Raw genomic sequence first — 55,839 nt, forward strand, 5'->3', positions numbered from 1 at the left:
CACTTCGTAGGGCAGGAAGAATATTCCGGCGCGATCGAGGCCGTCGCCGATCCACTTGCCAGGATTTTGCAGCAGATTGTTGGCCTTCTCATAATCATTTCGCTCGATCATCTTCAGGTATCCGACCATCATCCCGACCATCGTCCCGAAGAGCATTCCCTCCAACAGGCGCCGCGGACGTTCTTGCAAGCCGGCGATCAACACGCGTTGATGCGAGGCAAGGCCGAAGCTCTTGAACTGCGTCAGAATCCTGCCTGTATTGCTTTTCATCCATAGGGGAATGTCGCCCATCCCGGGCTTAACAATCGTTCGATCCGTATCCTTGTTAAGTGCCGCTCCGAATGTCCGCCGTGCAAGCTCGTCGTCCCATTCGCTGACATTGCCGCCACGAATGTCTTGCTCCGTCATGCCATGCTGCTTGAACTGGTCGGCGATGCGCTGTGCCATCTCTTCATCAATGCCGAGATAGGCCATGGATGCCTTCTCGCGAGTGCCGAGGCTTCCCCAATCCTGCACATTTCTCAGGATGCGGTTTTCCGTCATTACCGCGGCGATAGTGTTCATCATGTCGGTCCAATGACCGATGAACGTTGCCCGAGTGAAGGTGTTCGCGGCGTTGTCCAGGAACCGTTCGAACCGGTTTCCGAACCGATAGGGATCGTTCAGATCAGCCATCGAAGCAAGGCGATGTTGCATCACGGTTTCGGCGACCGCGCCAAGGTCTTTTGCATCCTGCTTGGCAATCTTGATCGCACGGACATTCGACACCAGGATCGGCAACGCCTCTTTCATCGTTGCTGTGAGCCCATGAACCATGGGGATTCGTGTCGCGTCTGTCRGACTGGAGAGCGTCACGCCCATCAGATGATTTCCTTTTCCAGTGGTAACCCCATGCCGGCGAATGGTGCGAGCAGAAGCAATGCTTGCGCGTCCGCAAGTCCGCACTCGCCATGCACATCAAGCTTGAACATTTGTGCTATGGCGCTCTCAGGGATCGGAACGAGCGTGGGCGGGTTTAGCTGCCCGAACAGACAGACCCGCTCGCCGTTGGCCTCGTATATCCCGAGGAATATCTTCACGAGACCGGCATAGCCTTCCATCGACAAGGCGTTGACGAACCTTGCCCACGGACCATCGAAACCATTCAACAGCACGGAAACGACGTCGAGCGGCCGGACAGGCTCGCCCGGCTCCATGATCAGCAACGCGCCGGATTCGATCRGGCCGCCCATGCACTCGCCGTTGTATTCCACGGCAAGGGCTGCGGGCGTGTCGTATTGCGCGGCGGCGAGTGTCATGGTGGTTCCTTAGAATTGCTGAAGCAGCGTGACTTTGAAGAAGCTCTGCGCGCGCTGTACGTCCACATTGCCGCCGCTCTTCTGCAAAGCCATAACGGTGACATTGTCGCCGGCAGAAAGGTGCATGACAGTGCTGACATTGAGCACCGTGTCATCGCCGCCGGTCACAGCGTTTGCACTCGTCCGCGCCCCTCTGATATCGCTGCCGTTGCGGCGCAAGCGGATTTCACGCTCGCCCGTCGCATTGGCATTGAAGTTGATGCTGGCGTCGATCCGGTAAAGTCCATCAACCTTGATATTGATCTGGTTGATGTTAACCGAGGCGCTGTGCATCACTGCGGTATCGTATTCTTCGCTATCCCAATCAATCGACGTCAGGGTTCCCGTCGTAAGCGTCTGGCTGGTCGAACCATAGAGCGAGCAATTCCAGGAAGCGAAGCCGCTGGACATCGCGACCGTGTGTCCGATCGATCGGCCATTGATAAGCTCGTTCAGCTTTTTCGAGGTGCCATCGTTGGCCGCATAATCAATCTCGGAGTGGAAACCGAATTGCATGTTGCCATCGGTGCTGATGGCATCGCAGTCCACGAACCTGATCCCCTTGGGAAAATCAATGTTGTGGGAATTGTTCATGATCCGGAAGCCGGCCGTGGTGCCGGAAACACCTGCATAAGGCGTGCCTGCATTGATCGTGGTGCAGCCCGAAATCAGGCAGTCCATGGTCTGATAGGTGTAAGCGTTATCGGGACCAGCAACGACCACGCCGCAGATGCCCGGGTTTTCCGTCGTGAAACCGATGACCTTGCAACGCACCTGCGTGTTGGCGAGCTTCACGCCCCAATAGGAAACGTTCTTGGCCGTGCCGCCGAGGATCTGGCAATCAATGTTGCCATCCGAGCCGCTGATATCAATGCCCTGGTCGGCACCGTCGRTATGGGGTGCGACAAGCGTGCATTTGACGTTGCCGCCCATGGCGATACCGCGGGTGAAGCGCAGCGGTGTCTGACCTGTGGGATTGCCGGACAGGTTCTTCGCCATCGGCGAATTGAAGATGCAATTCGTATTCAGGTAGAGCCAGACGCCTTGCACGCGGTCGTCAGTAGCGCCGGGCTCGTCATAGGCAATATCACGGCCATAGAGGCAGTCATAAACGCTGTCAGACGTAAGCTGGATGACAACGCCGTTACCCTTGCCGCTCCCGAAGCCTTCCAGGTTATAACAGCGATGGCCGGAGCCGCCGCGAATCCAGATCCCGGCCGCGGAGTTCAAGCCGCCCTGAGTACCAAGGCCGTTGCGGTCGACCGTGATATTGCGCAGGCGCATTGCCGGGCAATTGGTGAAATACAGAGTTTTGCGGTTTACGTCGTTCGGGGTCAGCTGCTTCAGCTTTAGACCGTCAATGTTGATGTTGGAAATGGTGTCAAAGACCACGTCGCCGGAGACGGCGTAGGTGGCATTGGCGCCGCGCAGTTGATAACTGTTGGCCGCTGCATAATTGACCGCCGCGATGACTGCTGCGGTGTCGTCAGCAATGCCGTTGCCGACCGCGCTGAAGTCCAAGGGCGAAATACTGGCGGGAATTGGGAAATAGGGGTCGATTTTGAACATTAGCGCGCCAGGTGCTCCAGGATTGACCGCGCCTCTCGGTCGTTAAGGGAATTGAACCATTCGAAGCCTGCGGACAGGTCGCCGCAGACGAGCTTCAGGAAGTCAATGCGGCTCCAGATCCGGCCTATCTTCTCCGGTGCGGCACTGCCCCATTCCTTCACCAAGGCAGCGCCGACGCTGTCCTTGCTGAAATGCTCCACGCCCTGCTTGTCGGCGGGCCGAACGAAGCCTAGCCCGCCGGACGCGATGACCTGGTAGATTCCGTAGCGAAGGTTCTCCGGCAATTGCCGGTCAAATTTCTCGATGAAGGCCCGCTGCTCGCGTTCGCCACCGAGGCCGCGGACGAGCTTGCCCGCCTGGTCCTGGACCGCCCTCAACTGGCTACTGAAATTGCCCCATCGCGACCATTCCTGAACCAGCTTGCGGCCGGCCTCGCTCTGAATTAGCTCGCGCCGGCTCTGATCAGGAGCCATGACATCGGTCGGTGACCTCTCGCCGAAATCATCCTTGAGGAATTCGAGCAATTCCCGGTCCATGCCGTCGCGGTAATATCGCTCGATATCCGTGGAGCGCACGCGCTCGATTTCCGCCCTACGATCCACTGCCGCAGGAACGGAAGCGGCCGGCGCGTCGTCGCTCGAGACAGGCAGGTTAGTGGTTTCGACCAGATCATTTGCCATGGGCATTCCTCAAAAAGGGTCCGGCTCCCGCCCGAGGCAATAGGCGGGAGCCGTCGCGGCTAGGCGCGCTTGGGGTACATTTGCGCCAGCGCTCTCTCTGCGAGGACCGCGTTTGCGAACGGGCCATCAACTTTGAAATTGTCCCGGATGCGGATGACGACATAACCGGCGCCATTCCAGGAAATCCGGTAAGTGCCGTCGTTCAGCAGCTTCTCGCCACGTTCGGGAAGCGCTGAGATCCGCGGCTTGGAAAGTGTGACACTTTGCCCGTTCGCCTGTGCAACGAAGCATTCGGCAGTCCATGTTTCGTCGTAACTGATGATAAATAGCCGATCGAACTTCACGAGCGCGTGGTTGGACTTCTGAACTTTCCGCCACATGTCGCGGTTGCTGTTCAGATCGTCGGCAACTGCATCGATCGGCAGGCGAACAAGGTATTCATTGAACGCGAACCCGGCATAATTCTGCACCACCACCGAAGGATCAATCACCACTGGCGGCTTGATGATTGGGCCGTCATCGTCCACGGCCGAAACTGCGGCTAATTCCTTCGTCATCTCAGATTTCCTTCAGGGTTGCCTTGAAATTGCATTGCCGTGCGTCCGCCTCGCGCCAGGTCTCAGACAGCCGCGAGCCGTCTGGCAGCAGATTGCCAACGCTCTTCATGGTGATGGCGCTGAACCTCTGACCGGTGATGGGAACCAGTGCGGCGCAGAGACGGAATGACGCCGACATGCGCGCCTGAGACCCCTGGATCCACAATGGCTGTTTCACCCCCACACGGGCGAGCGCGGCGCAGATCCTTGCATTGGTGGCAAACAGCGTCTTCAGGGCCTCTGCCAGCGTCTTGGCGGCGGCTTCGGCTGCGTCGATGGCCTCGGCACGCTCCGCGATCAGCGCCTTAACCTCATCCTTGAGGGCAGCCCTGCGGGACGCGATGAGCCTTGCTTCCTCTTCGAAATGACGGCGGCGATCCTCGCCCTCGGCCACCCGGAGCAATTCCAATTCGGCTTCGGCCGAAATCAACTCGTCAAGGTCAAAATCCCTGCCGGCGATGACGTTCGCGGCCTCGCGAGCCTTGATGGCTGCAAGCTTGTCGTGCAAGGCGTGCTGCCGATCCGGCCATGAAACATCAGTCATAGGAGGAACTCCTTGTGGGAATGCGTGACGTCTTCCGGGACGGGTGCATCTGCGCCGTGCGGCCTAGATTGACGACGGGCTGGGAAATCGGCCCCCGGGCGTCCTTCGAAGCGGAAGGCAGGCAGACCAGCGCGCCGAGGGCCGCGTTGGCGACGTCGTCCGATGCGCCGCGCATATGGTCGATGCTGTCCCGGCCCATGCGGGACGTGCGCCGCTCAAGCTGCGAAATCTGCCCGACAAGCCGGGTATGATCGAGCAGAACCGCCGTTTTCGCCATCAAGAGCGGCAGCGCGTCCAGATAGAGTTCCGAACGATTGCGCTCGCTTGCGACATAGCGAATGCCGTTGACCTTGAAGGCGTCCTCCACCCATGCACCGGCATATCGGTCACCGGTCACGGTCGTGATGCGATAGAGCTTCAGGAGCCGCGCAAACTCGTTGACAACATCGGCAGGAGCAAAGGGCGGCTTCACCTCTCGCATCGCATCGAGCAAAGCCATGTCGCCCTCACGGTGCGCAATCCCGAGCGTCATCGAGTCATGAACGCCGCCGCTCGGGTCGCAGAAGGCCGTGTATCGGAACTTCTGAACCGGCGGACGTTCCATCACACCGACTTCGACGCAGCTTTCAACGACCTGCCGTTCGATGAAGGTGCTGAGGTCTGCACGAAACTGCGCTTCCCATTCCGCCGCAGCCGCTTCCGGGTCGTCCTGGTGCGCCTGCTCGATAACCGACTTATCGATCGTCGGGTTGAACATCGCAGTCGGGGCCTGCACCACAAGCACGTTGGCGCCCCCGACGCCGAAGGCCTGATGATACTTCGTGAAGAGAAGACCTCTTTGAGCATATGGACTCGATATCGACACCAGCATGCCGCCAGTCGTCGCCAGTGCCGGCAACACCGCACGATAGACTTCGGTATCGGGGTTCGATGATGCCTCGTCGCGCCAAAAGCCAATTTCGTCAAAGATGGCTGCAATCAGGGTGCGGCCCCGGACTGTGCGGAAGCTGTTCGTATGCACCGAAATGGCGATGTTGCCCTTGAGCTTCAGTTCGTCGCTGGAGACGTTGTCGACAAGCTGCCGAAGGATGGGCGAAGACTCGAAGAAGCCGCGGATGTAGCCAAAGACCGCGTTGGCCTGAATACGGCTCGCAGCAAGCACCAGGATCGTGCCTGTCTCACCAGGGGCAAGATTGTCATGCTGCCCGAAGGCCGCGATGTACGTTGCCAGAGCCGCAGCAATGCGTGATTTGCCAGAACGGCGGCCGATGATGCACCAGAGTTCACGGACACGATTGACAGGCGGCTCGCGACCGCCGGCAACCTGCTTGAAGATAGCGTCCTGATCTGCATCGAGAGACAGTGCAAAGGCTGCACGCAGCACAGCAAGCCACGTCGTCCAACTGTCAGGATTGCCCATAGCGCCACCCAGGAGCTTCTTGTCCTTGAGAGCCTGATCAATGGTGACGTTGGAGAGCTGCTTCATGCGGCTGCTCCGCTGTAAGTGTCTGCAAGGTACTTATCGAGCGAGGGCGTGATGTCCCGCGCCTTGCGTTCGAGGCCGATATCAGTCAACAGGCGGCGAAGAGCGTTGCAGGCGGTGGTGAACTCGCCAATGTCCATATCCTCGCCCCGAGCCATCGCTGCCTCTGCTTCCTCGCACCAGCAGGCGAGAGTGCTGGCACGGCGGGCAATGATGAGTTTGGCTTCGGAAGGATCGCCGCCCATATCGTTCTTGAGGGCGAGCAGGATTTCCTTGTAGCGCCGCATGGTCACAGAGCGGCCGTCAACACCCGGCAACAGGTCTCTACCATTGCCGACGCGCGACTTACCTTGCGGCTTTGTGCCAGTTACCTTTTTGCTTGTCTCTGACAAGGCGAAACTCTCCGATACACGGACCTAATGCGGACACGATATCGGTGAAATATGGAATATCAAGCAAAATCAAATAATTGTCGTAACTTGTCGTCTGATAACGTATCAGTGTCTAAATGTGTCGTGTCGGCTTGTGGAAAACCAAAAGAGGCAAATTTGCCTGTTTGTTGCTTCGCCTCGGAAATGTCGGCGCGAGAAAAAATTCGAGGAATGCTGCGTATTTTGAGTGGATGCTCGGAGACATTCCCGCAAATGAGGGAAGGTGCTTGTTCTGCTCCGGGTCATGCTGCGAGTGAGACGCCAGTTGGTTTGCTCCAGCGTCTCCGCTTGTTCCCTCTCCAGAGCCAGCACCGGTTCGTCACATGCCGATGCTGATTGTCGAAATGACGCTGTGCTTTTCTTTTTTCCTTTTTTTCTTTTTTTGAGTTTCAGTGTCGTTGTCTGTCTGTGTCTGCTTATCTGTATCTTTCTCTTTGCTTCAAAGGGGCTCGGAAGGGGGTTCGAAGCCCCTGTCATCTCGGTGACAGATATGGGGCTTGTCTCTCGTAACTGCGTGCCGGGGGTTCTTGGGGGACAGGCTCACGCGTCATGGCGCTGGTGAGATCGGCCGACAGCTTTTCAGCCAGGCGCAGGCTGTCGACCGCTTCAATGTACCGCTCCATGTTGACGACGTTGTTTCCAGATCCAGGCGGGTTTTTCTCAATCCATCGCTCGATCATGATTTCGAAGGTACTCGGATCAAAATCAACCATGCCGGCGGAGATCAGCCCATCCCGGGCGCTGGTATAATCCGCAAGCGTCCAGTTCTCCCGCGACCTGTTCAAGTCGGCGAGCGCGTACTGATCGGGGAGATGGAAACATCCGATATGGGTCTGATGCTGGCATGTCATGAGGAACAGGAGAAGGTGCTGTTCCCGTAGCGTGAGCGAGCAAAACCCCGTCGATCGCCAGATTGACCGACTTATCATCGAGAAGTAGTCCTTGGGTCCTTTCTTCTTCGTCATGGCCGCGTCCTCCGCAGTTCGGCGGCAAGGCGGCAAGCCCGACAGGCCTCCAGCATCGAAAGCCCGAACCGGTCACGGATTGCCGGAACCGCCAGAGGCGGCGGTTCCTTATGTGCTGCAAGCCACAAAGCGGCGGCCTGGATGGCGTCAGTGGGGAGTGTCGTCATCGCGCGCCTCCCTTCAAACGCTTGTGCTCGGCCTTGTGACACCGCCGGCAAAGCCATACCACGCGCAAAGGGTCGCGATGGTCAGGATGATGGGCCTCGGCTTTTTCCGCCGCGCATTCCTCGCAGGGCTGAACCTGGATTAAGCCGCGGCGTATAGCGCCCCGAGTTGCCGAGTGAGCCCAGGTGGCGAGGGGATTGCGATCACGCCAACGCTGTTGCGGCGTGGTGCTCTTTTCAGCTTCCCTCATACCAGACCTCCGAAATGGAGGCCCGCGATCAACCGAGCACGATCCCACGAAATAGGATAGCGCTGGCGCAGCCAAGTGGCTTGCAGTTCGATCAGGTTTTGATTATCGTTCTCGGCATTGGGAGAGAAACCAATGCTTTCGAGAACCCGGGCGCCTGCAAGCGTGACCGGGTTTTCACTTTTATGGATCATTACGCAGCCCTCCGAACATTCGGATGACGCTCACGCGCTTCGATCCATTTCCGCACGCTATCAATTTTGTAATAGATCGAGCCGCCAAGCTCGATGTAGGGCAGGCCGTCCGGCTGGTTGCGATAACGGGCGAGGGTGCGCGTCGAAATCTTCTTCCCCTTGTTCCAGCTTTTTGCGAGGTCACGTTCCTCGATCAGGCCTTCAAACACGTCAATCATAGAGGCGTCCTTTCGGTTTGGTTGACGCCTACGACTGTAACGAAGACAAGAACCGCCATTTAGGAAGTAAAAGACACCAAATTACGCGCTTATTCGCTTCCCCCTTTTCTTGCCTCGCGGATTGCTTGGCCGAGGGCCGGCATCGGGCTGTTGTAACTGTGCCGCCATTCGTCTGGCAGGGAGTTCATTATGACGTCGATGAACCTGACGTAGGGCGGCACGTTATCGTAACCACCGGCACCATCGTTGGCCCACTTTCGGTGGACCTCAGCAGTATCGGCCCACGCATCCAGTTCAGACACGAAGTGCCGCCATGCATTTTGATAACTGCCAAATCCTTGCGAGCGCTCCGAAAGTGATGACTCGGCTTTGAGGCAGGCGGCCGCCATGGTCCCGAGGTAAGCCGGCAAATTGTCGAGTTCGAACAACCCTTCCGGCGCCCGCGGATGCTGTAAACCCGGCAAGAATTTTTGGATTTCCTGCACGGCGCCAAATTCCGCGTCCGTCGCGCCCCCGAGGGTATAGAGTAGCCTGACAGACAGGCTTCGGATTTCCGCAACAACACCTTTGATGTCACCAAGCGGCACTGCAGCCTTCTCGGCAGCTCTTCGAATGAGATATTCGCGGACCACACTATCGAGCCCGTCGCGCTCGTCTTTCGAAAATGACCTACCGACGGTCGCCTCGATTGAATCCCAATCCAGTGTGAAAGCAGGCACGCCGCCAAAAGCGGTGACAATTTTCCGATCCGCTCCTCGCTGACCGGTTCTAGGCTTTGGAGTTCTTGCCAATCCTCGCCGACTGGTCCTAGCCATTGTTCTTACCGATCGAAATGATTTCCGCCGTCTTCTGTGGCATGACAACAGCGCCGACGCGTTCGGTCGCCTGCCGAAGCGGATCATCCATCAAATGGCTATAGCGCGCTGTCGTGGCCGGCTGCGAGTGCCCGAGCAGGGCGCCAATGATCGGCAGGCTCAAACCGGAGGAAGCGAGCACCGATGCATAGGTGTGCCGCAGGTCATGAATACGGGCATCGGCCAGCTTTGCCGCTTTGCAGATTGCAGCCCAATCGTACTTTATCTCCACCCGGTGACCGGCTTTGGAGACGGCAGGGAAAACATATTCACTCTTCTTGTCGTCGCTCTCGTCCGCGGCCTTGTGCAGGTCGGAAAGCAGTTGTCGGACAGGGGCATTGAGCGGGATGCGGTGCAGCTTCTTTTGCTTGGTCGTGGATGCAGGCTTAACCCATACACCCTCGGTCAGATCGAACTGTTCCCACTTTGCTGCCAGGACTTCCCCGCGGCGCGCGCCGGTCAGGACAAGCAGGCGGATGATGTTCGCGGCCTGCTGATCGTCGTGCTTTGCCAGCGCATCCGTGAGCGCCGCAATCTCAGTTGGCGCGAGATACCGGTGGCGCTTTTCCTCCTGGTTACGCTCAATGCCTTTGCAGGGGTTGTCAGTGCGCCACTTCCATTTGATCGCCTCGGAAAACATCTTCGATAAAAGCGAATGAACCCGGTTGGCGGCATAGGGAGCGCCGGCCTTGGTTATCTTCCGGTGCAAGGCGTCGATGTCGGAATAGGTAACGTCGGCGACCTTTGTGTTTTTCAGGGCAGGAAGGATGTGGTTCTTGATCTGCGACCGGTAATCTATCGCCGTGCTGTCGCGTTTCTTGCTGATGTGATCCTCATCGAACCGCTTGCACATATCGGCGACGGTCTTTGCCGCGCGCGCTTCTTCAATTTTGGCAAGCGGGTCGTTGCCCTGGTCAATCTGGCGCTTGAGGGCCTTCGCTTCCTCCCGTGCGGCCTTCGTCTTCCAGTCGGTGCAGTCGCCAATCGTGATGCGGCGCTCACGGCCGGACTGGTTTCTATAGTTCAGGATGAAGGACCGGGCGCCGGCTGCAGTGATGCGGCACCCGAAGCCTTTCACCTCGGTATCGTAATGGATCTTGTTGCCGGTAGAGGGGAGGGGAAGCGCCTTGATGGTCGCATCATCGAGCTTGATGGTCATTTCGTGTCCGCCCTGTGTCCGTCGTTTCGTCAGTAACCAATGTACAACGATTGTCGCATACTGTCCTGATTTGTCAACGTCATGACATTGAAATACCACGGTAATTTATACGGACACCGGGAATTCTGATTCAAAACAATGGCTTGGCTGGAGGTGAAAAATCTGATTTGTAATCAGAGGGTCGGGAGTTCGAGTCTCTCTGGGGGCACCATTATTTCACCGAGATTTCCACCGGTTTGAGGCTCGTTTAGCCGCTCTTAGGCGCCCTTGCATGTTGAATCGGCGTTGCGACGAACTTCCCGAGATTTCCAGCCATTTCAAACTGCGCGCGGCGAATCCGTGCAACATGGAATGCAACATGGAAAGGTCCATTGGGTAGCGGCCGAAGGCCCTATTCGCCAGCATATGCGCCTTGCTTGATGTAGGCATCGGACACACAGCGTCGGATGCCAGCCAAGATGCTCGTCGCCTCGCCCTTTGTCGCATAGGCGCCTAACACAAAGCTGATGAAACCCGGCTGAAAGCCAAACTTGACGCTGAAGTCATTGAAAGTTTTGAAGCCGTGACCATACCTTGACTTCACCCGTAAGGTGCAATTCATTGCGGATATCGACCCACCCCGATCACAGAGTTCCTATGAAGCCGCCACCGCTTGTCGATCCCGATCAGACCCTTTCAGACGGCTATCGGATTACACTCCCCTTTCCGATGGCACGTCGCGTCGAGGACGATTCGATTGTATTCTGGCATACGCCCATGGGGCTCACTTACTGGATTAGATCGCTTGAGCGCGGCAATCAGGATGATCCTGTCGAACGCTGGCAGGACATCAGGCCGGTAGATGGCTGTGACGAGATCGTCGAGCGCGATGACAACGTCACGCGGTACGGGTTTCGGCTCGAAGAGAAGAGCGATGACAACCGGCAGGCGGCTTTTTATGGCTTTGTCGCCGGCCCTGCGAGAGAAGTCTGGATTTCAGCCTACTTCGATGAAGAAGAAGCGTTTCCTGCCGTTCTTGAAACATGGCGGAGCATTCGCCCCGGCCCACCCCGGCTGAACTGATCACACCTCGCAAGCCTTCGTGATCTTGCCGGATTCTCGCTCATGGGGCGCGGCGCTCGCCTTCATGCGGACGGCCTCGACAGTCTCGCTCTGGCTTTGGCGGCGGCTTTGTCGAGCTTGATCCGGTCTTTGCCCTGCCCGATTTGACGCCGATACTGCTCGAAAGAATCGGTTTCCACGCTTTCGGGTAGGATCGTTCCGAGTTTACGGTCAACCTCAAATTTCACGACTATGCGGTCGTCGACGAGGATGGTGTAGAAATCCTCGTACTGATCAGGGATCCACCGCAAAGAGTGAAAGACAGCCCCATCTTGGCCAATTTTTCCGAGCGCCGTGATAAGATCATTGTCACGATCAATCTCCGGGACTTCGTCTCGGTCTGTGAGGCGTTGCGGCATGGTAGCGTCTCCGGTTTCTCGGCTCAACCTAACCCTCATTGAGTTACTATGCCAGCGTCTGCCAAGTGGGAGAGTCAGACATGCAATGGCGAAGAGATGAGCCGCCAGTCGGCATCGAGATCGAATATGAGCGTGATGACGGCGTGATCGCGAAAGGTAAGCTCCGACCGGCCGGCGAATTTGGGATCGGCGACATCGCGAGGCCCGGTGTGCGCACGAAGCGCCAGTTTGTGGATGAGGCCGAGGCGAAAATATTCGAAGTCTTGCGTTGGCGCCCGTGCATACCCGGCGGACTCGAGAACGTCGGCGGCTGAAGTTCGCTAAGGTAGCTGCATCACCCAGGCTTGCGAGGCGTGGTTCCGATAGCCGTCCCTGGTTTCGACCGCGTTGTGCAATTCCCTGGGCAGGGCGCCCCGATTCCCGCGCTACAAGAGCGGGCCACGACGATGAGAGGAAGACCATATTGAAAAGTTCGCAGTCCATGTCGCCGGCATGTCTACCGGCAATTGGGATCAGCTGCATCAGATCGCTTAGGTGACCGTATTCGCCTCGGCGGACAGAAAAAAACAGCTTTTCACGACAGACGGAGATGAACGCAATCCATCCGGGAGAATGTATTTTCCGAATATCACTCAGCCCACGGTGGCTGAGTGCACTACCGTGGCCGCCATTCAACGATGAAGTACAGCACCACCCCGACGCAGCAAACGACGATTGTAAGTCCGGCGACCATCTTCTACCCTCACAACGCATGGGATAGCACCGAACTCGTTGAAAATTTCATAATCCGAATATGGATTTACCAAATTGAAGCGAGAACCGGCCTTGCGATATTCGATTCGTCGCCAAACCTCTGGCTGGCGGCCCTAACGCGCGATTTGGCGCCAAGGCTCGCTGAGAGATGTCCGCAATGCGAGCACATGTTTCCCGAAAGTGGTCATTGGTTTCGAGAGACATGCGCGGAAACAAAGAGCCGAAGCGCCGCGAGCAGATCCCGGAGATCGCGATGCGCTTTAATGAACGATATCCTCTCCGGTGTCGACGTCCATGCGCCGTTCTCCTGGAGTCCATTCGCCGGGGTAGAGGCTGAATCTGTGGCCCTCTTCGCCGTCGGCTATCTGGACACGTTGTCCGGCCGACATCTTGCCGAGGATCAGACTGTCGCCCATGACGTGGCCGTGGCCGCTGATCTGGCCGTTGCCGTTCTTGTAGACGTTGATTTCGAATGCGCAATGGCCGATCGAATTGTCGTCGACATAGACCGGGCCTGTCCCGCTGACCGTACGAATTCTATTCATGACGGATCCTCCGTTGTTGAAGGCCGCTCGCATTCCCCCACGTCGGCTCGCAGCCCGAGGCACAGAAGTTTCAAGACCGGCGAAAGCGAATTTCGCAGCCACTAGGGAAAACGCATTGATGCCGCAAATGGATCCATCTGCGATCGAAAGAATCTGCGGGCTTTCGGAGGCAGGCTGTCGTTACAATCTGTGGCCGAATGTGATCGGTAGTTTTTGATATTCCTCAAATCGCAATCGGCACGAATCATCTACACCGAAATTCAAGTTGACCGGGCCAATGTTCTGGCTTCCTCAGCGGCGGGGACGGAAGCCATACTCCTCCCAAGCAGCGGTTTGGTCGACGTGTTGCGTGCGGTGTCAGGCGGGACAACTGCGCGTGAGAATACGGGGCGCGACGGCCGGATGCAGAGTTGCATCCGGCCGCTTTGCGTTTTGGCTTGTGGGAATCGAATTGCTGAGTCGATTCTCAGAGAACCGATTGGATAAAATCGTTGRCGTTGCTGGTATAGCTGCTCGACACGCCGAGTTGGCTGTTGATGGCTCTCGGCGACAGCCCCTGCGTCGACACGGTCACCTTGACGCCGAGATTATTGGCCGCCTGGGAAAAGGCATTGGCCTTGGCGCAGGTGTCCTGCCTGCTCTCCGACGAGCAGACCACCAGCATCGGCAAGCCGGATTGGTCGAGCAGATTGGTGGGCGAAGCGTCTTCCCAGAAATCGGAATTGGTGCCGAAGGCGGTGTCATAGACTGTATCATGACTGCTGGACATGATCGCCGGGATGTTAAGCGCCGGCGTTTCGAGAATGACCGCGCCGGACCAGATCGAGGCGCCCTGGTCGGAGGCGAGCGACGGATTGGACGACAGCAATGCCGCCAGATGGCCGCCGGCGCCGCTGCCCATCAGGATCAGCTTGTTCTTGTCCGCGCCCCAATTGGTCGCATTCTTCTGGATATTGGCGATCGCCAGCGCCACATCGGCAGCCTGGATCAGCGGATCCTTCTTCGGCAGCAGGCGGTAATTGATCGAGACGAAGACATAGCCCTTGGCAACCCAGTAGCCGGCTTTGTCCACGGCGACGCCCGCATCCTCCTTGTCGCCGCCCGACCAGGCACCGCCGTGGATCATGGCGATGATCGGTGCATTGCTCGGCGAATCCGGCAGGTAGACGTCATATTTTTGTGCATCATCCAGGCCATAAGGGACATCGACATTCACCGTGGCGTCGCCGACACCCGAATAATCCTGGCGGAAACTGTCTGTCAGAGGCGCCGACTGGAAGTCGAACAGAGGGTCGACGGACGTCGCCTGACCGGCAGGCGCGCAGGCAAAAAGTGCGAGCAATGCCGCGGCCGGCAGGCTTGCGGCGGATCTCAGACTCGGCAGCGGGAAACCCATGTTCAACCCTTCCGGTTTCAGATATGGCTTTGGAAACTTGATTAGAATTCTCGATCGGCGCCCTTCGCAACCGCTTCCTGCGGGCATGGTTGCAGCCACGTTTCAGGGAGGAAATGGCATGGTCTCGATGTTCCGGATTGGCACAGAAATAAAACGCATGGCGGTGTTGAGCGGCTTTGCAACCGCTCTGTGGCTTGGCGTCTCAGCAGCACCGGCCCTGGCGCAGGACGACGAGCAGGGGACCGACGAAGACCAGGTGATGCAGCTTGCCTGCGATGATGGCAGCCAGCTCAGCGCCGCATTCGGCGATTCGAGCGTTACCGTCACACTTGCCGACGGCTCGACGGTGACGCTCAAGCAGAAGGATGACGACAAGGGCTTTCTTTACACGAACGGTAAGTTCACGCTGACCGGCGACGATACGAGCGCCAACTGGACCGTGGGCAAGAAGACGCCGGTGCCCTGTCACTTCAACGAACAGGGCCAGCATCAGCCGCAGCATTTCGACGAGCCGCTCACCGTCGACAACAAGCCGCTGCCGAAGGACAAGGACAATCCAGACGCCAATCCGGTGGTCAATTGCTATCGCTTCGTCGGCTTCATGATCAAGGAGGTCGATCTCGGCGAGGTCGGCGCGGAATCGCTGGCCGTGACACAGCCGGATGCGGCTTGCGAACGTGCCGCCGGTAAGGATGAAAAGCCGATCAAGGATGACCTTGCCGGCTATTTCTTCGGGGTCAAAGGCAATCTTGCCTTCTTCCAGGCCTCGGATGGCTTCAACGGCGGCGAACCTTTCGTCGTCTTCGACACCAGGACGATGAAGAAGCTCTTCGACGACAGCTACCAGGGCAACGATTTCGAATCGCTCGACGTCAACGGCACGAACGTGAAGATCAGCTATCGCCGCGTCTTTTCGGCCGATTGCTCGCTTTATCTGGACGGCGGCGCCTGCGCCGAAAAAGTCAAGAAGGAAACCGGCTTGGGCACAGCCGACGCCAAGCTGCCGGATTGTGGTGCGGCTTACGACGCGGAGAAGAAGCGGACGCCGAAATTCGCCAAGGACATCGAGAAGCTGCCGAGCGTGATCGCCTACGAGGCGGAACTCGATTTCGACGGCACGACCAAGACGGTGAAGGCGCTGAAGGGCCAGACGGAGTGCCACGTGCCGGATTGATCGGCGCATTGTCGATGTAGTGAGGGCAGGGCGGCCATTAGGTCGCCCTTTATCTCTTTATTTTCCGAGATGGCTCCGCGCCGCATAGAGCGCAATTGCTGCGGCGTTGGAGACGTTAAGCGATTTGATCGCGCCGGGCATATCGAGGCGGGCGAGTGCCGTGCTGGTGGCGCGGGTCTTCTGCCGCAGTCCCTTGCCTTCAGCACCCAACACCAGCGCGATCTTGTCGCCGGCAAATGTCTCTTCCAGAGGCGCCGGCCCTTCCGAATCGAGGCCGATCGTCTGGAAACCCAGCCGATGCAATTCTTCCAGCGCCTCGGCGAGATTGGTGATCTGGATATAGGGAATCATTTCCAGCGCCCCGGAAGCCGACTTGGCAAGTACGCCCGATTCGGTCGGCGAATGCCGCTCGGTCGTGATCACCGCGCCGGCGTCGAAGGCCACCGCGGAGCGCAGGATGGCGCCGACATTGTGCGGATCGGTAACCTGGTCGAGCACGAGCAGCAGCGGCCGATCTTTCAGCGAATCGAGCTTGCGCACCGGCAGCGGCCGCGCTTCGAGCATGACGCCTTGGTGGATCGCATCCGGTCCCAGAATTGCGTCGATATCGGAAGGTGCGACGATCTCGACCGGGCAGCCGATCGCGTCGGGCGCATCGAGTTCGAGCCGCGCGAGCGCGTTCTTGCTGACCTTAAGGCCGAGTAGCCTCCGTTCCGGATTGGCGAGCGCCGCCTTGACCGTGTGCAGGCCGTAAAGCAGCACTGTGTCCGGCGCCAGCGTCGGCGCCTTCCAGTCGGCTGCAGGCTTGCGCCCGCGCGCCGGCGGCTGCAGTTCGCCGCGTTCGCGCTTCTGGTCGCGATGGGCGCGCCGGAGGTTGGCGTAATGAGTGTCTTTGGCGGAGTGTGTTTCTTTGGAATCTTTGGCCATGCTGTCGCTATAGCCCGATCGCTGCCTGCCGTCACGCCTCGGGACGAATATGACGGAAATTTTTATGCAAGCTTGTTGACAGGAGAGAGGGGGCCAGAATATACGGCCAGACATGTCGAGCGGCTTTGGCCCCGCGACATTGCAGAGGGCGCCTCACGGTTCCTTCGTGCCGGCTGGAAGGGTGCCCGAGTGGTTAAAGGGGACGGACTGTAAATCCGTTGGCTCAGCCTACGTTGGTTCAAATCCAACCCCTTCCACCAACTTGCCCGCACGTTTCCTCTGATGTCGGCGAGACTACCGCGGGTATAGCTCAATGGTAGAGCAGTAGCCTTCCAAGCTAAATACACGGGTTCGATTCCCGTTACCCGCTCCAGTCCTCCGCTTGTCACTTCCTGGACAATGTTTCCGATTATGGTCCGCGCTCCCTTCGGAGGGTTGCAATGAGCTACACATTTGCGGTTGGCGATATCCACGGCTGTGCCGTTCAGATGAACGAGCTGATCGAGGCGATCGAGTTTGCGCAGCCTGAAGGAACGATCGTTTTCGTCGGCGACTATATCGATCGCGGCCCTGATAGCCGGGGTGTCATCGAGCGGCTGATGGCGGGGCCAAGGCGGCCGGGCTGGCGCTGGATCATGCTCAAGGGAAACCATGAGGAGATGATGGTGTCCGCCTGCCGGGTGGTCGGCAATCCCACCATGTGGCTCGTCAATGGCGGCGAGGAGACGCTTCTCTCCTTTGGCGACCGCGTTCCGGACGACGTGCTGGATTGGGCAAATGCGCTGCCGCTTTATCATCAGGACGAGCACCGCATCTATGTCCACGCGGGCGTCGACGACACCCTGCCGCTCGCCCAGCACTCGGAACAGATACTGCTCTGGCGCCGTCCGGCGCCAGGCGAGACCGGCCGCTACTGGGGCAAGCACCTCGTCCACGGCCATACGCCGTCGGACGAAAACCCGCACACCGATGGCAACCGCACCAATATCGACAGCGCTTGCGTCTTTGGCGGGACACTGACCGCCGCCGTTTTCGATGACGCGATTGCCGGCCCGCCGCTGTCTTTCATCCGGGTCGCCAACCGGACGCTTTGAAACGCGGCGCCGGATTTACCACCTTTCGCGCCAGCACCGGGAACCCCCGGCACTTTCAACAATTTCGCTTGCGCATTCCAAGCGAAGTCTTTAAACGGCTGCGCAATCCGGCCCCCGAAGGCGCCGGCGGCCGTCTTTCGATGATAGGGAAGCAACCAAATGGCAAAAGGAAAATTCGAGCGGAACAAGCCGCACGTGAACATTGGCACGATTGGTCACGTTGACCATGGCAAGACGTCGCTGACCGCYGCGATCACCAAGTATTTCGGCGAATACAAGGCGTATGACCAGATCGACGCTGCGCCGGAAGAGAAGGCCCGTGGCATCACGATCTCGACCGCTCACGTCGAATACGAGACGGCTGCCCGTCACTATGCCCACGTCGACTGCCCCGGCCACGCCGACTATGTGAAGAACATGATCACCGGTGCTGCGCAGATGGACGGCGCGATCCTGGTTTGCTCGGCTGCCGACGGCCCGATGCCGCAGACCCGCGAGCACATCCTGCTCGCCCGTCAGGTYGGCGTTCCGGCGATCGTSGTGTTCCTCAACAAGGTCGACCAGGTCGATGACGCCGAGCTTCTCGAACTCGTCGAGCTCGAAGTGCGCGAACTGCTGTCGTCCTACGAATTCCCSGGCGACGAAATTCCGATCGTCAAGGGTTCGGCTCTGGCYGCTCTYGAAGAYAGCGACAAGAAGATCGGCGAAGACGCGATYCGCGAACTGATGGCTGCYGTCGACGCCTATATCCCGACGCCTGAGCGTCCGATCAACATGCCGTTCCTGCTGCCGATCGAAGACGTGTTCTCGATCTCSGGYCGTGGTACGGTCGTGACCGGYCGTGTCGAGCGCGGCATCGTCAAGGTTGGCGAAGAAGTCGAGATCGTCGGCATTCGTCCGACCACCAAGACGACCGTGACCGGCGTTGAAATGTTCCGCAAGCTGCTCGACCAGGGCCAGGCTGGCGACAACATCGGCGCGCTGCTGCGTGGCGTGACCCGTGACGGCGTCGAGCGTGGCCAGATCCTGTGCAAGCCGGGTTCGGTCAAGCCGCACAAGAAGTTCAAGGCGGAAGCCTACATCCTGACGAAGGAAGAGGGTGGCCGTCATACGCCGTTCTTCACCAACTATCGTCCGCAGTTCTATTTCCGCACGACGGACGTGACGGGCATCGTCACGCTTCCGGAAGGCACGGAAATGGTCATGCCGGGCGACAACGTGGCCGTTGACGTCGAGCTGATCGTTCCGATCGCGATGGAAGAGAAGCTGCGCTTCGCTATCCGCGAAGGCGGCCGTACCGTCGGCGCCGGCATCGTCGCCTCCATCGTCGAGTAATCGACGAACAATATCGAATTGAAGAAAGGCCCTGCGGGAAACTGCGGGGCCTTTCGTTTTGGGCATATCGGTTTCGCTCCCCTGATCAGGGGATAGGTAAGTTTCCATATTCTGCTAATTTTTCGCTGGCCGCGGCGTCGAGCAGAGTATGGGGGAAAATATGCCGGCTACGGATAGCGACGACACCATCTACGGGTCCTCATCGGACGATAGCCTGAAAGGCCAGGGCGGCAACGACCTGCTTTATGGGCGGGACCAGACCCAGAATGCCTCCGACGCCGACGGCTCCGACCTGCTGGATGGCGGCGACGGCAACGATACCCTGATCGCCGGCACTGGAAACGACGTGCTGCTGGGCGGCGACGGTGATGATGTCCTGCATGCCGGGCCGAACCTCATCTATCAGGGCGACTATACCTATGGCGACGGACCGGGAAAATATGCGGATGGGATGACCGACACGCCGTCGGATATCCTGTTCGGCGGCGCTGGCAATGACTGGGCTTTCGTCACCTATGCCGGCGTCGTCAATCTCGAAACCAATGAGCAGATCTCCATCCATCTCGACATGTCGAACGCCACGGCCATGGTTAAGATCGATGGCATCTATAACGGCGAATATCTCGAAAGCATCGAGAAGCTGACCWTCACCAGCGGCGATAAGGCGGACTACCTGATTTCCACCGACGGCGACGATGACATCGACACCCATGATGGCGACGACCATATCGAGGCGCGGGGCGGCAACGATGTGGTGCGCAAGGGATTGGGTGAGCTCGATATCGATGGCGGCAACGGCAGCGATACCCTTTGCCTGGACCGCAACGGTGACATAGGTGATATCAGCTTCGACATGGCGACGGGCAAATTCAAGCTTGCCGGCGAGGATGACGGTGAAGCCACCCATTTCGAAAATCTGGTCTATATCGGCGCCAATCACGCCAGCGACATAGACGGCGCCCTTGATGGCACCAACGAACTCTATGGCGGCAACGATATCGACACGCTGACAGGCGGCAACATGGCCGATACGCTTGTCGGAGCGATGGGTAGCGATCTCCTGTCTGGCCTCGACGGTGCGGATACGATCAATGGCGGTGAGGGCAAGGATCAGATCCTCGCCGGGAGGGGCGACGACATCGTCTCGATCATCATGGATGGCGAATTCGAGAAGGGCGAGACCTATGACGGCGGCGCCGACACCGACGAATTGCACATCGACTTCTTCGGCAAGACCAAGTGGGACCTGAGCACCGCGACAATTACGGGCTTCGAAAGGCTCATCGTCGACAACTATCCCTATCCGCAGTCCTATGTGGTCAAGATTGGCACTGCACAATTGCTCGGCTTCAAGGAGATCGACCTGTCGTTCGATCCCAGTGACCGGCTGATCTTTCAAATGGCCGACAAGGCAAAGCTCGATTTCAGCGGCGAAGTGCTAGCCTTCCGTACGTTGCAACTCGCCAACGGCGGTCAGATCGCCGATTTTCGCCACGCGACCGGCGCCATCGGCCACAATGTCAATATCTTCCCCGAAGTTCTGGGCGGCACCGGCAATGACACGATCTTCGGCCGTAACCAGAAGGGACTGGATTTCTATGCCGATGGCGGCGCGGGCAATGACACGATTACGGCGGGTGCCTCGAATTCACATCTGGACGGCGGCCTCGGCAAGGACGTTCTTATAGGCGGCAATGGCGCAGACGATTTCAAGTTTGACACCGCGCTCAACGCCAAGACCAATCTCGACATTATCAAGGGCTTCAAACAAGGCGTCGACGATATCGACCTGTCGCCGGATTTATTTGCCGCCATCGGCGACAGCCTCGATGGCACGGAACTGCGCATTGGTGCCAAAGCCTTGGATAAGAACGATTTTCTGATCTACAACGCCAAGACCGGGGAACTGTTCTACGACGCGGATGGTTCGGGCAAGAAGTACGCGGCGATCGAATTCGCCGATCTCGACAACAAGACCAAGCTCGAGATGGACGATTTCGTCCTGTTCTGAAGACTGCGACGCGAGATCGCATTCAAGTGATTGGCTACGGCTGGCATTCCTCATACAAATTGATTACACCTTCGCCATCAAAGCGGAGGCCAATCATGAAAAAGCGGATTTTCTTCACCGGCGGTTCGGGCAAGGCGGGGCGGCATGCGGTGCCGTGGCTGGTGAATGCCGGCTACGACGTGCACAATGTCGATCTCGTGCCGCTCGATAGTCCCGGCGTCACCAACCTGATCGCCGACATCACCGATTCCGGCCAGATGTTCGATGCGATGAGCATGCACCGGGATTTTCCCGATCTCGATCATGGCAGGGGCGTGCAGCCTTTCGATGCCGTGGTGCATTTCGCCGCCATTCCGCGCGTCCTGATCAAGACCGACAACGAGACCTTCCGCATTAACACGATGGGCACCTACAATGTCATCGAAGCGGCGGTGAAACTCGGCGTCCGCAAGATCATCGTCGCCTCCAGCGAGACGACCTATGGGGTCTGCTTCGCCGAAGGCCATCGCGACTTCCATCAGTTCCCGCTCGAAGAGGACTACGACGTCAATCCGATGGATTCCTACGGGCTGTCGAAGGTGGTCAATGAAAAGACGGCGCGTGCGTTCGCTGAGCGCTCCGGCGCCGACATCTATGCGCTGCGCATCGGCAATGTCATCGAGCCGCATGAATACGAAAGGTTTCCGGAATTCTTCGCCCATCCGGAAATGCGCAAGCGCATTGCATGGTCCTATATCGACGCCCGTGATCTTGGCCAGATCGTGCATCGCTGCATCGAGAAGGATGGCATGGGGTATCAGGTGTTCAATGCCGCCAACGACACGGTCTCGGCCAACACGCCGAGCCGGGAACTGGCGGCGCGCTTCTTCCCGAGCGTGAAATTCACGCGGGAGATCGGCGAATACGAAGGGCTGCTGTCGAACCGCAAGATCCGCGAGGTGCTCGGCTTCGAGGAGGAACATGATTGGCGGAAATATGTGAAGGTGTGAGCATTGGGCGTTGAGGTTAGGGCCACCCCCCTCTRCCCTGCCGGGCATCTCCCCCTCAAGGGGGGAGATTGGCAAGGGCACCCCCACCGCCCATCGGCAACGTTGAGATGGGCGCGAGTGGCTGCCGCGAGTCAATCTCCCCCTTGAGGGGGAGATGCCCGGCAGGGCAGAGGGGGGTATGCCGCTCGAAAGACGTATGAAAATATCGCCCCCTACGGTGCCTCAAACCCCGCTGCCTTGTGCGACCCGTCGCAATAGGGCTTGTTCTTCGACTGCCCGCAGCGACAGAGCCAGGTTTTTTCCACCCGCGCGACATTGTGGCCGGTGCCGGAATCGATTTCCAGCCGGCCTGTCACCATCAGGGGACCATTGGGCTGCGGCGACACCGTCACCGTTCCGGTCAGGTCGGTGATCGCCAGCTTCGATTCTTTTGCCACCGGCTCGCCGGTGGCCGAAAATCCGCCCTCGATGTGGGAATTGTCGCAGAACGGCTTGTTCTTCGACAGGCCGCAGCGGCAGAGCGTGGCGCGGAACATCTCGCCATGGCCGTCGACTACGAGTTCGGCATTGACGGCAAGCGGCCCGTTTTCGCGCACAATGATGATGTTGGCGCGCGGCGCCTTCTCGTCGGCGCCGCCATCCTTGCGGCGCACGGTGATGGCGCCGGAGGGACAGTTGAGCGCTACATGCAGGATTTCCTCGGCGCTGGCGCCATCCGCATCGATCCATTCGCCCTCGACATTGGCGCGGAACACGCCCGGTTGACCCATGACGCAGCGGCGGGCGTGGATGCATCTATTGCCGTCGAAACTGACGGTGGCGTGATTTCCTTCGACGGTTTCCATAGTTCCACTCCCTGGCTATCTGCATGGACTGCATTGGCTGGGTGCATGAAAACACAGCACAAACCGATCGACAAGGCACAGCTTCGTTATCGGTCGATCGACGTCGCCTACAGCCACAAAGTCAATTTACTTAGCCGGCAAAATGTTTTCGAATATTTAGCCGGCAAACAAGCGCGTTCAAGCCGCCTCGACAGCCGCCTGGTCGAATTGGGCACGGGATTGGCGGATACGCTCATGGTTCTCCTCGGCCCAATCCACCAGTGTCTCGATCGGTCTCATGAAGGATTCCCCGAGTTCGGTCAGCCGGTATTCTACGCTCGGCGGCTGGGTCGGATAGACCGTGCGCATCACATAGCCGTCGCGCTGCAGGTCGCGCAGCGTCTGTGTCAACATGCGCTGCGAAATGTCCGGCACCTTGCGGCGCAATTCGCCGAAGCGTTTTGGCCCTGCGGTCAGCTCCAGCATCATCAGCAAGCTCCATTTGCCGCTGATATTGTCCATGACGTCGCGTATCGGGCAATTTGCTGGGTCGAAGCCGAGCCTCTCAGCCAAGCGCGAGCGCATCATTTCCGGATTCAGCTTTTCCGTGTCCAAGGCGGTTCCCTTATGGTAACTAGGTGGAAAATTTCTGCCTTCTTTACAAGATCTTCGAAAGCCATAAATAGAAGCCAGTCTCAAAAAGAGACCATATACCGAAACGAATTTAGCGGCAAGGCAGTGCCTTCCGCGGGGAAAGGGTAGATCATGGCAGACAAACTTCTCGTGACCGGCGCCTCCGGTCATCTCGGCCGCCTGGTGCTCGACAAGCTTCTTGAGCGCGGCGTCGAGGCCAGCAGCATCATCGCCACGACGCGCGATCCGGCCAAGCTCGCCGACTATGCCGCCAAGGGCATCGAGATCCGCAAGGCCGATTTCGACGACACGGCTGCTTTGGCCGGGGCTTTCAAGGGTGCTGCGCGCCTGGCGCTGATCTCCACCGACGCGCTCGACGACAAGGGTACCCGCCGCCGCCAGCACGCCAATGCCGTCGAGGCCGCCAAGGCCGCCGGCGTCAAGCACATTGTCTACACGTCGATGCCGAACCCGATGCCGGATGCCAAGGTCATCTTCGCCCCGGATCATCGCCTGACGGAAGAGGCAATCAAGGCCTCCGGCCTCACCTACACCATCCTGCGCAACACCTGGTACCAGGAAAACCAGTTCATGAGCCTGCCCTCGGTGCTGAAGTCGGGCGGCCAGTGGTACACCTCGACGGGCGAGGGCAAAGTCTCCTTCATCGCGCGTGTCGACTGCGCCGACGCCATTGCCGCTGTGCTCGCTTCGGGCACGACGGAAAGCGCCACCTACACACTCACCGGCGCTGAAAGCTTCACCTCGGCCCAGGTCGCTGTTCTCGCCAGCGAAGTCCTCGGCACGCCTGTCACCGTGATCCAACTGACCGACGAACAGCTCGCCGCCGGCATGAAGCAGCATGGCGTACCGGATTTCCTCATCCCGATGCTGATCAGCTTCGAAGCCGGAATCCGGCTTGGCCAGCTTAGCGACCAGAGCGGCGATCTCGAAAAGCTGACCGGCAAGAAGCCGACCCCGTTCCGCTCGTTCTTCGAAAACAACAAGGCAGCGCTGCTCGCCTAAAGCGGGTTGCGATCTTTCAGATCGCTCCGGCGCTTTAGACCGTTTGCTTTTGCGCATGTCTCCCGAAACCGGTGACCACTTTCGGAAGACATGCGCTAATCCTCTCGGCGGAACAGCGGAACCACCGCGAAAATAGCCAGGAAGGCGGCGATCGACGTCAGGCCATAGAGCCAGATCACCGCCGGCACACCGCCTTCGATACCACCAGGCGCGACGAGGCCGGCGCTGTTGGCGATAACGCCGGCCAGCGCGGCGCCAAAGGATGCGGCCAAAGACTGGATGAGATTGATCGCTGGCCCGGCTTTGTCTGTCTCGTCCTCGCCCGTTCCTGTCAGCGCGATCGAGACCAGATGTGCCCAGGCGACGCCGATGCCCATTCCGATGCCGAACAGGCAGACGCAGATCGCCACGATGATGCCGATATCGGCCTCCGGATTGCTGCGGCCGAGAGCGAAAGCAAGCAGCAGCACCGCGGTAACCTGGATGAACGGCCCGACCAGGATGGCGGTCCGTGCGGCGCGTCCCCGCCAGGAAGCCGTCAGCAGTCCCATGGCCGTCCAGCCGGTGGCGACGAGCGCGACGATATAGCCCGAGACCAGCGGCGAGATGCCGTGCAGCACTTGCAGGAAATAGGGAATGTAGACATCGGAGTTCAGCACCGCGATCAGCATCGCCATGGCGAAATAGGTCTGGCAGATCGGATCGCGGATGAAGGTGGTGCGGTGTGGCAGAAGCCGGGTGGAAAGCAGCCTCTCGCTAGCGATGAAGCCGATCAGGCCGGCAGCACCGGTAAGCATCAGAGCGATCCGGGCCGTATCGGATTGCGCCGTGCCGGCAAACGAGACCAGGAGGATCGCGGCGATGATCAGGCCGATCTGGACGAACGGCACCGGTTGCCTGACCCGCTCCTCCTCACCGGGTGGAAGCAGTTTCGGCGCGGCAAGCGCCATGATCAACGCCAGCGGAATGAGGATCAGGAAGGCCCATCGCCACATTCCGCCATTGGCAAACAGGCCGCCGAGCGTCGGCCCGAGCAGGGTGGAAACGCCCCAGAGTGCGCTATAGAAAGCCGAAGCGGCATTCTGCATCCCCTCGGGATAGACGAAACGGATGAAGGAATAGCCCATCGTCACCAGGAGGCCGGCACCGAAACCCTGCACGACGCGGCCGATGAGCACGGTGATCATCTCCGGCGCCAGCCCGACAATGGCGCAGCCGACGGCAAAGCTCAGAGCCCCGGCGATATAGACATGGTTGAGATTGGCCCATTTCGGCCGGATAACCACGGCAATCGACCCGAGCACGACAGCGGCCACGAACAGCGAGGCCGTCCAGGCAAGCAGCGACAATCCGCCGATGTCGCGCACCATCGACGGCATCAGGCTTGTCGTCACATAGAATTCCAGAGCTTCCAGCCCAATCGCCGCACCGAGCAGCGTGGTCGCGGCGAGCCTCGACGGATGGAAGAGATCGCGGATACCGGCAGGATGTGTTGCGGCGGAGACCATGGTCAGGCTTCGGTTACATTCGATATTGTTTTAGGAACTATTTCTGGGCCGATCGCAACGGGAATAAATTCATTGTCAAAGCCGTGTTATGGAAAGCATCCGCCACCATGGCAAAGGAGAGGGACATGCGTATTTCCGTCATCACCGCGATTTCCGCGCTCGCCGTCATCGTCTCGGTCGAGCCGGCATTCGCCGCGAGCTGCTACGATCTCTGGTACGAGCGCAACAGCATCTACAACGATAACGGCTATTGCTTCAAAACCAAGCTCGGCCGGGAAACCTTTGACAATAGCGACTGCACCACCAATCGCGTCCGGCTCTCGTCGCAGGAACAGGACCGTGTCGACGAGATCCAGGCCGAGGAAGATAGCCGCGGCTGCCACGTCAACTGACAACCGATAGCCAAAGAAAAAGCCGGCGTCGGTTGCTCGACGCCGGCTTTATTTTGGAGATGTCAGGCCGTCAGGCTTCCTCGCCGATCAGCCGCACATAGACATAGGAAACCACCATCAGGCCGATCAGCCCGAACAGCGCCAGCGTCTGGCGGAAAATGCCGCGGTTCAGTCGCCTTCTGGCCACCACAGGGACGCGGAACGTATTGGCGCGGATATGATCGGTCAGACGCGCATTGATCGCATCGTTCTCGTCGCGCGCCGTGCGGTCGTCCGGCTTGCCATCCTGCTTGGCGAACTTGTTCTGCATGTGAAAACCTCACTGTTGACCGAAGCGTAAACCAAATAATTAAAATTATCAATAAATGTCGGCACACACACTCCGGTTCAGCACGTGTTTCTGCCGATTTTTTTGCGGATAAAAGCAGCATTTTTCCGAGCCGTTTCAATATGGTACATATTTAATGCGGAACGGCAGTGTGCTTCGCGTTTCGCACGCCCTTCGAAATCCGACCGAACCGTCAGATGGGTCCGAAGCCGACCTTTCCTCTCGTCTGGGAACAGGCTATCCAGGGGCATGGGACCGTGGCCGACAGATGCCGGGTCGATTGGAGAGGATGCGGCGCAGCACTGAGCTGTGGCCGGAGTGACGAGATCGAGGGAGATTGAAGGTGAGCCTGAAAGCGGAAACATTTGCGGCCGGGACTTTCGTTGGACGTGCCTGGCTCAGGAATGTCGATGGCCCGGCCGTTGTCCATCTGCGTGACGGCGTGCTGTTCGACGTCACCAGCCGCGAAGCGCCGACCATGCGCGACCTCTTGGAAATGGACGATCCGGTCGCCTGGGTGAAGGCGCAGACCGGCAAGGCACTCTTCTCCCTCGAAGATGCCGTTGCCAATGGCCTTTTGCTGGCCCCTTGCGACATGCAGGCGGTCAAGGCCTGCGGTGTCACCTTCGCCCGTTCGATGATCGAACGCGTCATAGAGGAAAAAGCCGCCGGCAATCCGGCAATGGCCGAGCGCGTCCGCGAACGCGTTACCGCACTGATCGGCGATTCCTTGCGCAACCTGAAAGCCGGCTCGGACGAGGCAGCGCGGGTGAAACAAGCGCTGATTGAGGAGGGCGTCTGGTCGCAATATCTTGAAGTCGGCATCGGCCCGGATGCGGAAGTGTTCACCAAGGGCCAGCCGATGTGCTCGGTCGGCTATGGCGCCGAGGTCGGCTTGCATCCGATCTCCAAATGGAACAATCCCGAGCCGGAAGTTGTGCTCGCCGTCAACTCGAAGGGCGTCGTCAAGGGCGCCACGCTCGGCAATGACGTCAACCTGCGCGATGTCGAGGGGCGCTCGGCACTGCTGCTCGGCAAGGCCAAGGACAACAACGCTTCCTGCGCCGTCGGCCCGTTCATCCGCCTGTTCGACGATACTTATTCGATCGATGACGTGCGCAATGCCGATCTCGATCTGGCGGTCACCGGCGAGGATGGTTTCAAGCTCGCCGGCAAGAGCTCGATGAAGGAAATCAGCCGCGATCCGCTCGATCTCGTCAGCCAGACCATTGGCAAGCACCATCAATATCCCGATGGTTTCGTGCTGTTCATGGGCACGCTGTTCGCGCCGGTCGAGGACCGCGATGCGCCGGGGCAGGGCTTTACCCACAAGCTCGGCGACATCGTGACGATCTCGAATGAAAAGCTCGGCAGCCTGGAGAACACTGTGCGGCTCTCGACGCAATGCGCGCCCTGGACGTTCGGCATGCGGGCGCTGATGGCCAATCTTGCCAAGCGCGGGCTGATTTGAGACGTATAGAGCATGGCTCTCTCGGGCGAAAATCTCATCCGAGAGGCGGCGCATTCGATCGGGGAGGACTTCATGAGTGAGATCACACTTCTCGCCTTTGCGGCGGTGGCGTTTATCGGCATCGCCACGCCAGGGCCGACGGTTCTGCTCGCGCTGACCAATGGTTCACGCTACGGCATACGCCGTGCGCTACCGGGTATGGCGGGCGCGATGTTGTCTGACTTCGTTCTGATCGGAGCGGTGGCCGTCGGCCTCGGCGCTCTTCTGGCTGCCTCGGAATTCTGGTTTTCCGTTGTGAAATGGATCGGCGTCGCCTATTTGGCCTATCTCGGCGTCATGCTGCTGCGGTCGAAGGGTTCGCTCGACAAGTCGCTGCAGGATGCTGGTTCGGGGCCGGGCAGTTCACGGACGATCTTCCTCAAGAGCTTTCTCGTCGCCGTCACCAACCCCAAAGGCTATCTGTTCTTCTCGGCCTTCCTGCCGCAATTCGTCTCGCCCAACCTGCCGCAGGTGGAGCAATACGCCATCCTGGCGCTGGTTTTCGCTTCGATCGATTTTCTCGTCATGCTGTCCTATGCGGCGTTGGGCTCGCAGGCGATCCGATATTTGCGCAAATCCGGCGCGATGTGGCTCGACAGGATTTGCGGGGGCGCTTTGCTGGCATTGGCCGGCACGCTGGCCCTCTACCGCCGCGCCGCTGCCTGATCCGACCGTTATCGCTGCACCTTCTGCAGGGCCGCCATATTCTCGCGGTGGACGGCTTCATATGGTTCGAARTAGGTGAGCGCGCCGAAGGCGATATCCTCAGCCACAAAACCTCTGAGCGACATGTCCCGAGCCCGCGCTCGTTCTTTGGTATCGAGCAGGCGCTGCAAATAGTTCCGGTTGGCATCGATCAGGCTTTTGTCATAGCCGCCGGACGCGATCCGTTCCGCAGCGCCGTGATTTGGCAGGATGTGCCGGATCGGCCAGGTCTTCATCCGCGACAATTCATCGATATGGGTCGCGACATGCTCGGCCTCTGAAATATAGGTCACAGTATCTTCCAGCGTGTCGCCGGCGAGAAGAACATGCTCGTCCGGCAACCACAGCACGCAACCATCGGCGCTGTGGATATCGAAATGGTGAAGTTCCAGTGTCCGATCGCCGAGTGTCAGATCCAGCCGGGTGTCGAACAGCCGGTTGGGCATGACCAGTGGTTTGATCGGCGGTGTGGCCGTTTCCAGCTTCGCTTCGTTGTCTCGCAACTTTGCCGCTGTGCGCTCAAGAGCGATAATCTCGCAGTCAGCGAAGACGGCATTGCCGGCGATGTGATCGTCGTGCCAGTGGCTGAGCACGACGCGCATGTCGCGGACACCCAGCGAGGTCAGATGCGCGCGGATTGCCTGAGCATGTTCGATGGAGATATGGGTGTCATAGACCACGGCCTGGTCGCCTGAGACCAAGGCATAGGAGGCGATACCGAGACTGTAGGCGCCATCGTCGAGCCAGTTCGGCTTGTCCGAATAGAGCCATTTTCCCGCGATCCGCCCGTCGTAATAGGCATAAAGGCCAGGAAAAGGCTCCAATACGCGCAAGGTTGCCATCATCTTGGACATGGTTGTCACCGATTGGTGAATTCCTCCGGCATCCACCGATGACGAAGGAATTCGCGTTGCTTTAATGGGCGATCATCACGTGCCGGACGACGGTGTAGTCCTCCAGCGCATACATGGACATATCCTTGCCATAGCCTGACTGTTTCAAGCCGCCATGCGGCATTTCATTGGTCAGCATGAAATGCGTGTTCACCCAGGTGCAGCCATATTGCAGCTTGGCGGAGGCCTTCATTGCCCGCGAGACATCCTTGGTCCAGACCGAGGAGGCGAGGCCGTAGTCGCTGTCATTGGCCCAGGAGATCACATCGTCATCGTCGCCGAAGCGCGTCACCGACACGACCGGGCCGAACACTTCGCGGCGAACGATCTCGTCGTCCTGCCGGGCGCCGGCGACCACGGTGGGCTGATAGAAGAAACCTTTTTCGGAACCCAGCTTGCCGCCGGTGGCGATCTGCATATGGCCGAGTTCGGCGGCACGTTCGACGAAACTGGCAACGCGGTCACGCTGGCGCTTGGAGATCAGCGGCCCGATCTCGTTTTCGGTATCATCGGCCAGATTGTACTTGATGGTCGAGACGGCGGCTGAGAGATCGGCGACGAATTTGTCGTAGATCTTCGCATGGGCATAGACGCGGCAGGCGGCGGTGCAATCCTGTCCGGCATTGTAGTAGCCGAAGATCTTGATGGCCTGCACGGCAGCATCGATATCGGCATCGTCGAAAATGATCACCGGAGCCTTGCCGCCAAGCTCGAGATGCGTGCGCTTGACGGTCTTCGAGGCCGCCTGCAGGACTTTCTTGCCGGTGGCGACATCGCCGGTGATCGACACCATGTTGATCTTCGGATGGTTGATCAGATAGTTGCCGGTGGTTTCGCCGCGGCCGAGCACGAGGTTGAACACCCCTTCAGGCAGGACATCGGCCATCACCTTGGCGAGCTTCAACGCCGTCAGCGGCGTCTGTTCGGAGGGCTTGAAGACGACCGTGTTGCCGCCCGCCAGCGCCGGCGCGAGTTTCCACGCCGCCATCATCAGCGGATAGTTCCATGGTGCGATCGAGCCGATAATGCCGACCGGATCGCGGCGGATCATCGAGGTGAAGCCGGGCAGATATTCCGAGGCCACCGGCCCATGCTGGGTGCGGATCGCGCCGGCGAAGAAACGGTAACAGTCGACGATCGCGGGGATTTCATCGTTGAGCACCGCGTTGATCGGCTTGCCGCAATTGAGCGCCTCGAGCGCTGCGAAGCCTTCCGCATCCTTTTCGATTGCATCGGCGATCTTCAGCAGATAGCCGGAGCGCTGGGCGGGCGTCGTCTCGGACCAACTGGAAAAGGCCGTTTCCGCCGCGTCGACGGCGCGGTCGATCTGCGAGGCCGAGGCTTCCGGGATGCTCGCGACCGTGTCTCCCGTCTTCGGGTTGAGAATCTGTTCCTCATTCTCTGTGCCGGCCTCGAATGTCGAGCCGATCAGCAATTGCGTGTCCATTTTGTCCTCCTTTATTTGCCGGAACCGGCTGTGTCGCTCGCGTTCCGGGTCAGGTAATAAGCGCCGAGAATTGGCAGGAAGGTCACCAGCACCACGATCATGGCGACGACATTGGYGACCGGTCGCTCGCGCGGGCGGATCAGTTGCTCGAGCATCCAGATGGGAATCGTCGCCTGCTGGCCGGCGGTGAAGGTGGTGACGATGACCTCGTCGAACGACAGCGCGAAGGCCAGCATGCCGCCGGCGACCAGCGCTGTGCCGATATTCGGCAGTACGATATAGCGGAAGGTCTGGAAGCCATCGGCGCCGAGGTCATAGCTCGCCTCGACCAGCGAACCCGGAAGCCGGCGGAAGCGCGCCACCGCATTGTTGTAGACGACGACGATGCAGAAAGTCGCGTGGCCGAGCACGATCGTCCAATAGGAGAAAGGGATCTCCAGCAATCCGAAGGCTGAGCGTAAGGCGATACCGGTGACGATGCCGGGCAGCGCAATCGGCAGGATGACCAGCAGCGAAATGCCTTCCTTGCCGAAGAAATTCGAGCGTGCGACGGCGGCGGCGCACAGCGTGCCGAGGATCAGCGCCACCAGCGTGGCGACGACGGCCACCTGCAGCGACAGCGTCAGCGCCTGCCAGACATCTGGCCGGTCCCAGGCGCGCCCGAACCATTTCAGCGTCAGCCCCGGCGGCGGCCACTGAAAGCTCTTTTCCTCTGTCGTAAAGGCATAGACGAAGATCAGCAGGATCGGCAGCGCCATGAACAGCAGGCCGGCGCCGGCGGCAAGTTTCAGCGAGAGTGGAGCGGAGTTCTCAGAGCGCATCGAAGGCTCCCTGTTTCTTGGCGATCCAGAGATAGAAGCCCATGATGACAATCGGCACGACCGAGAAGGCGGCAGCCAGCGGCACATTTCCGGCCGTGCCCTGCTGCGTGTACACCGCCTGGCCGATGAACAGCCGCGACGAGCCGATAATGCCGGGAATGATATAGTCGCCCAATGTCAGCGAGAAGGTGAAGATCGAGCCGGCGATGATGCCGGGCAGCGCCAGCGGAAACAGCACATAGTGGAATGTCTGGCCCGGCGCGCCGCCAAGATCATAGGAGGCTTCGATCAGATTGCCCGGCACCCGCTCCAGCGCCGCCTGCACCGGAATGATCATATAGGGCAGCCAGATATAGACGAAGACGATGAACGTGCCGGTATAAGTCACCGACAGCGAATTGCCGCCGACCACGGGCAGCGACAGATAAGCGTCGAGCAGCCAGGAAATATGCAGCTTGGCAAAAATCCAGTTGAGGATGCCTTCCTTGGCGAGGATCAGCTTCCAGGCATAGACTTTGACAAGATAGCTCGACCATAGCGGCAGCATGGCGCCGAGATAGAACATCGCTTTCCACCGGCCTCTGGCATAGCGGGCGGCATAATAGGCGATCGGAAAGGCGATGATGCCCGATGCCAGCGTCACCAGCGCCGCCATCACCACTGTGCGCACGATGATGTCGAAATTGGCCGGCGTGAACAGCTGCGCATAGGTGTCGAGCGTCAGCTTGTACTGGATCAGGCCGGAGAAATCGTCGATCGAGAAGAAGCTGTTGAGCAACAGCGCGATCAGCGAGCCGACATAGATGAGGCCGAGCCAGAGCAGCGGCGGGATCAGCATCAGCATCAACAGCGCGCGCGGCTGACGCCAGAATATGGCGGAGAGCCGGGAGAGGGCGCTATCGCGCCGCGTATCGAGTGCTCCCTCCGTCATGCCGTATCTCCCAGGATGTGCACTGCCTCGCGTGGGAAATTGAGCAGCATGTTTTCGCCATCGGCTGGCACCCATGTTCCCGCGGGCAGGTTGGCATGCAGCTTGACCGTGCCGGTATCGAGTGCGACGCGCACCACCGAACCGAGGAAACTGCGGCTGGTCAGCTGGGCGCGAATGGTCAGCGCCGGTTCGTCGCCCTGGCCGGCGCGGATGTCTTCCGGCCGCAGGCTTGCCCAGGCACGCTTGCCGATCAGCGAGGCCGTGAATTCCGGCGGCAGGATGTTGGATGAGCCGACGAAATCGGCGACGAATTTCGACGCCGGCCGCTGGTAGATGTCCTCCGGCGAACCGGCCTGGACGATGCCGCCCTCGTTGAATACCGCGACGCGATCGGCCATGGATAAAGCCTCGCCCTGGTCATGGGTGACGAAGACGAAGGTGATGCCGAGCGATTTCTGCAGCGCTTTGAGTTCTTCCTGCATCTGCTCGCGTAGTTTCAGGTCAAGCGCACCGAGCGGTTCGTCGAGCAGCAGCACTTTGGGCTGGTTGACCAAAGCGCGCGCCAGCGCCACGCGCTGCCGCTGACCGCCGGACAATTGGCCGGTCTTGCGGCTGCCATAGCCGCCGAGCGCGACAAGTTCGAGAGCCTGTTCTGCCGACCTGTGGCGTGTTGCCTTGTCGATACCGCGCACCATCAGGCCATAGGAGACATTGTCGAGAATGTTCATATGCGGAAACAGCGCATAGTCCTGGAACACGGTGTTGACGCTGCGCTTCCATGGCGGAACGCCATTGGCATTGTCGCCGAAAATCTCGATCGTGCCGCCAGTCGGCTGCTCGAAGCCGGCAATCAGCCGCAGACAAGTGGTCTTGCCGGAACCAGACGGCCCGAGCATGGCGAAGAACTCGCCTTCGGCAATGTCGAGACTGACCTTGTCGACGGCCTTCACGCTGCCGAAATGGCGCGAGACATCGCGGAAGGTAACGGCCGTGGTCATGGGCATGAAGTCTCCGAAATCAAAGAGTGTTTGGACTGCTTGAATGCGTCGTTGGCGCTTCGATCGTCGCGGGAAGTACGCGGGGCCACCCCCTCTGCCCTGCCGGGCATCTCCCCCTCAAGGAGGGTGATTGGATGGGGCGCTCTCGCTACTCTCTCTCACTATAATCGGATGTTTCGCGCTCTACGTCAGTTTGACGCGGGGTGCGAGCCTCTGGCCGATCTCCCCCCTTGAGGGGGAGATGCCCGGCAGGGCAGAGGGGGGTGGCCCGAAGGATTCTGCGAAAGCAAACCTAGCGTCGGTACAACACCGTTCGCGGGCACGCCTTCGACAATATCCGCAAGCCGCAGTATCAGCCCGGATCGCTTACCGCTCTTTCCGGGCGGCCGACCTTACTGCCCGCCTTCGACGGCAATGAAATCCGACACCCAGCGATGATACGGCACGCAGGTCCCTTCGCTCTTGCACTTGGCGACAGGCGTTTTCCAGAAGCTGATCTTGTCGAAATCGTCGAAGCCATTGGCGGTGCAGCCGCTATCCGTCAGCAGTGCATTGCCCTTGCAGGCAGCCGGCACGACCGGCACCGAGCCGAACCAGGCAGCGACATCGCCCTGCACCTTCGGCGACAGCGAATGTTCCATCCACATATAGGCGCAGTTGGGATGGGTGGCATCCGCGTGCATCATCGTCGTATCCGCCCAACCGGTGGCGCCTTCCTTGGGGAAGACCGAGGCGACGGGCTGCTTGTCGGCGGCGAGCAGGTTCACCTGATACGGCCAGGACGAGGAGGCGACCACGCCTTCATTCTTGAAGTCGTCGGTCTGCACGGTGGCATCATGCCAGTAGCGGCCGACCAGCTTGCGCTGGTTCTTAAGCAGGTCGATCGCCGCGGCATATTGCGTTTCATTGAGCTCGTAGGGGTCCTTGATGCCGAGGTCTGGCTGCTTGGACTTCAGGTAGAGGGCGGCGTCGGCAATGTAGATCGGGCCGTCATAGGCCTGCACGCGGCCCTTGTTGGACTTGCCGTCGGGCAGCGTCTGCTCGTCGAACACCACGCTCCAGCTGTCCGGCTTCTTGGCGCCGAACACCTTGGTATTGTACATCAGCACGTTGGGGCCCCATTGATAGGGCACGCCGTAATGGACGCCGTCGACCGTATTCCAGGGCGCGTTCTGCAACCGCTTGTCGACAGTGGAGAAGCTCTTGACCAGGTCGACATTGATCGGCTGAACCTTGCCGCCGGCAACGAGGCGCAACGACGCGTCACCCGACGCGGTCACCAGGTCGAAACCGCCCTGGTTCATCAGCGTGACCATTTCGTCAGAAGTGGCGGCAACCTTCACCGAGACCTTGCAGCCCGTCTGCTTTTCGAAATCAGTGACCCAGTCGTAATTCTTGTCGCTGTCGCCACGCTCGATATAGCCGGCCCATGCGACGATCGACAGCGCGCCTTCACCGGGGCCGACCTTCTGCAGCATCTCGGCGGCAAAAGTCTGGCCGGCAAAGCTCATGGCGATGACGAGGGCGGTCGTCGATTTCCAGACGGTCTTCATGATCATTCTCCCGTTTTTGTTCCCTGATGCAATGAAACCGTTTTCGATCGCTTTCGCAATTTCTTTCTGCAGAAAGTCGCTATCGGTTTTTCCGATATCGAGGCGTAAAACAAAGGGGGCGAGCCTTGCAGCTCGCCCCCCATCAACAGGTCCGCCGACCCGGTCAGAACTGGAAGAAATCGTCCGTGACTTTCAGCGCGCCGCCCAAGTGGATCATGAAGTCGGCTTTGCCGTCGCCGTCCGTGTCGCCGGCAATATAGGTGTCGTCCGCTCCCGTAACGTAGCGCAACTCGCCGGCATGGTGCGAGAACTTGTCGGTGCCGATGAAGTCGAAGTCCTGCACGCCTTTCTTGCCGTCATTGGCGTCGAAGCCGGAGAGATCGATGACATCGTGCTGCTTGGCGCTGAAATCGGTGATGAAATCGGCCGTCTTCTTCGTCTCCCCGGTTTCACCGGTCTCAAAGTAGAACGTATCGGCGCCAGCGCCGCCAGCGAGCCGGTCGATGCCGAGACCACCATAGATCTTGTCGACACCGCTGCCGCCACGGATCGTGTCGTCGCCGTCGAGACCCTTCAGCACATTGCTGCCGCCGTTGCCGTCGAGCACGTTGTCGAGCGCATTGCCGCTGCCTTTGAGATCGTCGCTGCCGGTGAGAACGAGCTTTTCGACGAAATCACCCAGCTTGTAATTGATCGCGGCGCTGACCTTGTCGGTACCGCCGCCATCGACTTCAGTGACGACATCTTTCTTGTTGTCGACGAAATAGCTGTCATTGCCGCCGCCGCCGACCATGGTGTCCGTGCCGGTGCCGCCACCGAGCGTGTCGTTGCCCGTGCCGCCGGTCAGCTGGTCATTGCCGGCATTGCCCTGCATCACGTCTGCCTTGCCATCATCCATGTCGCCATTGCCGAACAGCTGGTCGTCGCCCGCCGCGCCGATCAGCGTGTCCGAGCCGCCCAGGCCCAGAAGCACGCCGCCATTTTCATTGGCAGTCATCGTGTTGCCAAGCGCGTTGCCGTAGCTGAACTGGCCGGCCTCGCCGGTCTGCAGCAGGTTCTCGACATTGGCGGCGATCTGGTAGTGATTGAACGCCGTTTCGATCGTGTCAGTCCCTTCGCCGTCATTCTCGATCACCGTGTCGTCTGCGCTATCGACGACATAGGTGTCATTGCCGGTGCCGCCGGTCATGGTGTCGGCGCCTGCGCCGCCATCGAGCAGGTCGTTGCCTGCATCGCCGTTCAGAACGTCGCTGGCGCCATCATCGGTAAAGCCCATGGCATGCAGTTCGTCGTCGCCGGCGCCGCCATTCAACGTGTCGCCGCCGCCCATGCCGTAGAGCACGCCGCCATTGTCATTGGCCGTCATCGTATTGGACGTGGCCGTGCCATAGCTCCACTGGCCGGCGTCGCCGGTCTGGATCAGATTTTCGACATTGTCGGCCATCTGCCAATGGCTGAGCGCCGTCTTGATCGTGTCGTTGCCGCCATCCGTCTCTTCGACGATGACATTGTCGGCGTCGGTGACGACATAGGTGTCGTCGCCCGCGCCGCCCGCCAGCGTATCGGTGCCGGCACCGCCCTCGATCAGGTCGCCGAACTCCGTGCCGGTATAGTTGTCGGCGCCTGACGAGCCGATGAAATGCTGCGCCTTCTGCGATAGCAGCGCATAGATCTGGTCGACATATTCCTGGCCGCTGGTGCCGTCGCTATCGAGATCGACGATCGTATTGGCCTTCTGCAAAGCGTAATAGATCGTGTTGACCAGATTGTCGGCGCCGGTACCCGTGCCGACCGCGGCGCTATAGTCGAGACCGGAGACGACGAGGCCCTTGATCACACCCTCGAGTTCGCTGCGCGTACCCGCCGTATCGTCCTGGCTATAGGTCGTGTTCTCGTCATAGGAGCCGAGGGTGAAGCCGTCGACATTGCCGGAAATACCGTGTCCCTGGTTATAGATGCCGTCATAGGCGATGCCCGAGCCCTGCAGCAGCACCTGAGAGGTGTTGGCCGGATCGGTGGTGTAGCGGAAGCCGACTTCCGTGCCGTTAAAATAGCCGAAGCCCTGCGTATAGGTGCCGCCATAATAAGTGGACGCGCCTTTGGTCGTGCCGACATTCTCGCTTGAAAAGTAATTGTAGATGTAAGTCGAATAGTCGAACGACGAAAGCGCGGACGCGTCGATCGTGATCATGTCGTCAGCCATTGGTTTCTCTCCTTGCAATGCCGGGTTTGCGTCCGGTCGTGTCGGCCCGTTTGGACAAGCGCATTGGTCCGCCAGGAGGGCCTGGCGGTGGTGAAGGGATGTGCGGGATGTCGAACTGGCTCGGTGCGGTCGATCTGTAGATGCCGGCTGCCTGGCTTTTGAAGTCATGCCCCTGGCTCGGAAAGGGCGAAGTGTAACCGTCTGCCTGCCGAGCGCACCGGCGTTCTATAAAATATGATAAAAATAGTCAACAAATCGCGCATCAAAAAGATGACTATTTTAGTCATCTATAGTCGGGTCAGCTATATCACCTCTTGAACCAGACCAAAGGGAACCGAGGCCCCGACGGCAACGTTGCATGGAGCAAAAGCTCTTTGGAGATCATCCATGTCGAGAGATCAATCGCCCGTCGCGGGCAAGGCCGATCAGGCCGTCCAGCAGTATCAGGCGAGCAGCGCCTTCCAGGTCGACCTGCCGCCTCGCGCGATGGCATGCGAGGAAACGCCGATCGATGACATCGACGCTGTATCGCTGGCAATGCGCCAGTTCTTCCAGTCGCCGACCAATGCGGCCGGTTAGACGAAGTGGAAATCCTTGGCGCTCAGGCCCGCTGGATCGACGCCGTCGAGCGTGATCGACGAATGCCCGTTGAGGCGGATCATCGCGTCGCCATCATGCGCTTGTGTCGCATCCAGCAATTGATCGAAACTTTGGATGCCAAAGGCCTTGTCGATGGCGATGACATCGTGCTGGCTGCCCTTGGCGGTGAAATCGGTGATCTCGTCATTGCCGAGATTTTCCGTCCGCGCCGATTTGCCCCAGTGTTGTTGGAACACAAAGGTGTCGGATTGCCCGCCGCCCGAAAGCACGTCGTCGCCGGTCCAGCCTGTCAGCCTGTCCTTGCCGCCTTCACCTGAAATCCTGTCATGGCCCGCATCGCCGAACATCGTGTTGCGGCGATCGTTGCCATCGATCGTATCACTGGTCTCATGGCCGATGTACACGACGCCGATCTTGGAATTGTCGACCACCTGGAAATCGCCGCCCTGGACCTGGCCGAGCACATGCAGCGCATCATTGTCCCAATGCTTGTCGGGCGTGCCGGAAACATACCAATCCGAGCCGTTATCGGCCAGGATCATGCCATATTCCTTGAGCGTGTTGATGATCACCTTGACTTCGGGACTGGCATCCGCCGGCACTGGAAAGTCGGCCCTGAGCCGCACATGCATGCCGAACGGCGCCGGTCCATCAATATCATCGGCCCAATGGCTCGCCGCACCCACCGCCTTCATCGCCGTCAGCGCCTGGCTGAGCGTGAAGCGCAGGGCGTGCCCGAGCGTCGCATCGTCGGCAACGGCATTCTTTACGTCGTCGTAGCGCACCAGGCCAGGGAAGATCGGCAGGCCGGCCGCGTCGGCCGACGTCCAGCCATCCGGCCGCTGATGGTCGCCGCCCTGCAGGTCGAACACGGCCGACTGACCGGTCCAGGCATGGCCGTTCCAGTGTGCGTTATAGAGTTCATAGAGCTTTCCGAGCCCGTTCGGTGCCGAACTGTCGAGCTGCACGACAATCACATGCCGATCGCCGCCGCCTTCGACCGGCGCATCCGGTGGAATCGGGAAGGGACCCTTGTCGCCTTCATTGGGCCAGAGCGTGTCGACGAATTTCGTCAGCGTCTCGCCTTCCGGCACGACGATATAGGGAATGCCGATCGGCTGGCCATCCCAGAGACCGGAGCCGAAATCGGGATGCAGCCCGGTATCCGGCGAGATTTCCTTGATGATCTTGGCGGAGTTCCTGACCAGCGGCGCGAAATCGACCCGCTCGTTCCATTCGCTGTCGGCATTGAAGGCGACGGCACCATTGAGATCGGCGTTCACTCCGGTATCGGGCTTGCTCATGGCTGCTCCTCGGTTGCCGAGGAAACATGAGCGATGACTGTGGCGATATTGTCAAACGCGGCTGGAGAACGTGGATAGCGAATTGCTATCTCTCTCCGGTGCGCGGCTCACCTAGCTTGATGAAGGCGGGAATTTTGGAACAGTCGCCTGCCGCGTCACGCCTCTATTCGCACATGTTTCCTGGAATGCAGGCGGATGCCGTTGGGCAATCGGGTGAGTTAATTTCCTCGGATTACGGCTGGCAGATATTTGTCATCCCAGTTTGCGGTTTTGCGCTTGAGATTGATGGAATCCTTGCCCGGGGCGAGCCTGAGCAGATTTGCGGTTAGGCCACGTAACACGAGATAGGGCATATGACGTTTTTGCGTCGAAATGCAGGTAGTTCGCAACGTCAAACAACCCCACTGTTCCACGGATGAGTAGGATCAAGCGGTCGGCCGTTRCTGTCTGTGCTGGTCTTGAACGTGCCGCTTTCCTCCTGCTGAATTCGGATGTCATGGTGATCTGGGCAGGCGACTTCCCAATTCGTTTCGTTCCAGAACAATCGCCTGTCGCCTCGCTGCGGTACATGGTGGTAGGCAACCAGATGCATGCGGTGCGTGTTCGTCTGAGGTGAGCCGTCCGGACGGAGGTGACCGGTGTTCAGCAAGCCGATCGATTTGCAGCGTTCACAGAATTGGTTCTCGGGCCGGGCAAGGAATGTCGCTCGTGCGCGTTCCCACTGCCGATCACAACCACGTTGCCTTGCACTATGTCAGTGTTCCAGCTAGGTTTTCGTCCATCGTGTCCCGGAGGAGGCCGCCTTGAAGCTACCGACAGCTCTTGCCACCTGCGTTGTTTTCAGTTGCTCTACGTCGGCCTATGCCCATGCCGTGAAGTTTGACAAATGCGTCCGCACGCTATGCACGTCCACCAATCAAATGGATTGCTGGGTGAAAATGGGTTCACCTGTCTGCGACCAGAAACAGATGTCCTGCACTGATTTGCCAGACCATGCCGGAGCTAAGATCCTGGGTAAATCCAAAACTCGCTGGCACGTCAAAACGAAATTCGGTGAGGGCTGGGTTTCGACATCAGCAATGATGATCGACAGCATCAAATGCAATACGGATTGATCATCTGGGCTTCTTCAAGATCAAACTTCATTTGCCATCGATTTCGGCCGACTCTTCTGGCGCTGGTGGCGGGGCAATCTTCGCTCTCAGCCAGGCAACGCAATCCTGCGGGCTGACAGTGTCCTCGGACGCCCACGGCGCAGCGTAAGGGGAAGCCATCAGGCAACCTCGCCGGATAGACGAGAGTGCGGCCATTCAGCCATAGAACAACGACTTGCACGGGCGCGCCGGAACCACCCATTCCCTGAGCGGCATGGTCGTGGGCGAATTCCAGTTCTATCGGCTCTTGGTGAGGGAGCGACAGCGCGGTCAACGAAGCTGCCTCGTCTATTGTGTCGCGCATGGCCATCTCCAATTTCAATGCCATCCGTTGGGTCACACGACAAATTGTCACAGCGCCGGAGGCGACTACTATTTGACTCGACTCTTCATGATTACACCCTAGAGTTTGCTGTCTGGGAAGTTGGGGGGGGCGTGATGAAAACAACCAAAGCGATTCTGGCGGCGGCTATGTTGGCCGCATTGGCGTCTTGCACCGCGGATAGGAACTCAGGCGTAATAAGAAGCTTTGAGGACAAAGCGGCGGACTCGGAATATGACCAAATCAAAGCGCAACTTTCACGCTCTGTCGATGAGCCTTACGCTGTACCGACATTGGTTCTGTATGGCCCAACGACCATTGCTACCACGAGTGCTGGAATGTTGGCTCTTGGGCGATCTGACACCGTTAGCGATCATACCAACGCGGCAACTCTAACATTAGGCGGTTTTTCGAGCGGCATTTCCACCCTTGCGTCCGTCACCACTTCTCCGAAGGCTATACAGGTAATGAGGGACTTGTACGCAAACGCAATCGAAGGTGAACCGCTGAAGCCAGCCGATCTAAAAACGCTCGTCAATCATCCTCCCACACATCGATGGTTTTTCTACAGTGCCAGTGATCGCCCAGAAATATGCGGGCCAGATTGTGTTCCGCTTGGCAAATTCGGGAAGCACGCTCTTTGGTCAGATAATCGCAAGGACTATAGCGATTTCGCACTTGCCGTCCTGGAAGCGTCAACTTTGCAACTTGCGTCCGTGACTACGACCGTGACCAAGCCAGCAACAACAACTCCGGCGAACAACGTCCATGGACAGCCAACCGTTACGCAGCCCGCTAAGTCAACCACGACCACGACTACCACGATTACGCGTCAGGCTAATCCAACTATCCTAGTGATCCCAGGCGCGAAAATGTAGGTTTGAGGCAAGGGATTTTCGTTTGGCATCCTCAGCGTGGGCATATGACGAAAGCCCGGCGACTTCGAACCGATGACGCGGTCTCGTCGCTCCTGCTAATCTTCTTTCCGATTAGCCCGAACGAGTATCCGAACGTTCGGACCGCCGCGCTGCCAACCTAGACCGCCGCGCCATTCGTGGCAGGCGTATTGACGCCACAATCAAAGCTGCTAAGAAGCCGGTAGACAAGTGAATTCGGTACCAATTCGGTAGCAAACGCCAATTTTCGGCTTTTGCTTTACGTCTAAATGCCAACGAATTCAACTGTTTGGATGGGTGTCCGAGTGGTTTAAGGAACCGGTCTTGAAAACCGGCGTGCGGGAAGCCGTACCGTGGGTTCGAATCCCACCCCATCCGCCAAGTATTTGATATTGTTTTTGTAATTTACGGCGCCTCATTGTTTTCTGCATGATGTCTGCAGAGCTGTAATCACGGTTATCGCTAAACAACGCGGCAAGACAAAAATACCCACAGACTCCACCGCTACCGAGTCGTTCTCCGTGATCGGTGGATGTCGCGACCGGACTGGTTTTGTTACCCGAAGCCATGCGCAGCGTCGCAGGGATCACGGATAGGAGTAAAGCGGTATCAAATCCTGACAATCTCAGCTGGAATGCCTTCCTCGTACCGGCAGATGCGGACATACACCTCGCACCACATCTGCGCTTCCTCGCGTTCGCCGGCGCGCTCCTTGATCATCGCGCGCGTCAATGCCTCAGCGGCTGCCATGTCGCTGTAAATCTCGATCAGAGTGTCACAGGCCTGATTTCTCAGTTCGTCGGCAACATCCATGTCGGCAACACGTCCACGATTTGATTCCGCTGCTCTCACTGGGATTTCACTCGGAGCAGCAGTTCATCTCCCCAGCCTACCAGCCGTCGCAATTCCGGTCGATACCCTCTAAAGGGGGTATCGGCACTTGCAAAGTTGAGAAAAAAAGCGTCTGATAACTTGCAATCGTCTGGGGGCATCGATGGTTGACGATATAGGGATTGAAGTGTTTCGGCAGGCTTTCAAGTTGATTGAAGCCAGCGCTAATGTTGATAAGGCAATACATCTATTTAAGGAAAAGTATGGTGTTGCCAACGTTACCTATCATCTGGCGCAAACGATTTCAGGCAATGTCGACGCACCGTTCGTTCGCACGACCTACCGCGATGAATGGGTGGCGCGATACTTGCTCCGGGACTATGTGAAGATTGATCCCATTGTAAAAGAAGGTTTTGCGCGCCAGCTTCCTTTCGATTGGTCGGAGGTCGAGGTATCGCCCGCTGCCTACGAATTGATGGTTGACGCAATCCAGCACGGCGTTGGACCGGCGGGATATTCCATTCCGGTGACCGACCGCCATGGCAGACGGGCGCTGTTTTCCATCAACAGCGCAGTTGCCGGCGACGATTGGAACCGCGTGGTGCAGGCGCATCGCGAGAATTGGGCGGAACTGGCCAATCTCATTCATCGCAAGGCAATCTACGAATTGCACGGTGAGAACGATCCGTTGCCGCAACTCGGCCGCCGTGAACTCGAATGCCTCACCTGGACGGCGCGGGGCAAGGAGGCGAAGGAGATTGCCCGGCTCCTCGATCTCTCCGAACATACGACAAAGGCTTACCTAAAGTCTGCGCGGCACAAGCTCGTCTGCAGCACCATTGCGGAAGCCGTGACCAAGGCGATCAAGCTCAGGATGATCAATCCGTGATACCCACTTAAGAGGGTACCCAAAAGGGCTAGCCAATCGTGGGGAATTTCAGAAAGCACTAAAAAAGCGCATGTTTTCCTCGGCAACCAGAGCCGAGGGGAACGAAAATGTTTATTACGATTCAATCACATGAGTATGCCAAGCATGCGGGGCTGATCGATCAATTGTTCCGTCTCCGTAAGCGCGTCTTCGCCGACCAGCTTCAGTGGAATGTCCCTGTCGTCGGCGAYTACGAGCGCGACGCATATGATGAGTACAGGCCGGTCTACCTGGTCTGGTGCGACGAAAAGGCGGAGGTGCTCTACGGCGGCCTGCGTCTCATGCCGACCACCGGACCAACGCTGCTTTATGACGTGTTCCGGCGCACCTTCTCCGACGACGTCAATCTGATCGCGCCGGGGATCTGGGAAGGAACGCGCATGTGCGTCGACGAGGGGCTTGTCGCGCGGACCTTTCCATCGATCGATGCGGGTCGGGCCTTCTGTCTGATGCTTCTCGCGCTCTGCGAGTGCGCGCTTGCCCATGGCATCCACACGATGATTTCCAACTATGAACCCCAGCTCAAGCGCGTCTATCGCCGGGCCGGCGCCGACGTCGAAGAGCTCGGCCGCGCCGATGGATACGGCAAGCATCCTGTTTGCTGCGGGGCTTTCGAGGTGTCTGACAGAGTGCTGGTCAGGATGCGTGCCGCTCTCGGTGTCGATCTGCCGCTCTATCGCAGGATGATGCCGGCCGTCTCGGTCACGACACACATGGTCGCGGAAGCAGCATAAGCAGAAGGGWGAGATGAATCCATGTCCGGGGAAATCGAAGACTACAAGTTGGTTTATTCTCATACGCTCCTGGCCTTTCAACTGGCCCAGCAGACTGGTGACGAGTTCGTGGAGTACCTGCTGAGTGTCGTGCTGCAGGAGCTCAGCGAGAAGCTGGATGCCAAGCGTGGCGGAAGGGCGAGAAAAAAGCTGGCAGCGACAGCGTAGCGCACGCCAATCAGTTGCTTGAAAGCGGTCGCTCCGCTATAGGTTGATGCGTGCAGGACTGTATCTTGCAAGTGCAGCCGTGGTGTTTCCAGAGGAGCGACCGCCTATGCCCGAACCCGTCGATATTCTTGTTGGCCAGAAAATTCGCAGTCTCCGGATCGAGCGAGACATTTCACAAAGCCAACTGGCGACAGGTATTGGGGTGACGTTTCAGCAGGTTCAAAAATACGAAAAGGGAACCAACCGCGTCAGCGCAAGCCGTTTGGTGCAGATCGCCAACATTCTCGGCGCCGACGTCCGCATCTTCTTCGATGGCACCCAGTCTCCCGCATCAATCAACGACAATTTTCAACCGAAGATATTGATGACCCGTCAGGGTCACGCGCTCGCGAAGGCGTTTCACTCTATTCCAGATGCTAAAATTCGTGGGCATTTACTCAGCCTTGTCCAATCCATCGCCAGGCGCGAGACAAATGTCGAATTTGAAGAAGACCGGGAGGCGGATTGAATCTCCACGGCATCGCTACGCCCGGCTCGATCGACAACTGGCCCGTTCCGGGCGTTCACGCCGTAGCGCGTAGACGATAGCGGCGAGGATCGGGGATCGGCACCGCCTGCATCAGGTCCTTGGTGTAGCTATCCCCCGGCTGTTCGAAGACCTCCCGGCGTGTGCCCATTTCGACGATCTGACCGCCGCGCATCACCGCCACGTGGTGGGACATCTTCTCGATCACCGCCATGTCGTGCGAGATGAACAGATAGGAGAGCCCCATCTGCTCCTGCAGTTCCAGCATCAGGTCGAGCACCCGGGCGCGGACGGAGACGTCGAGGGCCGCAACGCTTTCATCGGCGACGATCAGCGTCGGTTCGAGCGTTAGTGCGCGGGCAATGCAGATGCGCTGCCGTTGGCCGCCGGAGAATTCGTGCGGGTAACGGTTGGCGGCATCGGCGGTCAGCCCGACACGCTGGAGAAGGGCTGCCACGCGATCCTGCCGTTCCCCGGCATTGCCGATGCCATGGATGACCATGGGTTCGGCGATCGCCTTGCCGACGCTCATGCGCGGATCGAGCGAGGCATAGGGATCCTGGAAGATCATCTGTGCAGAACGGCGGATCGGCCGCATGGCTGTCTGGCCGAGCCCGCCGATCTCGGCGCCATCAAGCCTGACGCTGCCGGAGAAGGGGATGAGATTGAGCACGGCCTTGCCGGTCGTCGACTTGCCGGAGCCGCTTTCGCCGACCAGGCCGAGAGTCTGCCCCGCCTGGATCGAGAAGGAAATGGACTTGACTGTCGGCTGCGCCGTCTTCGACATTCCGAACCAGCCGGATTTTGTGCCATAGGTGACGGTCAGATCCTTGACTTCGAGCACCGATTTCGGCTCCCGCGGCTCTGCCGGCTTGGCGCAAACCGTCGGCGGGCCATCGGTGCCGGCATAGGCGCCGAGCCTCGGCACGGCCGCCAGCAATTGGCGTGTGTAGAGCTCCCTCGGGTGCTCGAAAATATCGATGACATTGCCGAGTTCGACAATACGGCCGTTTTGCATGATGGCGACTCGGTCGGCCATTTCAGCGACCACACCCATGTCATGGGTGATCATCAGGATCGACGTGCCGAATTCGCGGCGCAACTCGCGCATCAGCGTCAGGATCTGCGCCTGCACGGTGACGTCGAGCGCCGTGGTCGGTTCGTCGGCAATCAGCACTTTCGGCCGGCAGGAAAGCGCCATGGCGATCATCACGCGCTGGCGCATGCCGCCCGAGAGCTCATGCGGATATTGCGTCAGGCGCCGCGCCGGTTCGGTCATATGTACCGCTTCCAGCATCTGCCGTGCGATGGTTTCGGCATTGCTGGCATCCTGGTGCTCGCGAATCGCCTCGGTCAGCTGCTTGCCAATGGTCATCACCGGGTTGAGCGACGTCATTGGCTCCTGGAAGACCATGGCGATGTCGCCGCCGCGAACGTGGCGCATAGCGCGGTTGGAGAGCTTCGTCAGCTCGCGGTCGCCCAGCTTGATGCTGCCGGCGGTCACCCTGAGCGATGTTTTGGGCAAGAGGCCCATGATCGACAKCGAGGTCACCGACTTGCCCGAGCCGGATTCGCCGGCCAGGCACAATGTTTCACCGGCGCCGAGCGAAAAACTGACGTCCTGGAGCACGGGCTTCAGCCCCTGCGGCGTGCGGGCGTCGACGCTGAGATTTTCGACACTCAGCACCGGCGCGCCGGCATTTTGGGCTTCATTCACGCGAACACGATCCTCGGGAAGTAGAACGAGACGACCCAATTGGGCATGTCGACGATTTCGCTGATCCTGAGATCGCCGCAGACCGAGCAGAGCAGATAAGCGTCGACGGCGCTATAGCCGTGCTCGGCGGTGAGCAGGTCGATCATGCGGGCCACTGCTTCCTTGGCGCCTGTCATCAGGTCGGGGCCGACACCGGTGGTCACCTCGTAGCCGGCGGCGTCGAGATGGCGGGTGACTGGCTCCGTGGTGGTGAAGCGCGGGCTCTTGAGGCGCGCATCCTTGACGAGTTCGATCGTTGCCTCGACTTCCATCTGGCTTTCGATGGCGGTGCCGCAGACCTCGCCGTCGCCCTGGGCGGCGTGCGTGTCGCCGATCGAGAACAGTGCGCCCTCGACCTCGACCGGCAGGTAGAGCGAGACACCGGCGGTAAGGTCGCGAATATCGAGATTGCCGCCGACATTGCGCGGCGGCACAACGGAATGCAGGCCGGGCGCGGCCGGGGCATTGCCGATCGTGCCGGCGAACGGTTTCAGCGGCACCTTGCCGCCCGGGCCGTAGAGGGCTGGCGCCATGGAATTGCTGTCATAGGTCCAGATATGCAGCGCCGGCTCTTTGAACTGGTCGGCAAGCAGGCCGAAACCGGGGATATTAGCCGTCCAGCCGACGCCCGATGGGATGAATTTTCGAAGCGTCACCTTCAGCGCGTCGCCGGGCTGCGCGCCCTCGACATAGACCGGACCGGTGACCGGGTTGATCTTGCCGAAATCGAGCGTGTTGAGCGCCTCCACCTTGGAATCGCGTCCGAGTTGGCCGCCGGAGGAATCCAGGCATTCGAAATGGATCGTCTCGCCAGGCTTTGCGACGAGCGCGGGCTCGAAGTCGCGGTTCCAGCCGAAATGATGCTTGGCGCGGTGGATGGTGTGGTTGCAGGCGATGCACATGGGGATTCTCCGGAAATGTTTGGTGTCTGCCCCTCATCCGGCTGCCGCCACCTTCTCCCCGCAGGCGGAGAGAAGGGACTCGGGGCGCCGTCGCATGCCACATTTGACCTCGATGAGGTGCTAGAGTGCGACAAATTCGGAGCGGATTCCCTCTCCCCGTTTTACAGGGAGAGGGTTAGGGTGAGGGGCACAGGCACCCCGCTTATTGCTTCACGAACACCGCTTCGTAATCGATGACGCGGGTCGGATCGATGTAGATCTCGTCCGGGCCGCCCATGCGCTTGGCCTTGGCGACGACGCGGCGTTCGTTGAACACGGGAATCCACGGTGCATCCTTGGACTGGATCTCGGTAAAGATCTTCGCCCAGGCCTCGTTGCGCTCTTTCGCCTTGGCCGGCACCGGCAGGGCGTCCGCCGCCTTGGCCTTCGGCTCGATGTCCTTGTTGCAATACCACGACCAGTTCCAGCCGCCGGCCGAAGCGCTGCCGCAGGACAGAATCGGTCCATAGAAATCCGACGGATCCGGGAAGTCAGCGATCCAGCCGAGCCCGCCCGACCAGGTGAGCGGCGCCTGGCCCTGCGTGCCGCCGGCGGCGATCACGTTCGGATTTGCGAGCGCCTTGAGCTCGACCTTGACGCCGATCGCGGCCAGGTCCTGCTGGATCGCCTGGGCGATGCGCGGCTGCGGGTCGGTGTTGGAGGTGTAGAGCGTGGTCGAGAAGCCGTCCTTCAGGCCGGCCTCGGCGAGCAGCGCCTTGGCCTTCTTCACATCGAAGGCATAGCCCTTGTAGGACTTGTCATAGCCCGGCATCAGCGGCGGCAATACCTGGTTGGCAGGAATGGCGCGGCCATTGATGATGCGGACGATGCGGTCCTTGTTGATCGCCATGTTGAGCGCCTGGCGAACCTTGGTATTGTCGAGCGGCTTGACCTGGGTGTTGATCGTCACATAGCTGGTTTCGAGCTGCTGGCGGTCGACTATCATCCCCTTGAAGTCGGGCGACTTCTTCATTTCCAGATATTTGGCCGGCGGAATGCCGTCGCCGGCAATGTCGACCTCGCCCTTCTGCAGGCGCAGCAGCGCCACCAGCGGCTCCTGGCCGATCTCGATCGTATAGCCGTCGATCTTCGGCCGGTCCTTGACGAAATAATCCGGGTTGCGGGCGAAGACCAGACGTTGGCCGACGGTCCATTCCTTGAGGGTGAAGGCGCCTGAGCCGATCGGCTTCTTGCCGAAATCGCCGGCGGCGGCGTCGACGGCTTCCTTCGGCACGACCGAGGCGAAATTCAGCGCCAGGCAGTTGAGGAAAGTCGCGTCCGGCTGGCTGAGCGTGAACTCCACCGTGTCGTCATCGACCACCTTGAGGCCCGAAAGGTCAGTCTTCTTGCCGCCCGCCACATCGTCGTAGCCGACGATCGAATGGTAGAAGCTGGCGCCCGGGCTCTGGGTCTTCGGATTGACGGTACGCTCAAGCGAATATTTCACGTCGGCGGCCTTCACTTCGCGGCCATTGGTGAATTTCACGCCCTTGTGCAGCTTGAACGTATAGACCTTGCCGTCGTCGGAGACGGTGAAACTTTCGGCCAGCGACGGCTTCACCACCGTACCGCCCGGATCATAATCGACCAGACGCGAGAACATCGCGTTGATCATCGACCAGTTCTGCCAGTCGTAGCCGATGGCGGGGTCGAGCGTCGCAATGTCGTCCTTATAGGTCACCGTGATGGTGGCGCCCTTGAGCGGCTTTTCGGCCGCCTGGACCATCGCCGGCACGAGCGCGCTCGTCGCCAGCATGGCGGCCAAAGCCGCTTGCGTCAGAAAGGGTCTGGTCATGACGTTCTCCTCTTTGCTTATTGCGCGCGGATGCGCGGATCGATGACGGGGGCGACGATGTCGGCCAGCAGGTTGCCGATGACGATGGCGAGCGCCGACATGATGGTGACGCCCATGATGATTGGAATGTCGACCTGCTGGATGGCCTGCCAGGCGAGCTGACCGATCCCCGGCCAGCCATAGACCGCCTCGACAACCACGACACCGCCCATGAACTGGCCGATATCGATGCCGATCATGGCGATGATCGGCAGGATGCCGTTGGGCAATGCATGGCGCAGGATGACACGCGCCGACGACAGGCCTTTGGCGCGGGCAGTGCGGACATAATCCTGGTTCAGCACCTCGATCATCGAGGAGCGCACCATGCGCGCATACCAGCCGGCGCCGCAAAGGCCGAGCGTGACCGCGGGCAGCACCAGATGCGAGAAGCCGCCATAGCCTGACATCGGGAACCAGTTCAGCGTCGCTGCGAACAGATAGAGTATGAGCAGTGCTACGATGAATTGCGGCGCAGAGGTTCCGGCGAACGAGGCGACCATCACCACCCGGTCGACAAATCCACCGCGGCGGACGGCTGCGATCGTGCCGAATGTCACGCCGATCACCACTTCCATGAAGATGCCAGCCACCATCAGCGTTAATGTTGCCGGCAGACGGGCGATGATCAGCGGCAGCACGTCGGTGCGCTGGGTGTAGGAGCGCCCGAGATCGCCATGCAGCAGGTTGCCGAGATAATGCAGGAACTGCATGACCAAGGGCTGGTCGAGGCCGAGTTCGTGGCGCACGTTGGCCACCATCTGCGGTGTGGCGCTGCGACCGGCGATCAGCACGGCGGGATCGGCCGGCAGCGCATAGAGCAGCAGGAAGGTGATGGCTGCGACGCCGAGCAGGATGAGGATCGACTGGCCGAGACGGCGAAGGATGATCAGACCCATCAGCCCCTCCCGCGCTGGGTGGGATCGAGGATGTCGCGTAGCGCATCCCCCACCAGGTTGAAAGCGAGTGCGGTCAAGAGAATGATCGCGCCGGGAATGAAGACCAGCCAGGGCGCATCCTGGAAATAGCTCTGGCTCTCGAAGATGATATTGCCCCAGGACGGTTCCGGCGGCTGCACGCCGACGCCGAGGAAGGACAAGGTGGCTTCGAGCAAGACGGTGGTGGCAATGCCGAGCGTGCCCCAGACGATCGCTGTCGGAAAAAGATGCGGCAGGATATGCAGGAAGAGAATGCGGCCATGGCCGGCGCCGAGCGAACGCTCGGCCATGATGAAGTCCCGCTCCACCAGTCCGCGCGTCTCGGTATAGACGATGCGTGCCACCTGCACCCAGTTGACCAGGGCGATCACCATGGCGACGATCCACAGGCTGGGTTTTAGCAGGGCCGCCAGCACAATGGCGAGCAGCAGCGCCGGAAAGGCCATCATCAGGTCGGTAAAACGCATCAGGATGGTGCCGAAAAGGCCGCGCATATAGCCGGCGACAATGCCGACGAGCAGACCGATGGCGACAGCGACGCCATTGGCGACCAGGCCGATGATCAGCGAGGTGCGGGCGCCGAACAGGAGCCGCGAGAACAGGTCACGGCCGAGCGTATCGGTGCCGAACAGGAATTTGGCGCCTGGCGGTATCGGTGCGCCTTCCTCCGTCAGGCCATCGAACATCTGGTTGTTGGGATCGAAGGGCGCGAGCCAGGGTGCTGCGATCGCCAGGACCAGCACGGCGACCACGATGATCAGGCCGAAAAGCGCGGTCGGCTGGCGAAAGATCTCCTTGAAAACCCGCATCAGCCGACCTCGCGCAAGGGTTCGGAACCGCCGAGGAAGGAGGCGGCGATCTGCTCGATGGTCAGCCGCCGGCGCATGGCGCAGTCGCGCAGGATGGCATAGGCGCGCTCATCGTCGATGCGGCGTTCGGCCTTCAGCTTGGTGACAGCCGCATGGACGATGGGCCGCAGCCGCAGCCGTTCCTCGAGATGGGCAATGCGCCGCTCCGCCTCTATCCTTTCCTGGTGTACGGAAACCGYAAGCACCAGGGCCGGGTAGACTGCCGAGGCAGCGACCGGTTTGGGGATGATCGCGCCGGCGCCCTGGCGCAGCGCCCAGGCAATGCGCCCCGGCGCTTCGGATCCGAGCAAGGCGACGACTGGGCATGATGGGCGGTCGCCGCTCCAGGGCAGCAATTCGTCCCAACCCTGGTCGGCATCGACGAAGACAAGGTCGAGCGCCTCGGCATTCGTCAGCGGCTTCCACTGGCATTCGACCTTGAGGCCAAGCAGGCCGAGCTGGCGGCGCAGACGATCGGTATTGCCATCCTCTTCGGCAAGGATGACGGCGTGCCAGCCGGTGAAATTGGGCGTATTGGCGATCATGACACCACCCTGAGCCACGGCGCGGGCTTTTGACCGGCGCCGGTCAGATAGGGATCCGCCGCCGAGGCCGGCCTGGATACTATCACATCGAAGCCCGGTCCGTTATTGATGCGGCCGAGATGGAAGGGCAGGGCCGCATGGTTGGTTGCCGGATCGATGACGATATTGCCAAGCACGGACGGCCAGGAACGCGCCAGAACTTCACGGCGCACCACAGCCGGCTCATCGCTGTCTCCGGCTTCGATCGCTTCGATGCAGAGCGTCACGGCTGCGTAAGCGCTGGCGAACATGCTCGACACCCGGCGCGGCCCCGCGCTCCAGGCCTCGAGGCGGGCCTTGAACGCCCGGTTCTCCTGCGTGTCGAGGCTGTCGACATAGGGGAGCGCGCACAATTGACCTGTGGCTGCACCGGTTTCAATGTTGTCGAGTTCGCATTCGGTCAGGTCGCAGCTGGCGATCGGGCAATTTTCCGGCAGGAATGCGGAATCGCGCTGTCCCAGCGCATGCATGGCAGCCAGGAAGGCGTAGCTCGATGGGCCGATCAGGTTGTTGAGGATGAAGCTCGGGCGCTTCTCTTCTATATCGGCGACAATGCGCTCCACCGCGGTTTCCTCGAGCGGCAGGTAGCGTTCGCCGAGCACCGAACCGCCGGCATTGGTGACCAGTTCGCGCGCCAGCCGGTTCATCTCCCAGCCCCAGACATAATTGGCGCCAACCAGATAGGGATGCGCGCCATAGCGCGGGATCAGATGCTCGAACAGCGGGATCAGATGCTGGTTGGGCGTGCCGCCGATATAGATGACGTTCTCGTTGGCCTCGAAACCCTCATAGGGGCACATATACCAGAGCAGGCCGTCATATTTCTCGACCAGCGGAATGACTTCCTTGCGGGCCGCGGAGGTGATCGTGCCGATGATATGCCGGCAGCCATGTTCGCGGATCAGCCTGCGCGCTCCCTCGACGTAAGCCGCGAGATCGGCATGCGGATCGAAGAACACCGGCTCGATCGCGCCGCCGCCCCGCAGACGATAGTCGCTGAAGGCAAACTCCGCCCCGTCGCGCGCATCCCGCCCCAGCGAGCCGTAAGGCCCGGTGGTTGAATAGAGGATACCCAGTTTTACCGCTTCCCGCATGCGCAAATCCAAAACAAAAAGCCCCATAACGCCGATCCAGCAAGCTGGGGCATTATGGGGCGGTGTTGCCCTTTGACGATCAAAGTCATGTATGGCGGCGGCTAGGATGCCTAAAACGCTGGCATGATTAAAGTACCGTCATTTCTCATTTGTCAAGGCAGTCTCCGCGCCGTGGATGCCGTCGGAGTGTCGATGCGTTGGCGAGGATTGCCAGGCTTCCGGAATATAGTTAGCCGGCGCAAGGGTATTGACTTGAACTTCTCTCATTAACCCTTTGAAAACCATAAATTTCGAAATGTCCCGCAGTGTGACATTTCTGTTCGCATTTAAGCCACGTTGTTGGCATGCTTTAGCCAAGTGTGATCAACGAGGGGCTGTCGCGTGGGACGATGGCGCCCCTCTTGTACTAAAACGAGACGAGCGGCGCGGGACGCGAATGAAGAGAATTAAGATTGATGCGCGATGGGGCAGAAGCGCGAAATGGCTTGCCCTCTGCATCCTGTCGGCGACCGTCGCTTCCTGTGGTACTACCCAGACGCGTCATGTCGTTCATAAACGTCACGGCAAGGAATATTTTTCCGAGAGCGAATACGGCGTCAAGGCCAGTCCGCGGCTCTATTACGGCCGTAACATTCCCAAGGGCGGCGGCCGTGATATTACCGGCGACCCCTATGTGGTGAAGGGCAAGTGGTATTATCCCAAGGAAGACAGGCGCTATGACAAGGTCGGCCTCGCCTCCTGGTACGGCTCGGCCTTCCATGGACGGCAGACGGCGAATGGCGAGATTTACGATCAATACTCGTTGACCGCCGCCCATCCCACCTTCCCTCTGCCGAGCTACGCCCGGGTGACCAATCTCACGACCGGCGATTCGGTCATCGTGCGCGTCAACGATCGCGGCCCCTACCACCCGGGCCGCATTATCGATCTGTCCAACAAGGCCGCGCAGATGCTTGAAGTCGACCGCGGCGGCACCGCCATGGTGCGCGTACAATATGTCGGCCGCGCCCGGATGGATGGCCGCGACAGCGCCTATCTGATGGCGTCTTACACCAAGCGGGGCGAGCACTTCCATCAGTTCAATCCAGGCGGGGATATCCCCGGCGTCATGGTCGCCTCCAACGAGAAAAAGTTCCGCCCGTCGGTGTCGACGACTTACACGCGGGATCTCGACGTGACGTCTACTGCAACAGCGTTGCAGTCCTCCAAGGATCCAGCCGGCTTCACCGCCATCCAGGAGGTCACCGAATTCGCCGTCCTGCCGGAAATCGGCCCCGTGCCGATGGAGCGGCCTCAGGTTTACGACAGAAGCCTCGGCACGCTCGCGGCCTATGCCGATGAGCCGGCAACGGCTTCTGACGCGCCGTTCAAGGCAATCCTGAAGCCGCACCGGAAGCTCAATGCCAAGGCGATCATCGCCGCCGCTTATCGCAAATATCCGGGCCTCAGCGACAACTGATCCCAGGACATTAACCGACATCGGGATATATTCATTCCGATGTCTTGTTGCGGCAATAGTTTCCGTTCATTATCCCGAAATAAGACTTTCGGGAAAAACTCTTGGCGGATCGTGTGAAGAGGCTTCTGTTGGCCGTCGGCCTCCTGGTCGGTGTGTTCTGCGCAGCCGAAAGTGTTGCGCAGCCTGCACCGGCAGCCTTCGATACCAAGGCGAAACAGGCGCTGCTGATCGAGGCCAGCACCGGTACCGTTCTCTTCTCCCGGGATCCGGACACACCGTTTCCGCCAGCCTCGCTGCAGAAGCTGGCGACGGCCGAATATGTGTTCAACGAGTTGAAGCTTGGCCATGTCACAGAAGATACCGAATACAAGGTATCTGAATATGCCTGGCGCACCGGCGGCGCATTGTCGCGCACCTCGGCGATGTTCGCCGCGCTCAATTCGCATATCCGTGTCATCGATCTGCTGCAAGGCGTCGTCGTTCAACTCGCCAATGACGGCTGCATCATCCTGGCGGAGGGGCTCGCCGGTTCGGAAAGCACTTTTGCGGATCTGCTCAACAAGCGCGCCAAGGTTCTTGGCCTGAAGAATTCCGTCTTCGGCAATTCCAACGGCTTGCCGAACCCGGCCAACAAGATGACGGCTCGCGACCTGATGCTGCTGGCGCGGCACATCCAGTCGACCTATCCCGACTATTTCAAGCTCTATTCGCAAAAAGAGTTTGAATGGAACAAGATCGATCAGCGCAATCGCAATCCACTGATTTCGCAGAATATCGGCGTCGACGGCTTCGCCACCGGCTTCGCGGAGGGGGCTGGCTACGCCATCGTCGCCACTGCCGAGCGCAATGGCACGCGCCTGTTCATGGTGCTCGGCGGGCTTTCGAGCGACAAGGAGCGGACCGAAGAATCCCGCAAGATGCTGGACTGGGGTTTCACCAGTTTCACCCGGCACACCGTGTTCAAGAAGGGCGAGGCGGTGGCCGAGGC

The 55,839-nt window shown here is 59.6% G+C and carries 60 protein-coding genes and 3 tRNA genes (2 of these 63 running past the window's edge); 24 read left to right on the forward strand and 39 right to left on the reverse strand.

Annotation, left to right across the window (positions count from 1 at the left end; translation table 11 throughout):
• The 14 genes from AC1D06_RS06455 to AC1D06_RS06520 all read right to left on the reverse strand — a co-directional run.
• A protein-coding gene (locus tag AC1D06_RS06455) for a hypothetical protein (protein WP_477985613.1) crosses the window boundary here: on the reverse strand, nt 1-816 show its 5' portion. 345 nt of this gene lie to the left of the window's left edge; 816 of the gene's 1,161 nt are visible here — the first part of the coding sequence; its start codon is at nt 814-816; its stop codon lies off the left edge, out of view.
• A 44-nt stretch (nt 817-860) separates the two neighbouring features.
• The gene (locus AC1D06_RS06460; RefSeq protein WP_477985614.1) at nt 861-1,298 is read right to left on the reverse strand and encodes a hypothetical protein; all 438 of its coding nucleotides are present in this window, start codon (nt 1,296-1,298) and stop codon (nt 861-863) included.
• 9 nt (nt 1,299-1,307) lie between these two features.
• Entirely contained in the window at nt 1,308-2,906 is a 1,599-nt protein-coding gene (locus AC1D06_RS06465) for a hypothetical protein (protein ID WP_477985615.1), read from the reverse strand.
• Nucleotides 2,906-3,586: a hypothetical protein gene (locus tag AC1D06_RS06470; RefSeq protein ID WP_477985616.1), complete on the reverse strand. Its 681-nt coding sequence runs from the start codon at nt 3,584-3,586 to the stop codon at nt 2,906-2,908. The genes AC1D06_RS06465 and AC1D06_RS06470 overlap by 1 nt, the downstream gene beginning before the upstream one ends.
• A 59-nt stretch (nt 3,587-3,645) precedes the next feature.
• Nucleotides 3,646-4,143, reverse strand: a complete 498-nt coding sequence (locus AC1D06_RS06475; protein ID WP_477985617.1) for a hypothetical protein — start codon at nt 4,141-4,143, stop codon at nt 3,646-3,648.
• A 1-nt stretch (nt 4,144) separates the two neighbouring features.
• Complete coding sequence (locus tag AC1D06_RS06480; protein WP_477985618.1) at nt 4,145-4,726, reverse strand: hypothetical protein; 582 nt, start codon at nt 4,724-4,726, stop codon at nt 4,145-4,147.
• The gene (locus AC1D06_RS06485; RefSeq protein WP_477985619.1) at nt 4,719-6,212 is read right to left on the reverse strand and encodes a terminase; all 1,494 of its coding nucleotides are present in this window, start codon (nt 6,210-6,212) and stop codon (nt 4,719-4,721) included. Before AC1D06_RS06485 ends, AC1D06_RS06480 begins: the two co-directional genes overlap by 8 nt.
• Nucleotides 6,209-6,601, reverse strand: coding sequence for a hypothetical protein (locus AC1D06_RS06490; RefSeq protein WP_477985620.1), 393 nt, complete (start codon nt 6,599-6,601; stop codon nt 6,209-6,211). The genes AC1D06_RS06485 and AC1D06_RS06490 overlap by 4 nt, the downstream gene beginning before the upstream one ends.
• A 512-nt stretch (nt 6,602-7,113) precedes the next feature.
• Entirely contained in the window at nt 7,114-7,605 is a 492-nt protein-coding gene (locus AC1D06_RS06495; protein ID WP_477985621.1) for a hypothetical protein, read from the reverse strand.
• Nucleotides 7,602-7,772 (reverse strand): hypothetical protein, encoded by a 171-nt coding sequence (locus tag AC1D06_RS06500; RefSeq protein ID WP_477985622.1) that lies wholly within the window; start codon nt 7,770-7,772, stop codon nt 7,602-7,604. Before AC1D06_RS06500 ends, AC1D06_RS06495 begins: the two co-directional genes overlap by 4 nt.
• 244 nt (nt 7,773-8,016) lie before the next feature.
• Nucleotides 8,017-8,211, reverse strand: coding sequence for a hypothetical protein (locus AC1D06_RS06505; protein ID WP_477985623.1), 195 nt, complete (start codon nt 8,209-8,211; stop codon nt 8,017-8,019).
• Nucleotides 8,211-8,429, reverse strand: a complete 219-nt coding sequence (locus AC1D06_RS06510) for a hypothetical protein (RefSeq protein WP_477985624.1) — start codon at nt 8,427-8,429, stop codon at nt 8,211-8,213. Before AC1D06_RS06510 ends, AC1D06_RS06505 begins: the two co-directional genes overlap by 1 nt.
• A gap of 89 nt (nt 8,430-8,518) precedes the next feature.
• Nucleotides 8,519-9,220: a hypothetical protein gene (locus AC1D06_RS06515; RefSeq protein ID WP_477985625.1), complete on the reverse strand. Its 702-nt coding sequence runs from the start codon at nt 9,218-9,220 to the stop codon at nt 8,519-8,521.
• 16 nt (nt 9,221-9,236) lie between these two features.
• Nucleotides 9,237-10,442: a tyrosine-type recombinase/integrase gene (locus AC1D06_RS06520; protein ID WP_477985626.1), complete on the reverse strand. Its 1,206-nt coding sequence runs from the start codon at nt 10,440-10,442 to the stop codon at nt 9,237-9,239.
• A gap of 636 nt (nt 10,443-11,078) precedes the next feature.
• On the opposite strand from AC1D06_RS06520, the gene AC1D06_RS06525 reads away from it, so the two are divergent.
• Nucleotides 11,079-11,504, forward strand: a complete 426-nt coding sequence (locus AC1D06_RS06525; RefSeq protein WP_477879048.1) for a hypothetical protein — start codon at nt 11,079-11,081, stop codon at nt 11,502-11,504.
• Nucleotides 11,505-11,566: 62 nt separating this feature from the next.
• On the opposite strand, the gene AC1D06_RS06530 is transcribed toward AC1D06_RS06525, so the two are convergent.
• The gene (locus AC1D06_RS06530) at nt 11,567-11,902 is read right to left on the reverse strand and encodes a hypothetical protein (RefSeq protein ID WP_477985627.1); all 336 of its coding nucleotides are present in this window, start codon (nt 11,900-11,902) and stop codon (nt 11,567-11,569) included.
• A gap of 80 nt (nt 11,903-11,982) precedes the next feature.
• Here AC1D06_RS06530 and AC1D06_RS06535 point away from each other — a divergent pair, with 80 nt between their 5' ends.
• The gene (locus AC1D06_RS06535; RefSeq protein WP_477879050.1) at nt 11,983-12,216 is read left to right on the forward strand and encodes a hypothetical protein; all 234 of its coding nucleotides are present in this window, start codon (nt 11,983-11,985) and stop codon (nt 12,214-12,216) included.
• Between the two features lie 699 nt (nt 12,217-12,915).
• On the opposite strand, the gene AC1D06_RS06540 is transcribed toward AC1D06_RS06535, so the two are convergent.
• Nucleotides 12,916-13,200 (reverse strand): hypothetical protein, encoded by a 285-nt coding sequence (locus AC1D06_RS06540; protein ID WP_477879051.1) that lies wholly within the window; start codon nt 13,198-13,200, stop codon nt 12,916-12,918.
• Nucleotides 13,201-13,666: 466 nt separating this feature from the next.
• Complete coding sequence (locus tag AC1D06_RS06545) at nt 13,667-14,596, reverse strand: alpha/beta hydrolase (protein WP_477985628.1); 930 nt, start codon at nt 14,594-14,596, stop codon at nt 13,667-13,669.
• A gap of 118 nt (nt 14,597-14,714) precedes the next feature.
• Here AC1D06_RS06545 and AC1D06_RS06550 point away from each other — a divergent pair, with 118 nt between their 5' ends.
• On the forward strand, nt 14,715-15,770 hold the full coding sequence (locus tag AC1D06_RS06550) for a hypothetical protein (RefSeq protein WP_477985629.1): 1,056 nt from the start codon (nt 14,715-14,717) through the stop codon (nt 15,768-15,770).
• Between the two features lie 57 nt (nt 15,771-15,827).
• Here AC1D06_RS06550 and AC1D06_RS06555 read toward each other — a convergent pair whose 3' ends face one another.
• Entirely contained in the window at nt 15,828-16,697 is an 870-nt protein-coding gene (locus AC1D06_RS06555) for a TrmH family RNA methyltransferase (RefSeq protein ID WP_477985630.1), read from the reverse strand.
• A 175-nt stretch (nt 16,698-16,872) separates the two neighbouring features.
• Between AC1D06_RS06555 and AC1D06_RS06560 the strand changes: the two genes are divergently transcribed.
• The 6 genes from AC1D06_RS06560 (at nt 16,873) to AC1D06_RS06585 (ending at nt 22,126) form a co-directional block, all read left to right on the forward strand.
• A tRNA-Tyr gene (locus tag AC1D06_RS06560) sits at nt 16,873-16,957 on the forward strand.
• A 39-nt stretch (nt 16,958-16,996) separates the two neighbouring features.
• A tRNA-Gly gene (locus AC1D06_RS06565) sits at nt 16,997-17,070 on the forward strand.
• Between the two features lie 67 nt (nt 17,071-17,137).
• Nucleotides 17,138-17,791 (forward strand): metallophosphoesterase family protein, encoded by a 654-nt coding sequence (locus tag AC1D06_RS06570; RefSeq protein ID WP_477985631.1) that lies wholly within the window; start codon nt 17,138-17,140, stop codon nt 17,789-17,791.
• 159 nt (nt 17,792-17,950) lie between these two features.
• On the forward strand, nt 17,951-19,126 hold the full coding sequence (gene tuf / locus AC1D06_RS06575) for an elongation factor Tu (protein WP_477880869.1): 1,176 nt from the start codon (nt 17,951-17,953) through the stop codon (nt 19,124-19,126).
• 160 nt (nt 19,127-19,286) lie between these two features.
• Nucleotides 19,287-21,137 carry a calcium-binding protein gene (locus AC1D06_RS06580; protein WP_477985632.1) on the forward strand — a complete coding sequence of 617 codons (1,851 nt, stop codon included), beginning with the start codon at nt 19,287-19,289 and terminating at the stop codon, nt 21,135-21,137.
• Nucleotides 21,138-21,232: 95 nt separating this feature from the next.
• The gene (locus AC1D06_RS06585) at nt 21,233-22,126 is read left to right on the forward strand and encodes an NAD-dependent epimerase/dehydratase family protein (protein ID WP_477985633.1); all 894 of its coding nucleotides are present in this window, start codon (nt 21,233-21,235) and stop codon (nt 22,124-22,126) included.
• A gap of 212 nt (nt 22,127-22,338) precedes the next feature.
• Here AC1D06_RS06585 and AC1D06_RS06590 read toward each other — a convergent pair whose 3' ends face one another.
• Nucleotides 22,339-22,971 carry a CDGSH iron-sulfur domain-containing protein gene (locus AC1D06_RS06590; RefSeq protein ID WP_477883750.1) on the reverse strand — a complete coding sequence of 211 codons (633 nt, stop codon included), beginning with the start codon at nt 22,969-22,971 and terminating at the stop codon, nt 22,339-22,341.
• 177 nt (nt 22,972-23,148) lie between these two features.
• A complete protein-coding gene (locus AC1D06_RS06595; RefSeq protein WP_477883756.1) occupies nt 23,149-23,538 on the reverse strand; it encodes a winged helix-turn-helix transcriptional regulator in 390 nt (129 codons plus the stop codon).
• 177 nt (nt 23,539-23,715) lie between these two features.
• On the opposite strand from AC1D06_RS06595, the gene AC1D06_RS06600 reads away from it, so the two are divergent.
• Entirely contained in the window at nt 23,716-24,606 is an 891-nt protein-coding gene (locus AC1D06_RS06600; protein WP_477985634.1) for an SDR family oxidoreductase, read from the forward strand.
• Between the two features lie 95 nt (nt 24,607-24,701).
• Here AC1D06_RS06600 and AC1D06_RS06605 read toward each other — a convergent pair whose 3' ends face one another.
• Nucleotides 24,702-26,114: an MFS transporter gene (locus AC1D06_RS06605; RefSeq protein ID WP_477985635.1), complete on the reverse strand. Its 1,413-nt coding sequence runs from the start codon at nt 26,112-26,114 to the stop codon at nt 24,702-24,704.
• A gap of 125 nt (nt 26,115-26,239) precedes the next feature.
• On the opposite strand from AC1D06_RS06605, the gene AC1D06_RS06610 reads away from it, so the two are divergent.
• Complete coding sequence (locus tag AC1D06_RS06610; RefSeq protein WP_477883747.1) at nt 26,240-26,506, forward strand: YARHG domain-containing protein; 267 nt, start codon at nt 26,240-26,242, stop codon at nt 26,504-26,506.
• A 70-nt stretch (nt 26,507-26,576) separates the two neighbouring features.
• Here the strand turns inward: AC1D06_RS06610 and AC1D06_RS06615 are convergent, their stop codons facing one another.
• Entirely contained in the window at nt 26,577-26,816 is a 240-nt protein-coding gene (locus AC1D06_RS06615; protein ID WP_477883746.1) for a hypothetical protein, read from the reverse strand.
• Between the two features lie 361 nt (nt 26,817-27,177).
• On the opposite strand from AC1D06_RS06615, the gene AC1D06_RS06620 reads away from it, so the two are divergent.
• Together AC1D06_RS06620 and AC1D06_RS06625 are read left to right on the forward strand one after the other, a co-directional pair.
• Nucleotides 27,178-28,305, forward strand: a complete 1,128-nt coding sequence (locus tag AC1D06_RS06620; RefSeq protein ID WP_477883744.1) for a fumarylacetoacetate hydrolase family protein — start codon at nt 27,178-27,180, stop codon at nt 28,303-28,305.
• Between the two features lie 72 nt (nt 28,306-28,377).
• A complete protein-coding gene (locus AC1D06_RS06625) occupies nt 28,378-29,010 on the forward strand; it encodes a LysE family translocator (protein ID WP_477985636.1) in 633 nt (210 codons plus the stop codon).
• A gap of 8 nt (nt 29,011-29,018) precedes the next feature.
• Here the strand turns inward: AC1D06_RS06625 and AC1D06_RS06630 are convergent, their stop codons facing one another.
• From AC1D06_RS06630 to AC1D06_RS06660, 7 genes are all read right to left on the reverse strand, one after another.
• Nucleotides 29,019-29,903, reverse strand: coding sequence for an MBL fold metallo-hydrolase (locus AC1D06_RS06630; RefSeq protein ID WP_477985637.1), 885 nt, complete (start codon nt 29,901-29,903; stop codon nt 29,019-29,021).
• A gap of 61 nt (nt 29,904-29,964) precedes the next feature.
• Complete coding sequence (locus tag AC1D06_RS06635) at nt 29,965-31,389, reverse strand: gamma-aminobutyraldehyde dehydrogenase (protein WP_477985638.1); 1,425 nt, start codon at nt 31,387-31,389, stop codon at nt 29,965-29,967.
• An 11-nt stretch (nt 31,390-31,400) separates the two neighbouring features.
• The gene (locus tag AC1D06_RS06640; RefSeq protein WP_477985639.1) at nt 31,401-32,210 is read right to left on the reverse strand and encodes an ABC transporter permease; all 810 of its coding nucleotides are present in this window, start codon (nt 32,208-32,210) and stop codon (nt 31,401-31,403) included.
• Nucleotides 32,200-33,141: an ABC transporter permease gene (locus tag AC1D06_RS06645; RefSeq protein WP_477985640.1), complete on the reverse strand. Its 942-nt coding sequence runs from the start codon at nt 33,139-33,141 to the stop codon at nt 32,200-32,202. The genes AC1D06_RS06640 and AC1D06_RS06645 overlap by 11 nt, the downstream gene beginning before the upstream one ends.
• On the reverse strand, nt 33,138-34,139 hold the full coding sequence (locus AC1D06_RS06650) for an ABC transporter ATP-binding protein (RefSeq protein WP_477985696.1): 1,002 nt from the start codon (nt 34,137-34,139) through the stop codon (nt 33,138-33,140). The genes AC1D06_RS06645 and AC1D06_RS06650 overlap by 4 nt, the downstream gene beginning before the upstream one ends.
• Before the next feature lie 392 nt (nt 34,140-34,531).
• Nucleotides 34,532-35,692: an ABC transporter substrate-binding protein gene (locus tag AC1D06_RS06655; RefSeq protein ID WP_477985641.1), complete on the reverse strand. Its 1,161-nt coding sequence runs from the start codon at nt 35,690-35,692 to the stop codon at nt 34,532-34,534.
• 163 nt (nt 35,693-35,855) lie between these two features.
• A complete protein-coding gene (locus AC1D06_RS06660; protein ID WP_477985642.1) occupies nt 35,856-37,895 on the reverse strand; it encodes a calcium-binding protein in 2,040 nt (679 codons plus the stop codon).
• Between the two features lie 387 nt (nt 37,896-38,282).
• Here AC1D06_RS06660 and AC1D06_RS06665 point away from each other — a divergent pair, with 387 nt between their 5' ends.
• Nucleotides 38,283-38,474 carry a hypothetical protein gene (locus AC1D06_RS06665; protein ID WP_477985643.1) on the forward strand — a complete coding sequence of 64 codons (192 nt, stop codon included), beginning with the start codon at nt 38,283-38,285 and terminating at the stop codon, nt 38,472-38,474.
• Here AC1D06_RS06665 and AC1D06_RS06670 read toward each other — a convergent pair.
• The gene (locus tag AC1D06_RS06670; protein WP_477985644.1) at nt 38,471-39,799 is read right to left on the reverse strand and encodes a calcium-binding protein; all 1,329 of its coding nucleotides are present in this window, start codon (nt 39,797-39,799) and stop codon (nt 38,471-38,473) included. The genes AC1D06_RS06665 and AC1D06_RS06670 overlap by 4 nt on opposite strands.
• Before the next feature lie 26 nt (nt 39,800-39,825).
• Here AC1D06_RS06670 and AC1D06_RS06675 point away from each other — a divergent pair, with 26 nt between their 5' ends.
• Entirely contained in the window at nt 39,826-40,128 is a 303-nt protein-coding gene (locus AC1D06_RS06675; RefSeq protein ID WP_477985645.1) for a hypothetical protein, read from the forward strand.
• A gap of 474 nt (nt 40,129-40,602) precedes the next feature.
• On the forward strand, nt 40,603-40,914 hold the full coding sequence (locus AC1D06_RS06680) for a hypothetical protein (RefSeq protein ID WP_477985646.1): 312 nt from the start codon (nt 40,603-40,605) through the stop codon (nt 40,912-40,914).
• Here AC1D06_RS06680 and AC1D06_RS06685 read toward each other — a convergent pair.
• Nucleotides 40,895-41,257: a hypothetical protein gene (locus AC1D06_RS06685; RefSeq protein WP_477985647.1), complete on the reverse strand. Its 363-nt coding sequence runs from the start codon at nt 41,255-41,257 to the stop codon at nt 40,895-40,897. The genes AC1D06_RS06680 and AC1D06_RS06685 overlap by 20 nt on opposite strands.
• Before the next feature lie 134 nt (nt 41,258-41,391).
• On the opposite strand from AC1D06_RS06685, the gene AC1D06_RS06690 reads away from it, so the two are divergent.
• Nucleotides 41,392-42,153: a hypothetical protein gene (locus tag AC1D06_RS06690; protein ID WP_477985648.1), complete on the forward strand. Its 762-nt coding sequence runs from the start codon at nt 41,392-41,394 to the stop codon at nt 42,151-42,153.
• A 309-nt stretch (nt 42,154-42,462) separates the two neighbouring features.
• Nucleotides 42,463-42,552 (forward strand) — tRNA-Ser (locus AC1D06_RS06695).
• Nucleotides 42,553-42,780: 228 nt separating this feature from the next.
• Here the strand turns inward: AC1D06_RS06695 and AC1D06_RS06700 are convergent.
• Nucleotides 42,781-42,984: a hypothetical protein gene (locus tag AC1D06_RS06700; protein ID WP_477879808.1), complete on the reverse strand. Its 204-nt coding sequence runs from the start codon at nt 42,982-42,984 to the stop codon at nt 42,781-42,783.
• A 181-nt stretch (nt 42,985-43,165) separates the two neighbouring features.
• Here AC1D06_RS06700 and AC1D06_RS06705 point away from each other — a divergent pair, with 181 nt between their 5' ends.
• From AC1D06_RS06705 to AC1D06_RS06720, 4 genes are all read left to right on the forward strand, one after another.
• The gene (locus AC1D06_RS06705) at nt 43,166-43,891 is read left to right on the forward strand and encodes a helix-turn-helix transcriptional regulator (RefSeq protein ID WP_477879810.1); all 726 of its coding nucleotides are present in this window, start codon (nt 43,166-43,168) and stop codon (nt 43,889-43,891) included.
• 107 nt (nt 43,892-43,998) lie between these two features.
• On the forward strand, nt 43,999-44,664 hold the full coding sequence (locus tag AC1D06_RS06710; RefSeq protein WP_477985649.1) for an acyl-homoserine-lactone synthase: 666 nt from the start codon (nt 43,999-44,001) through the stop codon (nt 44,662-44,664).
• Between the two features lie 21 nt (nt 44,665-44,685).
• Nucleotides 44,686-44,871: a hypothetical protein gene (locus AC1D06_RS06715; RefSeq protein ID WP_477985650.1), complete on the forward strand. Its 186-nt coding sequence runs from the start codon at nt 44,686-44,688 to the stop codon at nt 44,869-44,871.
• A 106-nt stretch (nt 44,872-44,977) separates the two neighbouring features.
• Nucleotides 44,978-45,379 carry a helix-turn-helix domain-containing protein gene (locus AC1D06_RS06720; RefSeq protein WP_477985651.1) on the forward strand — a complete coding sequence of 134 codons (402 nt, stop codon included), beginning with the start codon at nt 44,978-44,980 and terminating at the stop codon, nt 45,377-45,379.
• A gap of 55 nt (nt 45,380-45,434) precedes the next feature.
• Here AC1D06_RS06720 and AC1D06_RS06725 read toward each other — a convergent pair whose 3' ends face one another.
• From AC1D06_RS06725 to AC1D06_RS06755, 7 genes are all read right to left on the reverse strand, one after another.
• A complete protein-coding gene (locus AC1D06_RS06725) occupies nt 45,435-47,114 on the reverse strand; it encodes an ABC transporter ATP-binding protein (RefSeq protein ID WP_477985652.1) in 1,680 nt (559 codons plus the stop codon).
• A complete protein-coding gene (locus tag AC1D06_RS06730) occupies nt 47,111-48,055 on the reverse strand; it encodes an acetamidase/formamidase family protein (RefSeq protein ID WP_477985653.1) in 945 nt (314 codons plus the stop codon). The genes AC1D06_RS06725 and AC1D06_RS06730 overlap by 4 nt, the downstream gene beginning before the upstream one ends.
• A gap of 202 nt (nt 48,056-48,257) precedes the next feature.
• Nucleotides 48,258-49,889, reverse strand: a complete 1,632-nt coding sequence (locus tag AC1D06_RS06735) for an ABC transporter substrate-binding protein (RefSeq protein WP_477985654.1) — start codon at nt 49,887-49,889, stop codon at nt 48,258-48,260.
• A gap of 17 nt (nt 49,890-49,906) precedes the next feature.
• Nucleotides 49,907-50,827, reverse strand: coding sequence for an ABC transporter permease (locus AC1D06_RS06740; protein WP_477879821.1), 921 nt, complete (start codon nt 50,825-50,827; stop codon nt 49,907-49,909).
• Nucleotides 50,827-51,675, reverse strand: a complete 849-nt coding sequence (locus AC1D06_RS06745; RefSeq protein ID WP_477985655.1) for an ABC transporter permease — start codon at nt 51,673-51,675, stop codon at nt 50,827-50,829. The genes AC1D06_RS06740 and AC1D06_RS06745 overlap by 1 nt, the downstream gene beginning before the upstream one ends.
• Entirely contained in the window at nt 51,675-52,256 is a 582-nt protein-coding gene (locus tag AC1D06_RS06750) for an ANTAR domain-containing response regulator (protein ID WP_477985697.1), read from the reverse strand. The genes AC1D06_RS06745 and AC1D06_RS06750 overlap by 1 nt, the downstream gene beginning before the upstream one ends.
• The gene (locus tag AC1D06_RS06755) at nt 52,256-53,392 is read right to left on the reverse strand and encodes a transporter substrate-binding protein (RefSeq protein ID WP_477985656.1); all 1,137 of its coding nucleotides are present in this window, start codon (nt 53,390-53,392) and stop codon (nt 52,256-52,258) included. The genes AC1D06_RS06750 and AC1D06_RS06755 overlap by 1 nt, the downstream gene beginning before the upstream one ends.
• Before the next feature lie 445 nt (nt 53,393-53,837).
• On the opposite strand from AC1D06_RS06755, the gene AC1D06_RS06760 reads away from it, so the two are divergent.
• Together AC1D06_RS06760 and AC1D06_RS06765 are read left to right on the forward strand one after the other, a co-directional pair.
• Nucleotides 53,838-54,851: a septal ring lytic transglycosylase RlpA family protein gene (locus tag AC1D06_RS06760; protein ID WP_477879970.1), complete on the forward strand. Its 1,014-nt coding sequence runs from the start codon at nt 53,838-53,840 to the stop codon at nt 54,849-54,851.
• Nucleotides 54,852-54,952: 101 nt separating this feature from the next.
• Nucleotides 54,953-55,839: the 5' portion of a D-alanyl-D-alanine carboxypeptidase family protein gene (locus AC1D06_RS06765; RefSeq protein WP_477985657.1), read on the forward strand. Its footprint extends 286 nt past the window's final position; the window shows 887 of its 1,173 coding nt (coding positions 1-887); the start codon lies at nt 54,953-54,955; the stop codon falls past the right edge of the window.

This window comes from Rhizobium sp. P2_G2, from assembly GCF_056403555.1.

Excerpts from the sequence above, each read along its gene's own strand:
- AC1D06_RS06505 (WP_477985623.1), bottom strand. The coding sequence starts at position 8,211 with ATGATCCATAAAAGTGAAAACCCGGTCACGCTTGCAGGCGCCCGGGTT.
- AC1D06_RS06745 (WP_477985655.1), bottom strand. The coding sequence starts at position 51,675 with ATGCGGGTTTTCAAGGAGATCTTTCGCCAGCCGACCGCGCTTTTCGGC.
- AC1D06_RS06570 (WP_477985631.1), top strand. The coding sequence starts at position 17,138 with ATGAGCTACACATTTGCGGTTGGCGATATCCACGGCTGTGCCGTTCAG.
- AC1D06_RS06690 (WP_477985648.1), top strand. The coding sequence starts at position 41,392 with ATGAAAACAACCAAAGCGATTCTGGCGGCGGCTATGTTGGCCGCATTG.
- AC1D06_RS06610 (WP_477883747.1), top strand. The coding sequence starts at position 26,240 with ATGCGTATTTCCGTCATCACCGCGATTTCCGCGCTCGCCGTCATCGTC.
- AC1D06_RS06700 (WP_477879808.1), bottom strand. The coding sequence starts at position 42,984 with ATGGATGTTGCCGACGAACTGAGAAATCAGGCCTGTGACACTCTGATC.
- AC1D06_RS06685 (WP_477985647.1), bottom strand. The coding sequence starts at position 41,257 with ATGCGCGACACAATAGACGAGGCAGCTTCGTTGACCGCGCTGTCGCTC.
- AC1D06_RS06660 (WP_477985642.1), bottom strand. The coding sequence starts at position 37,895 with ATGGCTGACGACATGATCACGATCGACGCGTCCGCGCTTTCGTCGTTC.
- AC1D06_RS06600 (WP_477985634.1), top strand. The coding sequence starts at position 23,716 with ATGGCAGACAAACTTCTCGTGACCGGCGCCTCCGGTCATCTCGGCCGC.
- AC1D06_RS06510 (WP_477985624.1), bottom strand. The coding sequence starts at position 8,429 with ATGATTGACGTGTTTGAAGGCCTGATCGAGGAACGTGACCTCGCAAAA.
- AC1D06_RS06650 (WP_477985696.1), bottom strand. The coding sequence starts at position 34,139 with ATGACCACGGCCGTTACCTTCCGCGATGTCTCGCGCCATTTCGGCAGC.
- AC1D06_RS06635 (WP_477985638.1), bottom strand. The coding sequence starts at position 31,389 with ATGGACACGCAATTGCTGATCGGCTCGACATTCGAGGCCGGCACAGAG.
- AC1D06_RS06535 (WP_477879050.1), top strand. The coding sequence starts at position 11,983 with ATGCAATGGCGAAGAGATGAGCCGCCAGTCGGCATCGAGATCGAATAT.
- AC1D06_RS06705 (WP_477879810.1), top strand. The coding sequence starts at position 43,166 with ATGGTTGACGATATAGGGATTGAAGTGTTTCGGCAGGCTTTCAAGTTG.
- AC1D06_RS06525 (WP_477879048.1), top strand. The coding sequence starts at position 11,079 with ATGAAGCCGCCACCGCTTGTCGATCCCGATCAGACCCTTTCAGACGGC.
- AC1D06_RS06730 (WP_477985653.1), bottom strand. The coding sequence starts at position 48,055 with ATGTGCATCGCCTGCAACCACACCATCCACCGCGCCAAGCATCATTTC.
- AC1D06_RS06720 (WP_477985651.1), top strand. The coding sequence starts at position 44,978 with ATGCCCGAACCCGTCGATATTCTTGTTGGCCAGAAAATTCGCAGTCTC.
- AC1D06_RS06735 (WP_477985654.1), bottom strand. The coding sequence starts at position 49,889 with ATGACCAGACCCTTTCTGACGCAAGCGGCTTTGGCCGCCATGCTGGCG.
- AC1D06_RS06645 (WP_477985640.1), bottom strand. The coding sequence starts at position 33,141 with ATGACGGAGGGAGCACTCGATACGCGGCGCGATAGCGCCCTCTCCCGG.
- AC1D06_RS06595 (WP_477883756.1), bottom strand. The coding sequence starts at position 23,538 with ATGATGCGCTCGCGCTTGGCTGAGAGGCTCGGCTTCGACCCAGCAAAT.
- AC1D06_RS06495 (WP_477985621.1), bottom strand. The coding sequence starts at position 7,605 with ATGACGAAGAAGAAAGGACCCAAGGACTACTTCTCGATGATAAGTCGG.
- AC1D06_RS06555 (WP_477985630.1), bottom strand. The coding sequence starts at position 16,697 with ATGGCCAAAGATTCCAAAGAAACACACTCCGCCAAAGACACTCATTAC.
- AC1D06_RS06485 (WP_477985619.1), bottom strand. The coding sequence starts at position 6,212 with ATGAAGCAGCTCTCCAACGTCACCATTGATCAGGCTCTCAAGGACAAG.
- AC1D06_RS06605 (WP_477985635.1), bottom strand. The coding sequence starts at position 26,114 with ATGGTCTCCGCCGCAACACATCCTGCCGGTATCCGCGATCTCTTCCAT.
- AC1D06_RS06665 (WP_477985643.1), top strand. The coding sequence starts at position 38,283 with ATGTCGAGAGATCAATCGCCCGTCGCGGGCAAGGCCGATCAGGCCGTC.
- AC1D06_RS06740 (WP_477879821.1), bottom strand. The coding sequence starts at position 50,827 with ATGGGTCTGATCATCCTTCGCCGTCTCGGCCAGTCGATCCTCATCCTG.
- AC1D06_RS06675 (WP_477985645.1), top strand. The coding sequence starts at position 39,826 with ATGAGCGATGACTGTGGCGATATTGTCAAACGCGGCTGGAGAACGTGG.
- AC1D06_RS06625 (WP_477985636.1), top strand. The coding sequence starts at position 28,378 with ATGAGTGAGATCACACTTCTCGCCTTTGCGGCGGTGGCGTTTATCGGC.
- AC1D06_RS06670 (WP_477985644.1), bottom strand. The coding sequence starts at position 39,799 with ATGAGCAAGCCCGATACCGGAGTGAACGCCGATCTCAATGGTGCCGTC.
- AC1D06_RS06585 (WP_477985633.1), top strand. The coding sequence starts at position 21,233 with ATGAAAAAGCGGATTTTCTTCACCGGCGGTTCGGGCAAGGCGGGGCGG.
- AC1D06_RS06500 (WP_477985622.1), bottom strand. The coding sequence starts at position 7,772 with ATGACGACACTCCCCACTGACGCCATCCAGGCCGCCGCTTTGTGGCTT.
- AC1D06_RS06520 (WP_477985626.1), bottom strand. The coding sequence starts at position 10,442 with ATGACCATCAAGCTCGATGATGCGACCATCAAGGCGCTTCCCCTCCCC.
- AC1D06_RS06550 (WP_477985629.1), top strand. The coding sequence starts at position 14,715 with ATGGTCTCGATGTTCCGGATTGGCACAGAAATAAAACGCATGGCGGTG.
- AC1D06_RS06470 (WP_477985616.1), bottom strand. The coding sequence starts at position 3,586 with ATGGCAAATGATCTGGTCGAAACCACTAACCTGCCTGTCTCGAGCGAC.
- AC1D06_RS06540 (WP_477879051.1), bottom strand. The coding sequence starts at position 13,200 with ATGAATAGAATTCGTACGGTCAGCGGGACAGGCCCGGTCTATGTCGAC.
- AC1D06_RS06480 (WP_477985618.1), bottom strand. The coding sequence starts at position 4,726 with ATGACTGATGTTTCATGGCCGGATCGGCAGCACGCCTTGCACGACAAG.
- AC1D06_RS06530 (WP_477985627.1), bottom strand. The coding sequence starts at position 11,902 with ATGCCGCAACGCCTCACAGACCGAGACGAAGTCCCGGAGATTGATCGT.
- AC1D06_RS06590 (WP_477883750.1), bottom strand. The coding sequence starts at position 22,971 with ATGGAAACCGTCGAAGGAAATCACGCCACCGTCAGTTTCGACGGCAAT.
- AC1D06_RS06715 (WP_477985650.1), top strand. The coding sequence starts at position 44,686 with ATGTCCGGGGAAATCGAAGACTACAAGTTGGTTTATTCTCATACGCTC.
- AC1D06_RS06615 (WP_477883746.1), bottom strand. The coding sequence starts at position 26,816 with ATGCAGAACAAGTTCGCCAAGCAGGATGGCAAGCCGGACGACCGCACG.
- AC1D06_RS06655 (WP_477985641.1), bottom strand. The coding sequence starts at position 35,692 with ATGAAGACCGTCTGGAAATCGACGACCGCCCTCGTCATCGCCATGAGC.
- AC1D06_RS06475 (WP_477985617.1), bottom strand. The coding sequence starts at position 4,143 with ATGACGAAGGAATTAGCCGCAGTTTCGGCCGTGGACGATGACGGCCCA.
- AC1D06_RS06755 (WP_477985656.1), bottom strand. The coding sequence starts at position 53,392 with ATGCGGGAAGCGGTAAAACTGGGTATCCTCTATTCAACCACCGGGCCT.